The organism is Citrobacter sp. Cf088 (genome assembly GCF_030334295.1).
In the GTDB taxonomy this organism is placed as follows: Bacteria; Pseudomonadota; Gammaproteobacteria; order Enterobacterales; family Enterobacteriaceae; genus Citrobacter; species Citrobacter freundii.
This window is the reverse complement of record NZ_JAOWEE010000032.1, coordinates 1-54751: the sequence shown is the minus strand read 5'-3', so window position 1 is coordinate 54751 and position 54751 is coordinate 1. Positions and strand designations below refer to the sequence as shown.

70 protein-coding genes are annotated in these 54751 nt (G+C 48.0%); 61 read left to right on the top strand and 9 right to left on the bottom strand.

The window, feature by feature from the left end:
* The first annotated feature begins 117 nt into the window (after window positions 1-117).
* The 13 genes from OGV71_RS03160 (at window position 118) to OGV71_RS03100 (ending at window position 6724) form a co-directional block, all read left to right on the top strand.
* Window positions 118-258, top strand: coding sequence for a hypothetical protein (locus OGV71_RS03160; protein ID WP_007372281.1), 141 nt, complete (start codon window positions 118-120; stop codon window positions 256-258).
* Between the two features lie 15 nt (window positions 259-273).
* Window positions 274-906 carry a hypothetical protein gene (locus tag OGV71_RS03155; RefSeq protein ID WP_007372282.1) on the top strand — a complete coding sequence of 211 codons (633 nt, stop codon included), beginning with the start codon at window positions 274-276 and terminating at the stop codon, window positions 904-906.
* 457 nt (window positions 907-1363) lie between these two features.
* Window positions 1364-2038, top strand: coding sequence for a hypothetical protein (locus tag OGV71_RS03150; protein ID WP_008786597.1), 675 nt, complete (start codon window positions 1364-1366; stop codon window positions 2036-2038).
* Complete coding sequence (locus tag OGV71_RS03145) at window positions 2035-2499, top strand: hypothetical protein (protein WP_008786596.1); 465 nt, start codon at window positions 2035-2037, stop codon at window positions 2497-2499. The genes OGV71_RS03150 and OGV71_RS03145 overlap by 4 nt, the downstream gene beginning before the upstream one ends.
* A gap of 138 nt (window positions 2500-2637) precedes the next feature.
* Entirely contained in the window at window positions 2638-2877 is a 240-nt protein-coding gene (locus OGV71_RS03140) for a type II toxin-antitoxin system CcdA family antitoxin (RefSeq protein ID WP_007372285.1), read from the top strand.
* Window positions 2878-2879: 2 nt separating this feature from the next.
* On the top strand, window positions 2880-3188 hold the full coding sequence (locus tag OGV71_RS03135) for a CcdB family protein (RefSeq protein WP_007372286.1): 309 nt from the start codon (window positions 2880-2882) through the stop codon (window positions 3186-3188).
* Window positions 3189-3208: 20 nt separating this feature from the next.
* On the top strand, window positions 3209-3367 hold the full coding sequence (locus tag OGV71_RS03130) for a hypothetical protein (RefSeq protein WP_016241558.1): 159 nt from the start codon (window positions 3209-3211) through the stop codon (window positions 3365-3367).
* 154 nt (window positions 3368-3521) lie between these two features.
* Entirely contained in the window at window positions 3522-4076 is a 555-nt protein-coding gene (locus OGV71_RS03125; RefSeq protein ID WP_007372288.1) for a hypothetical protein, read from the top strand.
* A 69-nt stretch (window positions 4077-4145) separates the two neighbouring features.
* Window positions 4146-4763 carry a hypothetical protein gene (locus OGV71_RS03120; protein ID WP_007372289.1) on the top strand — a complete coding sequence of 206 codons (618 nt, stop codon included), beginning with the start codon at window positions 4146-4148 and terminating at the stop codon, window positions 4761-4763.
* Between the two features lie 82 nt (window positions 4764-4845).
* On the top strand, window positions 4846-5316 hold the full coding sequence (locus OGV71_RS03115; RefSeq protein ID WP_007372290.1) for an HAD domain-containing protein: 471 nt from the start codon (window positions 4846-4848) through the stop codon (window positions 5314-5316).
* A 301-nt stretch (window positions 5317-5617) separates the two neighbouring features.
* Window positions 5618-5905 (top strand): glutaredoxin family protein, encoded by a 288-nt coding sequence (locus OGV71_RS03110; protein ID WP_016241556.1) that lies wholly within the window; start codon window positions 5618-5620, stop codon window positions 5903-5905.
* 10 nt (window positions 5906-5915) lie between these two features.
* Window positions 5916-6314 carry a hypothetical protein gene (locus OGV71_RS03105; RefSeq protein ID WP_007372292.1) on the top strand — a complete coding sequence of 133 codons (399 nt, stop codon included), beginning with the start codon at window positions 5916-5918 and terminating at the stop codon, window positions 6312-6314.
* Between the two features lie 83 nt (window positions 6315-6397).
* Window positions 6398-6724, top strand: coding sequence for a hypothetical protein (locus OGV71_RS03100; protein ID WP_007372293.1), 327 nt, complete (start codon window positions 6398-6400; stop codon window positions 6722-6724).
* A 362-nt stretch (window positions 6725-7086) separates the two neighbouring features.
* Here OGV71_RS03100 and OGV71_RS03095 read toward each other — a convergent pair whose 3' ends face one another.
* Window positions 7087-7425, bottom strand: coding sequence for a hypothetical protein (locus tag OGV71_RS03095; protein WP_007372294.1), 339 nt, complete (start codon window positions 7423-7425; stop codon window positions 7087-7089).
* 237 nt (window positions 7426-7662) lie between these two features.
* On the opposite strand from OGV71_RS03095, the gene OGV71_RS03090 reads away from it, so the two are divergent.
* From OGV71_RS03090 to OGV71_RS03075, 4 genes are all read left to right on the top strand, one after another.
* Window positions 7663-8106, top strand: coding sequence for a hypothetical protein (locus OGV71_RS03090; RefSeq protein ID WP_007372295.1), 444 nt, complete (start codon window positions 7663-7665; stop codon window positions 8104-8106).
* 118 nt (window positions 8107-8224) lie between these two features.
* A complete protein-coding gene (locus OGV71_RS03085) occupies window positions 8225-8566 on the top strand; it encodes a hypothetical protein (RefSeq protein WP_007372296.1) in 342 nt (113 codons plus the stop codon).
* A 158-nt stretch (window positions 8567-8724) separates the two neighbouring features.
* Window positions 8725-9279: a hypothetical protein gene (locus OGV71_RS03080; RefSeq protein WP_007372297.1), complete on the top strand. Its 555-nt coding sequence runs from the start codon at window positions 8725-8727 to the stop codon at window positions 9277-9279.
* 49 nt (window positions 9280-9328) lie between these two features.
* Complete coding sequence (locus tag OGV71_RS03075) at window positions 9329-9595, top strand: hypothetical protein (protein ID WP_007372298.1); 267 nt, start codon at window positions 9329-9331, stop codon at window positions 9593-9595.
* Window positions 9596-9662: 67 nt separating this feature from the next.
* Here the strand turns inward: OGV71_RS03075 and OGV71_RS03070 are convergent, their stop codons facing one another.
* From OGV71_RS03070 to OGV71_RS03060, 3 genes are read right to left on the bottom strand one after another with little or no spacing between them, the layout of a single operon-like run.
* Window positions 9663-9893 (bottom strand): hypothetical protein, encoded by a 231-nt coding sequence (locus OGV71_RS03070; protein WP_007372299.1) that lies wholly within the window; start codon window positions 9891-9893, stop codon window positions 9663-9665.
* Window positions 9894-9936: 43 nt separating this feature from the next.
* Window positions 9937-10395 carry an RES family NAD+ phosphorylase gene (locus OGV71_RS03065; protein ID WP_008786589.1) on the bottom strand — a complete coding sequence of 153 codons (459 nt, stop codon included), beginning with the start codon at window positions 10393-10395 and terminating at the stop codon, window positions 9937-9939.
* Window positions 10392-10832, bottom strand: a complete 441-nt coding sequence (locus OGV71_RS03060) for an Xre family toxin-antitoxin system antitoxin (RefSeq protein WP_007372301.1) — start codon at window positions 10830-10832, stop codon at window positions 10392-10394. Before OGV71_RS03060 ends, OGV71_RS03065 begins: the two co-directional genes overlap by 4 nt.
* Before the next feature lie 154 nt (window positions 10833-10986).
* Between OGV71_RS03060 and OGV71_RS03055 the strand changes: the two genes are divergently transcribed.
* The 30 genes from OGV71_RS03055 (at window position 10987) to OGV71_RS02910 (ending at window position 38570) form a co-directional block, all read left to right on the top strand.
* On the top strand, window positions 10987-11304 hold the full coding sequence (locus OGV71_RS03055; RefSeq protein ID WP_016241555.1) for a hypothetical protein: 318 nt from the start codon (window positions 10987-10989) through the stop codon (window positions 11302-11304).
* A gap of 41 nt (window positions 11305-11345) precedes the next feature.
* Entirely contained in the window at window positions 11346-12188 is an 843-nt protein-coding gene (locus OGV71_RS03050) for a hypothetical protein (RefSeq protein ID WP_007372303.1), read from the top strand.
* Entirely contained in the window at window positions 12160-12438 is a 279-nt protein-coding gene (locus OGV71_RS03045; RefSeq protein WP_007372304.1) for a hypothetical protein, read from the top strand. The genes OGV71_RS03050 and OGV71_RS03045 overlap by 29 nt, the downstream gene beginning before the upstream one ends.
* A 59-nt stretch (window positions 12439-12497) precedes the next feature.
* Entirely contained in the window at window positions 12498-12941 is a 444-nt protein-coding gene (locus OGV71_RS03040) for a hypothetical protein (RefSeq protein ID WP_007372305.1), read from the top strand.
* Window positions 12942-13227: 286 nt separating this feature from the next.
* Window positions 13228-13392 (top strand): hypothetical protein, encoded by a 165-nt coding sequence (locus tag OGV71_RS03035; RefSeq protein WP_007372306.1) that lies wholly within the window; start codon window positions 13228-13230, stop codon window positions 13390-13392.
* A gap of 567 nt (window positions 13393-13959) precedes the next feature.
* Window positions 13960-14802, top strand: a complete 843-nt coding sequence (locus tag OGV71_RS03030) for an HNH endonuclease signature motif containing protein (RefSeq protein ID WP_007372307.1) — start codon at window positions 13960-13962, stop codon at window positions 14800-14802.
* Window positions 14803-15223: 421 nt separating this feature from the next.
* Window positions 15224-15475 carry a hypothetical protein gene (locus OGV71_RS03025; protein ID WP_024196080.1) on the top strand — a complete coding sequence of 84 codons (252 nt, stop codon included), beginning with the start codon at window positions 15224-15226 and terminating at the stop codon, window positions 15473-15475.
* A 455-nt stretch (window positions 15476-15930) separates the two neighbouring features.
* The gene (locus OGV71_RS03020; protein WP_007372310.1) at window positions 15931-16452 is read left to right on the top strand and encodes a hypothetical protein; all 522 of its coding nucleotides are present in this window, start codon (window positions 15931-15933) and stop codon (window positions 16450-16452) included.
* A 46-nt stretch (window positions 16453-16498) separates the two neighbouring features.
* A complete protein-coding gene (locus OGV71_RS03015) occupies window positions 16499-16768 on the top strand; it encodes a hypothetical protein (RefSeq protein WP_008786584.1) in 270 nt (89 codons plus the stop codon).
* A gap of 663 nt (window positions 16769-17431) precedes the next feature.
* Window positions 17432-18685 (top strand): ParA family protein, encoded by a 1254-nt coding sequence (locus tag OGV71_RS03010; RefSeq protein WP_007372312.1) that lies wholly within the window; start codon window positions 17432-17434, stop codon window positions 18683-18685.
* The gene (locus tag OGV71_RS03005; RefSeq protein ID WP_007372313.1) at window positions 18682-19686 is read left to right on the top strand and encodes a ParB family protein; all 1005 of its coding nucleotides are present in this window, start codon (window positions 18682-18684) and stop codon (window positions 19684-19686) included. The genes OGV71_RS03010 and OGV71_RS03005 overlap by 4 nt, the downstream gene beginning before the upstream one ends.
* A 39-nt stretch (window positions 19687-19725) precedes the next feature.
* A complete protein-coding gene (locus OGV71_RS03000) occupies window positions 19726-20211 on the top strand; it encodes a hypothetical protein (protein ID WP_172745723.1) in 486 nt (161 codons plus the stop codon).
* A gap of 40 nt (window positions 20212-20251) precedes the next feature.
* Window positions 20252-21883: an AAA family ATPase gene (locus tag OGV71_RS02995; RefSeq protein WP_008786582.1), complete on the top strand. Its 1632-nt coding sequence runs from the start codon at window positions 20252-20254 to the stop codon at window positions 21881-21883.
* Between the two features lie 641 nt (window positions 21884-22524).
* Window positions 22525-22842: a hypothetical protein gene (locus OGV71_RS02990; RefSeq protein ID WP_007372316.1), complete on the top strand. Its 318-nt coding sequence runs from the start codon at window positions 22525-22527 to the stop codon at window positions 22840-22842.
* A gap of 1 nt (window position 22843) precedes the next feature.
* Entirely contained in the window at window positions 22844-23593 is a 750-nt protein-coding gene (locus OGV71_RS02985; protein ID WP_007372317.1) for a hypothetical protein, read from the top strand.
* A 20-nt stretch (window positions 23594-23613) separates the two neighbouring features.
* Window positions 23614-24300, top strand: a complete 687-nt coding sequence (locus tag OGV71_RS02980; RefSeq protein WP_016241554.1) for a hypothetical protein — start codon at window positions 23614-23616, stop codon at window positions 24298-24300.
* Between the two features lie 158 nt (window positions 24301-24458).
* Entirely contained in the window at window positions 24459-25634 is a 1176-nt protein-coding gene (locus tag OGV71_RS02975; RefSeq protein WP_007372318.1) for a ParB/RepB/Spo0J family partition protein, read from the top strand.
* 185 nt (window positions 25635-25819) lie between these two features.
* Window positions 25820-26329, top strand: coding sequence for a hypothetical protein (locus OGV71_RS02970; protein ID WP_223307977.1), 510 nt, complete (start codon window positions 25820-25822; stop codon window positions 26327-26329).
* Window positions 26326-26694: a hypothetical protein gene (locus tag OGV71_RS02965; protein WP_007372320.1), complete on the top strand. Its 369-nt coding sequence runs from the start codon at window positions 26326-26328 to the stop codon at window positions 26692-26694. The genes OGV71_RS02970 and OGV71_RS02965 overlap by 4 nt, the downstream gene beginning before the upstream one ends.
* Before the next feature lie 14 nt (window positions 26695-26708).
* Window positions 26709-28121 carry a replicative DNA helicase gene (gene dnaB / locus OGV71_RS02960; protein WP_007372321.1) on the top strand — a complete coding sequence of 471 codons (1413 nt, stop codon included), beginning with the start codon at window positions 26709-26711 and terminating at the stop codon, window positions 28119-28121.
* A gap of 122 nt (window positions 28122-28243) precedes the next feature.
* Window positions 28244-28444 carry a hypothetical protein gene (locus tag OGV71_RS02955; protein ID WP_007372322.1) on the top strand — a complete coding sequence of 67 codons (201 nt, stop codon included), beginning with the start codon at window positions 28244-28246 and terminating at the stop codon, window positions 28442-28444.
* A gap of 126 nt (window positions 28445-28570) precedes the next feature.
* Complete coding sequence (locus OGV71_RS02950; RefSeq protein WP_008786579.1) at window positions 28571-28936, top strand: hypothetical protein; 366 nt, start codon at window positions 28571-28573, stop codon at window positions 28934-28936.
* Between the two features lie 89 nt (window positions 28937-29025).
* Window positions 29026-31461 carry a phosphoadenosine phosphosulfate reductase domain-containing protein gene (locus OGV71_RS02945; RefSeq protein ID WP_007372324.1) on the top strand — a complete coding sequence of 812 codons (2436 nt, stop codon included), beginning with the start codon at window positions 29026-29028 and terminating at the stop codon, window positions 31459-31461.
* Window positions 31462-31484: 23 nt separating this feature from the next.
* Window positions 31485-31859: a hypothetical protein gene (locus tag OGV71_RS02940; protein ID WP_008786576.1), complete on the top strand. Its 375-nt coding sequence runs from the start codon at window positions 31485-31487 to the stop codon at window positions 31857-31859.
* Between the two features lie 10 nt (window positions 31860-31869).
* Complete coding sequence (locus tag OGV71_RS02935) at window positions 31870-32217, top strand: hypothetical protein (RefSeq protein WP_008786575.1); 348 nt, start codon at window positions 31870-31872, stop codon at window positions 32215-32217.
* Window positions 32218-32467: 250 nt separating this feature from the next.
* Complete coding sequence (locus OGV71_RS02930) at window positions 32468-32818, top strand: hypothetical protein (protein ID WP_007372327.1); 351 nt, start codon at window positions 32468-32470, stop codon at window positions 32816-32818.
* A 331-nt stretch (window positions 32819-33149) separates the two neighbouring features.
* The gene (locus OGV71_RS02925; RefSeq protein WP_007372328.1) at window positions 33150-33974 is read left to right on the top strand and encodes a hypothetical protein; all 825 of its coding nucleotides are present in this window, start codon (window positions 33150-33152) and stop codon (window positions 33972-33974) included.
* 61 nt (window positions 33975-34035) lie between these two features.
* Entirely contained in the window at window positions 34036-34695 is a 660-nt protein-coding gene (locus OGV71_RS02920; RefSeq protein ID WP_008786574.1) for a DUF8336 domain-containing protein, read from the top strand.
* Window positions 34696-34743: 48 nt separating this feature from the next.
* Complete coding sequence (locus OGV71_RS02915; protein WP_007372330.1) at window positions 34744-34989, top strand: hypothetical protein; 246 nt, start codon at window positions 34744-34746, stop codon at window positions 34987-34989.
* A 203-nt stretch (window positions 34990-35192) separates the two neighbouring features.
* Window positions 35193-38570, top strand: a complete 3378-nt coding sequence (locus tag OGV71_RS02910) for a hypothetical protein (RefSeq protein ID WP_007372331.1) — start codon at window positions 35193-35195, stop codon at window positions 38568-38570.
* Between the two features lie 221 nt (window positions 38571-38791).
* On the opposite strand, the gene OGV71_RS02905 is transcribed toward OGV71_RS02910, so the two are convergent.
* Window positions 38792-39115, bottom strand: coding sequence for a hypothetical protein (locus OGV71_RS02905; protein WP_007372332.1), 324 nt, complete (start codon window positions 39113-39115; stop codon window positions 38792-38794).
* A 91-nt stretch (window positions 39116-39206) separates the two neighbouring features.
* Window positions 39207-39398 carry a hypothetical protein gene (locus OGV71_RS02900; RefSeq protein ID WP_007372333.1) on the bottom strand — a complete coding sequence of 64 codons (192 nt, stop codon included), beginning with the start codon at window positions 39396-39398 and terminating at the stop codon, window positions 39207-39209.
* A gap of 143 nt (window positions 39399-39541) precedes the next feature.
* Here OGV71_RS02900 and OGV71_RS02895 point away from each other — a divergent pair, with 143 nt between their 5' ends.
* The 5 genes from OGV71_RS02895 to OGV71_RS02875 all read left to right on the top strand — a co-directional run bounded on the left by OGV71_RS02895 (window position 39542) and on the right by OGV71_RS02875 (window position 42532).
* Entirely contained in the window at window positions 39542-40066 is a 525-nt protein-coding gene (locus tag OGV71_RS02895; RefSeq protein ID WP_016241551.1) for a hypothetical protein, read from the top strand.
* 71 nt (window positions 40067-40137) lie between these two features.
* On the top strand, window positions 40138-40683 hold the full coding sequence (locus OGV71_RS02890; RefSeq protein WP_007372335.1) for a hypothetical protein: 546 nt from the start codon (window positions 40138-40140) through the stop codon (window positions 40681-40683).
* Window positions 40684-40819: 136 nt separating this feature from the next.
* Entirely contained in the window at window positions 40820-41122 is a 303-nt protein-coding gene (locus OGV71_RS02885; RefSeq protein WP_007372336.1) for a hypothetical protein, read from the top strand.
* A gap of 111 nt (window positions 41123-41233) precedes the next feature.
* Entirely contained in the window at window positions 41234-41659 is a 426-nt protein-coding gene (locus OGV71_RS02880) for a hypothetical protein (RefSeq protein ID WP_016241550.1), read from the top strand.
* A gap of 153 nt (window positions 41660-41812) precedes the next feature.
* Window positions 41813-42532: an HNH endonuclease signature motif containing protein gene (locus tag OGV71_RS02875; RefSeq protein ID WP_007372337.1), complete on the top strand. Its 720-nt coding sequence runs from the start codon at window positions 41813-41815 to the stop codon at window positions 42530-42532.
* Between the two features lie 1528 nt (window positions 42533-44060).
* On the opposite strand, the gene OGV71_RS02870 is transcribed toward OGV71_RS02875, so the two are convergent.
* Window positions 44061-45179, bottom strand: coding sequence for a replication initiation protein (locus OGV71_RS02870; RefSeq protein WP_016241547.1), 1119 nt, complete (start codon window positions 45177-45179; stop codon window positions 44061-44063).
* Between the two features lie 925 nt (window positions 45180-46104).
* Here OGV71_RS02870 and OGV71_RS02865 point away from each other — a divergent pair.
* From OGV71_RS02865 to OGV71_RS02835, 7 genes are all read left to right on the top strand, one after another.
* Entirely contained in the window at window positions 46105-46353 is a 249-nt protein-coding gene (locus OGV71_RS02865) for a hypothetical protein (protein WP_016241546.1), read from the top strand.
* Between the two features lie 572 nt (window positions 46354-46925).
* Window positions 46926-47792 carry a RepB family plasmid replication initiator protein gene (locus OGV71_RS02860; protein WP_008786567.1) on the top strand — a complete coding sequence of 289 codons (867 nt, stop codon included), beginning with the start codon at window positions 46926-46928 and terminating at the stop codon, window positions 47790-47792.
* 410 nt (window positions 47793-48202) lie between these two features.
* On the top strand, window positions 48203-48688 hold the full coding sequence (locus OGV71_RS02855; protein ID WP_007372340.1) for a hypothetical protein: 486 nt from the start codon (window positions 48203-48205) through the stop codon (window positions 48686-48688).
* A gap of 87 nt (window positions 48689-48775) precedes the next feature.
* Complete coding sequence (locus OGV71_RS02850) at window positions 48776-49093, top strand: hypothetical protein (RefSeq protein ID WP_009651680.1); 318 nt, start codon at window positions 48776-48778, stop codon at window positions 49091-49093.
* A 21-nt stretch (window positions 49094-49114) separates the two neighbouring features.
* Complete coding sequence (locus OGV71_RS02845; protein WP_016241545.1) at window positions 49115-49513, top strand: hypothetical protein; 399 nt, start codon at window positions 49115-49117, stop codon at window positions 49511-49513.
* Between the two features lie 171 nt (window positions 49514-49684).
* On the top strand, window positions 49685-50059 hold the full coding sequence (locus tag OGV71_RS02840; protein WP_223226822.1) for a hypothetical protein: 375 nt from the start codon (window positions 49685-49687) through the stop codon (window positions 50057-50059).
* Window positions 50060-50299: 240 nt separating this feature from the next.
* Window positions 50300-51163, top strand: coding sequence for a hypothetical protein (locus OGV71_RS02835; protein WP_016241543.1), 864 nt, complete (start codon window positions 50300-50302; stop codon window positions 51161-51163).
* Between the two features lie 35 nt (window positions 51164-51198).
* Here the strand turns inward: OGV71_RS02835 and OGV71_RS02830 are convergent, their stop codons facing one another.
* A complete protein-coding gene (locus OGV71_RS02830; protein WP_007372343.1) occupies window positions 51199-51522 on the bottom strand; it encodes a hypothetical protein in 324 nt (107 codons plus the stop codon).
* 282 nt (window positions 51523-51804) lie between these two features.
* Here OGV71_RS02830 and OGV71_RS02825 point away from each other — a divergent pair, with 282 nt between their 5' ends.
* Together OGV71_RS02825 and OGV71_RS02820 are read left to right on the top strand one after the other, a co-directional pair.
* Window positions 51805-52023 (top strand): hypothetical protein, encoded by a 219-nt coding sequence (locus tag OGV71_RS02825; RefSeq protein ID WP_007372345.1) that lies wholly within the window; start codon window positions 51805-51807, stop codon window positions 52021-52023.
* 1052 nt (window positions 52024-53075) lie between these two features.
* Entirely contained in the window at window positions 53076-54038 is a 963-nt protein-coding gene (locus tag OGV71_RS02820; RefSeq protein WP_286532565.1) for a hypothetical protein, read from the top strand.
* Here OGV71_RS02820 and OGV71_RS02815 read toward each other — a convergent pair.
* The gene (locus OGV71_RS02815) at window positions 53984-54688 is read right to left on the bottom strand and encodes an IS6-like element IS26 family transposase (RefSeq protein ID WP_001067855.1); all 705 of its coding nucleotides are present in this window, start codon (window positions 54686-54688) and stop codon (window positions 53984-53986) included. The two genes, OGV71_RS02820 and OGV71_RS02815, sit on opposite strands and share 55 nt — an antisense overlap.
* Window positions 54689-54751: the final 63 nt, after the last annotated feature.

Below are 54751 nucleotides of genomic sequence, written 5' to 3'. Positions count from 1 at the left end.
AATGCCAGCAGCACAGGGGGCAGTATGGGTAGACCTACAGGCAATATCGTCAGACTCACAAAATCAACAGGCCGCAGCAGCGACTTTTTCGGGCCATGTGAGTTGTGTGGAAAACATATGTCAGAAGCATTCCGTACCCGAAAAGCGCGTGAGTGGCAGCGTGAAAATGGCGAACTCTATTACGGCCATGATTCCGCCGTCATGTATGCACATGAAAAATGCATTCTGAATCTGGAAAGCAAATTTACCTCAAATTAACGACTGGTGAGATTTATGAAAATACCTCTGGGTAAGACGTTCCCAATTTTTTTTATCTTATTGGTGGTGGTGCTGGGGGGCGCTATCGCCGAGAAACTGCTATGGGAGGGACACCTCTATCCCGATTTTCTTATCAGTGATGCCTATGTGGCGAAAGATACTCAATTGCAGGCCAGTAACGACACAACACTGTTGAAGCAGTGCTACGCTCAGCACTTAACTGGATGTGAAAAGTATTATAGAAGCTTCAGCCAACTGGAGGTCAGGGGTAACGATCTCAAGTCGCTGTGTAAAGTCCTGACAAATAACACTGATCTGGACGTCTTTCAGAGTGATGCTCAATTGCTGGTTCGTTGCTCACGATGGAATGTTTTCCGTGTAATTCCATTTAAACCTACAGATAACGCAACTGATAAATTTAAGCCAATGGTCGATATGGTTGGGAGCTGGATGGCCTACAACCGGCTCTCAAAAGAGCTACTTCATGAAGATCCGGTCGATATCTTTTTTGTTGGACTGGATGAGGGAAAAAAGCAACTATCCCTGAAATATTGCTTTACCGGGGTTGATCAAATTCCTCCTCAAGTAGCTTTCCAGCGATGTGACACCGAGTCGGATACGACTAAAACCCAGAGTGACAAATCATGATGACATTTCTCGCTAATTTGCATCGCCATACTACGGCCTGCCGCAGCTTCGCATTCTTCACTCTGGTCTCCGGCCCGGCGATTGCTTTATTTATCACGTTCATCTGCATGAACTATTCAGGTTCACCTTCAGCGCATCTGGTTAGTGCAGCCAGGGCTGTCATTGATGGTGCTCCGGTCGGCAAACTAATGGTATGTACCGAAGAGCCACAATCCACGACTCCCCCGACACTTATCGAATCTCCCTGCGTTCGCGAGGCGGTCGATGAATCAATAGTAACCGCGAAGTGGGATTCAAACTTCCGAATGGTTTACGCAATGCTTGCTCTGCTTTCTTCTGTTATCTGGTGTCTAGTGAGCGCCACACGAGCGAACATATTCAAGGACGCTAAACCCCCTACTCGATAAGCCTGTCAATTCTCAAATAAAATGATGAAAAGTTGTGAAATTAAGGAGTGATGATGAACATAAATTACAGTATTAATAACAGTGTGCTCATGATGATGAGTGAGTTTATGATTACAGCTTTTGTAATCGTAATACTTTTTGTGATTGTATTAGTATATAACAAAGCGTTTAAGTCTGAATTAAGCATAAAAATATTTTGTTTTAGTCAGTTAACAGCCATTTTCATTTCCGTATTAGAAATAACAACAAAAAGAACAAATGCTGGAAGTATCAGTATTACATGGAGTGACGGCATCCATCAGTTTTATACTCACGTTTTTCTGGGGTTTGCTTTTTCTTTCTTACTTTTTTTGCTTGGTCTTTATGACTACAAAATGAAAGGCAACAAAGATGGTTTAAAGGATTGCAAAAAACATGTTTTACCGTGTTTCATAGGGAGTTGGTTCGTATTAATAATATTCTTTTTCTCCGCTTCGCCTTTGCGCTATGAGGAGAATTTGATTACGGATGCTCGCGTCGTAGCTTCGGATCCCAATCGAACCACAATTATCTATGCTGATGGGTTCTACTGGCTATTTGATATGGATAGAAATGAATTTGATAAGTCTATATCCAGAGAGATAGTCAGAGGCAACTACAAGATGTTATGTACTTCAGATACACCAGCTACCTGCTGGGCGGGCAGAAAATTCCCCAAAAACACATCACTGGATAAAGTTTTATGAAAGATTGTAACGCTGAGAAATATAGCTATTCATGTCTTTTCGCAGCGGTATTTAGACCAGGTGAAATGCCTGTCATTTCCGCGTTCCGGGCGCGGTATTGGGCTCTAATCATTCGATGGGCATTGCGTTTCGGTTACACCGTTTGCCTGATTGGCAGCACTGGAACCGGAAAAAGTTACCTCATCGAAAGAACGCTACCAGGACGGATCATTGATGCCCGACTGTTACTGGTAAAGAATGATTGGCATGGCCCTGTGCCATTCAGTTTGCGCGGTGCAAAGCCCGGCCCAGTTGGCATTGATGAGTCGTCCAGCTTTTCAGAGGAAACGCTGCGTCAGAACGCGGAGAACCTGAAAGAAAGAGGGGTAGTGTATACAGCACAAAGCATTGATAAAGCAGCTAAAGTTGCAGCCAACCTGCCAAACAGGCGTGTGTTGCTTATCATGATTGGAAAAACGTAGCCTCTGCGGTCTAGGCCATCTGACCTGCTGAACTGACGCAGTAGACTCTCTCGGAGGCAAACAAATTTGCTGGTGGGATAAAATGGGCGCATACTTAAAGCACGTGTAATCGACACGTGCTTTTTTATTGGAGGACACATGCAGGCTACAGCTGCTCGCCAGAAAAAAACCGTCAGTGTCACCCTTGAGCCAATGCTCGTACAGCAGGCAAAAGACGCTGGGATTAACTTGTCCGCCACGCTGGCAGAAGCGCTTCAGAGCAAACTGAAGGCCAGTGCAGCGGAAGAATGGAAACGACAGAATCGTGCTGGTATTCAGGAGTTGAACCGCATCACTGAAGAGCATGGGTTACTGTCTGACGAATACAGGACGTTCTGATAATGCAATATACCGTTTACCGCAATCCCGGCAACAGCCAGGCATACCCTTACCTGCTGGATATACAGAGCGACATCATTGGCGAGTTAAATACCCGCCTGGTGATCCCCCTTCATCGGCTTAAAAAAGGAGCCTCGGCCCCGGTTGCGCGATTAACTCCGGTCATACAGGTGGAAGGGAATGACGTTATCCTGATGACGCATGAAATGGCTTCAGTCCGCGTGAAGCAGCTCGGTCAGGCGGTCATGGACGCATCTCCGTTCCGGCACACTATCAAAAGTGCGGTGGACTTCCTGCTGGATGGTTTCTGACAGAGATAATGAGCGAGAAAATGATGAAGCAAAATGAACTGCTGGAAGTGGCAAAAGCCATGCGCGATTATATTGATGCCCTCCCTACCGATGTCGTTGCAGCATTACCGGTGATGCCGGGATTTGATCGAGACTGGGCCGACGAAGTCATTTACGAAGCCGAATCCGCCAGCAAATAACCCCCCGTCTGCGCCCGTTTCATCTGAATTCGGGCCGTCACAATCTTTCTGATTTTATTGAGAAAACAGCCTCTTTTTGTCCCCTTTTTTCCTTCGTCAGCAGACTCAGTCGTTCGATAATAAAAACAGACCAACACAACCACTGAGGTGTTTCATGTTAGCGATTATCCCGGCAGCAGGCACTGACAAGGTTTTTAAAACCTCCCTCAAACACGTGCTCGATGAGGACTTCCTGTTTGCAATGGCTTCAAAAGCAAGCGCGACGTACATTTCATCCCATATCAGCGATGACGGTGAGGGCACAGTGTTTTTCAGTCTGAGCGACTGGGATAACCTCAAGCCTTCCTTATCGGCTGATGGCTGGGATGGCGATACGATGCCCGGCTTCATTGATTTGCTGGATGCAATCGCAGCGCAGGGCTATAACACCGTCGAATTCCACATTTCTCACCCACTGGTGGTTGGCGCGGTCTGGTTCACCGATGAGTATTACTTCACGGTTACCCCGCTGGCGTATGACCTTGCCACGCTGGATGGTCAGTTTGTTCTGCCGGATGGCTCTTCCTACCGGCTGGATGACCTTGATGAAGTCAGCTATGACGAAATGACCGACTACTTTGACGGCATTATCGAAGTCGATGGCGATACCATGCTGGGTGTAAAGCGTAACGACGATGACACCGTAAACGTCAGCAAAATCGAAAGCTAACCCCTCCTCCCCGGTGTCGGTATCCGCCGCGCCGGGCTATTTTCCTGCCATCATCCTCTGGAGTGTTTCATGAAAGACCGTTTTTATCTGGTCAGCTTGCGTGACACCGTTGGTAGCAATACCGCTTTTCATAGCCATCACGGCAGAGGTTACAGCACCGATCAGCGTAATGCCCGGGTTTACACCCGCGAGGAAGCACAACGCGCATGGAATACGGGACGGGAGTTTGACCTGCCGGTTGATGCCGATGCAGTCGACCGCCATCTCGTGTTTCATGTTGATCATCAGTTTGTACCGGGAAAAACCATTCTCTCCGAAAGCGCCACCAAATATGTCGGCTTCGTTAATGGCCAATGGGACGGAAACGATCTGTTCTGGCTGGCTGATGCGGGTACTACCACGGATTTTTCCCTTGCCAGAGTTTTTGACTCACCACAGGCAGATAGACCTGATGTCGTCTGGTTACCCCATCACATCCCTGACGCTGCAAAGCGCCCTACCTTCAGTGTTGAGCGGATAGACCGCCGTAAAATGACGCAGGGGGCCGGTCTGCTGATGCCTGCCTGGCTGAAACGCCAAAATCGCCGACAGTCAAAGGGGCTGACTCGCTGGAATTGCCCCGGGTGTGGCCGTATTTCATGGCAACAGAATCCGTATGATTTTGATGGTTGCCGGTTCTGCATATAGTCAACTACCGCGAGAGGCCTCTATGTTCCGATTATTACAGAAGTGGTTAGTCAGGTTTACCTGTCAGGACGATATAGATTGTATGTCGACCCGGCGCTCTGCGGGCGAGTTCTGGCTGGAAATAGATGCCCGTCGTCACTGGATTTTCCTGGACATCGACGGTGTACTCCACCGGGCGGAAAACGGGTCACTGGAGTTTATGCCTGTGCTGGATCACGTGCTGACGCAATGCCCGCAGACGGGAATTATCCTTTCCACAAACTGGCGTACCGGCGTACCCCGGGAGATGGTGCTGAGTCATTTCCCTGCGGGTATACGCGATCGGATTGCTGGACTCAATCCCGATCTGGATGGGCTGGTGAATAACCACGTGCGTTATCACGAATGCATGGCGGTCGTTAAACGGTTCGGCCTACAGCATTACACCTTCGTGGACGATACCGCTCGACTCTTTCCAACTGACTGCCCTGCCCTGTTCCTGACTCACCGGCACGAGGGGCTGAATGCAACGCAGGGTAGCGCTTTGATAGACCGGATTCGGTTAATGAAATGACCGGTTTAAGGCTGAATACAAATTATTAATGAGGATGCGTTATGAATGAAATCCCACAATACGTCTATGACCTGATCGGTATTTGCCTCTTTGTTGGAATGTGGGTCGGAGGCGTTCTGCTTATTTGGTTTATTTTCTCTAATGGAGAGAGCGACGAATAGCCAGGCAACTGGCGCAACTGATGTTGCAGGATGGCCCCAACAATATCTTACCTGCTTACGCTCTGATTACCCGCGCAACGCTTCGTCAGAAGCGGAAAGCTGGGATAATGAATATATCCCGTATACACCAGGCTATCCCAATGAAAATTACTGTGTTTACTGCCCCTGATTGTCCGAAATGTCGCATGACGCTTACCCGCTTTTCTCTGGCTGGGGTGGACGTGAATGAGATCCCGCTGGTGGACAACGCAGATCTCGTTCGCCTGACACAAAATACCGGTGCGCCGCTGGTGGTGGTGGTCAACGATTCGGGCCGTGTGACGGGTTGGGGTGGGTTCCGGCCAGATCTTATTGCGACAACTGCCAATGGCTGGAGTGTCGGGTCACTCGATATCCCCCCGTCGCTGGTTAATCACGTCCTTCACTGAGGTAAACGCCATGCACAATATCTCTGTCGAAATCCCTGCGGCCCTCGGCGTACATCCTCCTTCAGGAGCGGATGTCGTGCTTATAGACGATCTGAATAACGCCCTCGCCGGTGCTGGCTTACCGCAACTGAAGATAGAGCCGATAACGTGGACACCGCCATCAGGCCGACCGGTGATCTACCGGTCTGAGGTTCCCGATATCCTGCGCATTGCAGGTATAAACCCTGACACCTCTGACATGGTGAAAACCTTCTGTTCCGGGCCACTGCCGATTGACGATAACGAGCTGGATGCCCTTCTGGAGATGCGCGAACGGGACGGTCATAGCGAAAGCTTCAGGATCGCGCTCTGTGGGGCGCTGGACGCGATTCTCATTCGACTCTACTCAGCAGAGCGTCAGCTTCGTTGAAACGCCAGTAAAGACGCTGGTGGCCTCATATGAGGTATCAATCGGCTCGGTTCCGTCTCAATAATTTAAAGAGAGCACGGTATATGAGTCCTGAAGAAGAAAAAGTGCTGCATCAGCGGCTGATACAGCTTGGCGATATGATGGGGGATGGCCTGCACTATGAGCGCGACGGTCAATGGATCACCCGGGAGTACAAAGCCACGTTGCGGGCGCTGGGGCTTTTGAAGGCTCCCAAGCGTAAGCATAACCCGACCAAAACACTCGCTGTGGATGAGCGAATGGCACAACGTGTGAAGGACGTAGCCTGTACCCAGTGCGCCGGGAAACTGAAACAGGTGCGCTCCGGGTCTCTGAAAGCGCAATGCACCCGGTGCAAAACCAAGTTCACCCTCCTGAAAACCATTAAGTAACTATACCCGCAGCTGGTGGTCACCCCACCAGCATAAAATATACCCGAAACTGTGACACCTGCGCTTGCCTGCCTCAATGTCGTGATAGCTGACAACCCCCACGAAGAAAACAAACCTCACACCTGCGATCGTCGTGATGCAACGATTTTGTCGAGCCAATTATATGAAGAGACTGTTATGAAAGACTTCCATTTCCTGTATGTCGAACTCCTGGTCGAATTGCTTCGACTGGTCAATTTTCTTCTGCCGTTGTGGTTTGGTAGTTGAAAATAGCAGGTAATACCCGGGCAAGACCTTCCCGTTTTTTTAAAATAAAAGGGCGCACATAGCGCCCTGTCAGAAAGGTATTTTGAAGCAGCAGACTACTTACGAAACTCCCATTGTTTAATCAGCTTTTTGACAAACGTCTCGCCATAGATCTCATGTGACTCCATGTATGCACAAAGCTGTATCAGGGTCATCATGCCATCGCGAAGGGTATCGCATGACTCGTTACGGCAATAGGCCGTGAGTTTGTACATATTCGCCCCGCAAACGTCCGGGTTGTAGAGATTAACAATCAGGCTTGCCGCGAATTTCTTTCTCTCTGCGATAGCGCCCAGATAAGCCAGCTCCCTTTTCAGGTCTTCCGGGATAGGTGTGACAGCACACGCTCGCGGGTTCAGGTTTATCTGGATATGGTCAAAGTCGAGTTCCTGCATTGTCCTGGTTCCTTCTGCTGATATTCGGTATCCGTCTGCCGGGCCACACGATTCTGCATGTAATGCCCTTCATATCACCATTGTACCGGATACCTGCAATTTGCCCCGTAACTACCGGTGCTGATGATAAAAAATATCTTTATTTTGCGAACGATATACACCAGTCCGTCCTGATTTCGTCAGCTGAATTGTGCCGGGTAAGCTGGTTGCCATGTGAGTGACCTAATGGAGAACACCATGCAGCACACTGCAACCACACACCCGCAACCGGCTAACACCGTGAGTATCGTCAGTACGACCTACGGTCAGACGCTGGTGGTACTGAACGGGAAATGTCTCTACTGCGCACCACCAGAGCGAGGAGACGAAGCCCGGCAGCTGGCATCAACCACTGCCGGGGCACTCAACGTGCCGGTCGATGTCGTCCACCTCGATACATTTGCTACCGATACAACCGAAAGCCAGCTGATGGCCCGCTTTGAAAACCAGAATGCCGGGCCGTGGTATAGCCATGCGTTTACCATCGCGTTCAGTGTTGAATACCCGGCGAAGAGTAGCGATGACATTCCACCAGCGGAATTACACCGTGCATTGATGAAGCGGGCCAGAGAGTTTACCGGTGATCTGGATGCGCTGGTGGAAGCCTGCGGGGCATCTTATGACAGTTATCAGATGGGGTAACTCCTGCTGGAAATGACCGCATTCTGCTGGCGTTTTCAATGAGATATCGCCAGCCGCTTTGGTAGAGTTTTCCAGATAGCAAGCGAACATCATAGCCAGTGGCAAGAGGTAAACCTATATGAATTCTGTCTGTCTTGATTACGAGAAAGTGGATTTTCTGGCGAATCTCCTGATCCCCACCCTCGCCAGACACCCCATCAGTAACAGTTTCCCGGAGCGCGGCCTCGCACTTAAGGAAAAGCACCCTGAGCTGGTGGGCTGGCCCGAGCGCAAACTGGGTGAAGTGGAAAATTACCAGAATGCACTGTCCAGACAGCTACCGAGCCTGAACAGCATGTCCTTGCCGGAGTTTATCGACTTCATTCTCACCCCGCATGTCGCGGAGTATGTTCTTGAGCAGGTTGGCACTCCGCTTGCTGAAGAAACCATGCAGCTGTTTATGGCGAAAGTGAAGGCATAACGCGGTTTTCAGCCCCATATACTCCAGATCATAACCGGCCTTAATGGTCGGTTTTTTTTGTGAATTTTCTGCCCCGAAAGCCTTCGTCACCTGCGGGGAGCGTGGTTAACTGGTTATGTAAACAAAACGAACAACACACATAACTACAGGGGTCTACCATGTTAAATCCAGCTATCTGCGCCATGTTCATGTTTCAGGGCTTCCAGCATGAAGTCTCCCGTCTGACCGCATTATCAGTGGCTAATCCTATCCCCCTCACCTTCAACTGTGACAGCGTACAGACAATGATCTGTGAAACGCTGGCTGGTGGCGAAATTGAATGTGCTCACTGGATGTTGGATGCCGCAGAGCAGATCTGTAAAGCCTGCGAACCTGCGTATCAGGCATCTGAAGAACCGGGAGTCTGGTACTACGACATTGCTGAACGTCTGGGCGCTGAAGTGGCCTGCCGTTGCGTAAAAGGTGATATCAGCACTGACCAATTGGTCGCTGTTGCAGTTAACCTCACTGAGTCATGGAACACGCTGAGCGAAGACAGCAATCAGGAGCCTGATTGCGGATCATATGAAAATACCGTCAGGACGTTGGTAGAACGTGCTGATACAGCAGAAGCGGCTTGCGTAGAAGCAGTCAGAATCCTTGATGGTGGTGAGCGGCAGGCGTTATCAAAGGCGATAGCAATTCTTCGCCCTGTGGCCGCAACGTTGCAGTAGATAGTGGCAGAACACCAATACACACAACACTCACTACAGGAAAATGACCATGAAACTCACCGTATCGACTCGCCCGGTAAGAATTGAAGGGAATTATGTCTCTGTCGTCTTTAATCGTTCCCATAACTCCATGCCGGAAACAGCAGAGGTTAAAAATGCCGATCAGGCGCGGGCATTCATCAACGATTACATCGCCCGTAATATCAACGAAACGCCGATGCATCTGGTGCTGACAAAAGAGGGCCGGGCATTTGGCGGGTTCGACGCGCTGAATAGTAGCCTTCCGCCCGCGATTGAATCATCAACCCGTTTGTAATGACTGACTGGTGGCGCTCAGTGAGGAGCGTCACCCGGCATCACGGAGGGAGTTGCAAGAGTTCTGATTAGCCTTTCCTGACCCACGCCCAAAGCATCGCACCCGCCAACACCGTCAGCATCAGAGCAAACACGGAACCAACCAGACTCGCATCGCCATTCTTGCCGGAGTAACCGCAGGTTTGAGATGCGTCACCAACTGCCTGACAAATTGAATCGGGATCAAGTCCCCAGTAGACAAAGGCGAACAAGGCAATTACAGAGATAAACGCTTTAGCGACTTTCGCTTTCTGAATCATCAGAGACACCTCAGTTCGTCAATGCCGGGGAGTTGCCTGTGTGTTATTTCAGGCGGGAATCAAACCGGAACGGAATTTTCTTAACCGTAGCCATCAGGTCAAAGAGTTCAGGGTGTGCCGGATTCAGCAAGTAGTTAAATTCAACCGGAGACAACGCACTTGGAATACGCAGCGCGATAGAAGAACCGCTTTCAGCCCAGTTATCACCGTAGAGCGCCAGCTCAGCAGGAGCATCCTCACTCGCCCAGTTATCAGGGAGACGGCTCATGTCGAAGGTCTGGATCTGATCATCCGGTACATCAAGACTCAGCAGTGTAAAGTCGTCCAGTAACTGCGGCGCGTGAATGTGTACCAGCGTTTCAAGCATGGTAAGGCTGGCCGTTTCAGACAGGTAGACCATTGCAGTGCCTACGCTGTTCCAGCGGCCCCCCGTTTCTTTCGCACCCAGACCAGACCACGCAGTCATCAGATAACGGGTCTTGGTCAGTCGGTAAAGGATCACGAGTATACCCCGTGCTCAATACGCGTAATCAGGCGCATCACTTCAAGCGCACCTGTCTCAGAAGAAACAAGCTCTGCCGGTGATTTCCAGCTCAGACCACGGTTCGCTTCGTTCAGCCATTTGTGCGCCGCTTCTTTGTCACCTTCAAACAGCTCTACAGCGCGTTCAATTACGCGGATAATGCGCACCAGACGTTCGCTCTGATCGGCAGTGAAACGGTCTTTGATGCTACGATTAAACGTCGTATTAGGTATACCCGACATTTTGCGCAGCTCAGACGGCGTGATGTTAGCCCATTCAGAAATGTGCTTAGCTACTGTGCCATCGAGACCGTGATTGATTTTATCCATCAGCGCGATACCGTCATTATCCAGCCCAGCAACCTGCCATAAGCAGTGCTGATTCGTTTTGGTAACGTCTGGAGAAAAAACTTTCATCGTCATAACTAGCCCTCCCATTTGGTAATTCAATTATACCATATGGAACACTAACGGCAATCTTTTAACCATCAGACAACCTCAGCGCCCTTCGTCACCAGCCCCACCTGCCAGATAATAGGTCAATAACGACAAAACTATGACAGGGGGCATCATGCCGAATCTCTTACGTTATGACCAACTGGACTCCTCACGTCAGCCAGCAGCGCGGGCATCAGCCGCTAGTGGCGAATTATGGTGTGCCCGCAACAACGTAAAAAAGCAGGCGGCAGCGTCAAAGGCCGCAATTCACCAGGCAATCAATGATCAGCACCGCATTACCCGGCTGCGAAACACCTTTTCGCTCGCGAAGGATATGCGTGAAAAGCCGGTCGTCTGGATTGAAAAGCGCATCCTCGAAAATCTGTGCATGTTCAATGAGCAGGACGATATGTACCTGTTCACGCAGCAGAACTTTGTCAGCAAACTCTGAACCTCCGGCCCGGCTCGTCGGGCCATTAAAAGGAAACCGATATGACAGACTTCATTGATAAACTGGCAGCGAATGGTGTGGCCTTTACCCTTCAGGACGGACGAATCATCGTTGAAGGCGATCTTCGTGTCGGGTTTACGCTTGAGCCAGAAGATCCGGCAATTCCCTGCGACTATATTCCCGCGAATCTGACCGTGACGAACACCCTGACCATTCTGTCGGGCATTCATAGCATCCCTGCCGGGCTGGTGGCCCGCAATCTGTTTATCAGCTACTCTGAGCTGGAATCTCTCCCTGACAACCTGACCATTACCGGTACGCTCATGGCGAATTCTTCACGTCTTAAGTATCTGCCGGAAAATCTGACGGTGGGCCGCGTTCTGGACATCATGTGTACTGATATCGCCTATCTGCCGGATACGCTGAAAGTAGCTGGCAGTATGATGCTGTCAAACACCCGTATTACCACTTTGCCGGATAACCTGCATCTTGAAGAAAATCTGGCCCTCGAAGCCATGCCGTTGCAAGCGTTGCCAAAAAACCTGAAAGTGGGCCACAGCCTGTATCTGGATGCTGTGGCTCTGAAGCGGATCCCTGAGTGTATATCGTGCCCCGTGATTAACCTGGTTAACCCTGGTAATTTTGAAAATGTCGCGTCAGTCACCGGTATCGGCGGAAAGCCTAACCGCCATGTCTATGCGCTACGTACAGCGCTTGGCGTTCGCGTATGCATGTACGATTTGTCTGTAGACCCGGAAATATTTGGTCTGCTGGTACGTGGCATCTATGATGAACCCACGGCTGAACTACTTGATAAGGCCGCACAACAATGTATTCAGCGTCTGGAGGATATGTATGCTTCTGAAAACGCAGTTCGGCACTGACTCGGGTATGATTTATACCCGGAAGGTGTATCTGCATTACACCGACACTGACGGGCATTCACGCAGCAAGCTGATAAAAGGTTACTACTACCCGGGCGAAGTCCCGGTTGAGTCGTTTTCAGAGCGGGCACTTGCTCCTGGTATGCGCCAGCTGTTGAGTTGCCGCTGCGGCGCAATAAACTGGGTCGCAACTGGTGGTATCAACGAATACCAATGCGACTGCTGCGCAAAGGAAATAACCGTTTACTGACGGTCTGCACGGGGATACCGTTCGACCGGCATACCCATGACAATAAGAGCAGGTGCTAAATGACAAAAGAAGAATCACAATTTTATGCTGGTGCAATCTGGGCCGCATCGACCATTTACCGGATGCATTCTGACTCGGTGGTAGCGAAAGATTTTCTCCGTGAAATTAACGATCTGGATGTGGCAGCAAAATGTGGTGCTGAGTACGACGTTCTCCCATTACGCCTGTTTGTTTTGCGCGATTTACCATTGGGCCACGATGCGGATTATGAAGCCATCAGCTTCGGGCCGGTAGACCGTCACGGCAATATCATCTGCGATCACTCTCAGACTTCGGTCACCGATATCTCCGGCCAGCGAGCGTATGGGGTTTATGCCCGCCGTGCGGGTGAGTCGAATCTGACGCTCATCGACAATCTTGATGATGAAGAAGAAGCCGAACCACTGGCGAAGGTGCTGGCTGAACAGCTCCAGCAAATCAAAGAAGGTCGCTACGATATTTAAGCGTTAGACCACGTACTGCTGGTGGCAATACACTGGCGATTAAGGGGGTTAAGTGACTTAAATGATCCACTGACCTGTCTGTGTAAAGCCTGTTTATCCCAAAGCCGTCTGGTTCACCAGGCGGTTTTTTTATGCCCGGAATAGCAAGCACAACACAAAACGAAACCGATATTATCTTTCTGAAAATACAGGGCTTTTTATGCCCTGGTTTTCTTCGTCACCTGAGTCACTCACCAGATACTGGATACAGAAGCCACAACATGTAACCCGTTATCAGGAGCGACCCATGAAAGCACAAGCTGTTCGTAATCACTCTTTTGGCTCACTGAAGCTCAGCGCAAGCAATGCGGCAGCAGCCGCGCTGGCGCACCCGGTAACCCATTTCTTCATGCTGTTCGCCATCGTGATGTACCTGGTCTATGGCGGTGTAGTACTCGGCATTAAGCCGTAGCATTCCCTGTGGCCGGTCGCCCAACCGGCTTTGCCTCCAACCCTTCTGGAGGTAGTTGTTAACTTCCCCGGTAAACCGGGGATTTTTTTACCCGTAGTTCCAGCGTTCGCCACTGGAGCTAAAACCCACCAGAGCGAATTCCGTAACATAAGCGCTTCTTCTACGTCCGATCAGTACCTTACCCTATGAGCAACCCGTCACACTCTGCTAGCCTTCCTCCCGGAATGAACGACACTCTGATGTCCCTATATATCGAACCGGATATGCCTGGTATCGATGATCTCGTTATAACAATTATTCGGCTTCGGCGTGAGGGCTGGACAGCATCTGAACTGACTTTCCGTATACTTTCGTCAGTTGCATATCAGGTGATTCCTCCAGAGGCGTTTACCGACCCTAAGCATCACCTCCTGAAAGAGTATGTCAGTTTGTCCCGTGAGTTCGGCCTAGTAAGCGGGGCAAGACATAATGCTCACCTCCGTGGTGTCATTCGCAGAGGGATAATGTCGGGAATAGATAGAGCAGAGGTAATACGCCGCGTTCTTTTCTCCCCGCACTATTCAGAACATGAGGAAGATAACCAATCTGATTCGTTCCCTCGTTCGTCGTAACAACCGGGTGGCATTAACGCTTTTTCCCCGAATGTTCCGGTACAAAGCCTTTGGCGTGGTTGAAACAGGATCTGGTTATCCGCGACGGCCTGAACATCAGGAATCCAAAGTTTGTCTACTGGCAGGATATCTCAGAGTCCAGGAAGAAATTCGTGCTTCTCAGGCCCGTCTGGCTTTACTAAATACTGAAATCGAAAAGGAGAATGCTCAGGAGTACGCACGTAACAAAATTCCGGCATCACGGTTGGCTCACTTCAGGCTCTGGTTCACTCGCCGATTTGGTAATGACACATCCCGTTTGATTGAGTCCGTGGACACCTACTGCGAGGAGCAGAATCCAGTAATGGATGAGCAACCGGCTGTATTGCCATTACCACGCGGTCACCTCCCCCATGCAGATATCCGTATGCGCTCCCCGAGCTTCCGCCGAGAGGTTAGCGTTCGCGATGTGCATGTCCAGTCTCAGTTCCGTGAGTTGGTGGATAAGAATTTCGGAAGCCTGTGCGCGGTATCGGGCAAACACCTCAACGGTGTGCTGGAGGCAGCACATATTGAACCAACATCCGTAGCAGGCTGCTATAACGCCAGTAACGGCATTTTGCTATCACCAACATTCCACAGGCTGTTTGACACAAACATGATGGGTATTGATCCTGATACACTACAGATTCACTTCGCCAGCGGTATAGAGTTCCCTGAGTATGAAGGGGTCTGTATAAAACCGTTGTTCTACAATCTGGATAAAAACAGGCTCGGGGCAAGATGGCTTGAATTTAAAGTGAAATCACCTGCGGAGTAAGCCCTCTCCCCTCTTCCATCTCCCTGCCCTATCCAATCTATTTATTGGAAAGGCATAGCAGCATGGAGATAAGTAGCACACAAGTAACTCACCGATAATTCACATAAAAACCATATCAAAACAAATCAATCAGTTTATCGCATTTCCTAGCGCACTTTTAATTCATATTTTATGGACTTTTAATCCAATCCTCTCCTGTTCACTTTGAATTTAAGTGATATCAGTGAATGATAAGGTACGAATAATTCACTAAATAACAACTATGTAAATTCAACAGCATAAAAACCAGAGCGCTATCTTCGGACTGGTTCCAGTAATTGATGGTTTGAGTCCGGCCCGCATGTCATACTGATTTATATCTTTCGTGTAGCCCTGCGGTAGGCACGATTTCATCCCAATACATCCAGTGGCATGTGACTATATGATCGACCAAGCAGAGTTAATGAAGAGTGTTTTAGCGGTTCTGCAAGCCAGAAACGTGTCATTATCAGAGAGCCCTACGCGAATTCTGATGATGCTTCCAACACGGTTACGCGTGAATGTCACTGTAATCGATGCTCAAAATGAACCGTTAACCGCGACACTGATGCTGGATCAGGAAGGTCAAGTGACCTGTAAGCTGGCAACAGACCCCGCTGATACCGTCGTTGATATCAGTCGATATAGAGTATGATTTAAATCTTCGCGTTCCAGCCAGCCGTTCCCAGCTTCGTTGTAGAATATTGCAATAAGCCAATCCCCAGCCAGCCCTGTAATGTAACCGAAGAAAATCGTGCGCAATGCGCACGTAAAAATGTCTGCCCGCCACGCGGGCAATCGCCGTCCAAAAGCTTCGCTCTCAAGCGAAGCAGGCACGACATGTAAATTCGAATAGAGCCCTCACGGGGCGATTAGGCGAATTCGCGGCCCGCTAGGGCAAAGTCTCAAAGCGTATGGGGGTTAACACCCCCAAAACGCTGTGGAGACTGTTGTGGCTTTTCGGAACTACGATCCCGAAGTACTGACTAAGGGTTGCGGCTGCCACCAGCCCGGCTATCAGGCGACCCAACAATTATTTCTCCGTATCACTTCGTCACCTGCTCAAGGTGATTGAAAATAGAATCACAATTAGAAAGCGGGGAACACACAATGAACACTCAGACAAGAATCAAATTGAAAGGCCTCAAAATCTATACTGGCATGAGCCAGGAAACAGTCTGCTTTAACGCTACTGTCCTCTTCGACGGGCTGAGCATAGGTACAGCTGATAATGATGGGCATGGTGGCGAAACTCGCGTACTGTTCGAACCAGGAAAAAAAGAGCTGTTCCGCCAGGCCGAATCATATGCGAAGGGTCTTCTGCCAATCTGCCTTGGCGAACACAATGGCAAGCCATTTCTCATAGACTCAAACCTGATTGAAGTAATCGACCAGCTTGTCAGTGACGAGGAGCGTAACCGGAAAACTAAATCAAGTTTCAAGAAGGTTTACCGCAAGAAAATCTGCGTCTTACGCGAAGGTAGACTTTGGACAGTGGGCTACAAAAGCCAGGCTCAATACGCTTCATACATCGCACAAATCAAAAAAGAACATGGCCCTGATATCGTTATCCTGGACGATTTGGAACATGATGAAGCTTTCGAGCTGTACAGTAAGCACTTATACGCCTGACCATCAAGCGTGGTAGAATTGGATAATTCTAGCGCAGAGGATCACTATGAAAGTTAAAGAGCTTATCGCCCAGCTTCAGCTACACGACCCTGATGCTGTTGTCGTAATTGCCGGATTTGAAACCCAGAGTACTGGACTGGTTGCCGAGGCCGATACTATTAAAGAATGCGTGACAGTTCCTGTCCAAGCGGACAGCATGACGGGTGACCGTTCGTTGGCAAAGGAGGGTTCACCTTCTGTCTGGTTGGGATGGGGGAATGATTACCGCACGGAGTTCTTCGTTAGTGCCATCAACGACCCGGACGAATTAGCCTAACTATATCGAATACCCAAGAGCCTCTACTTCAGAGGCTTTTTTATTTGATGGGTCTTACGGGAAACCTTGTCATTCATTTACCAATAGTTGCAGGGCGTATCCTCCAGCGCTAAGTCACTTAACCCCCTTAATCGCCAGCCAGCATCTCCGGGTTCTGCCCGACCCGTGGATTACTTAACACCCTTAATCGCCAGTCAGCCTCTCCGGGTTCTGCCCGTACCGTGGGTCACTTAACCCCCTTAATCGCCAGCCAGCCTCTCCGGTTTCTGCCCGTACAGTGGGTCACTTAACCCCCTTAATCGCCAGCCAGCCTCTCCGGTTTCTGCCCGTACAGTGGGTCACTTAACCCCCTTAATCGCCAGCCAGCATCTCCGGGTTCTGCCCGACCCGTGGGTTACTTAACCCCCTTAATCGCCAGTCAGTCTCTCCGGGTTCTGCCCGCCCCGTGGATTACTTAACCCCCTTAATCGCCAGAAGAGAAAGATGATGTGTCATTGAACTGCATTTCGAGATCGCAAAATGAAGAAAAAACAAAATAGAATGTTAGCGTCTCAATCTGATTGCCGTTACAATTATACGCATAGAGCGTCATTTTACGCATTATACGTAAAGTATACGCATATGCGTTTAAATTCATAATTCAGGTTTGAGGGTATGACGAGAATGAATCTAATAGATAAAATTGCCCTTGTCGGGCAACGCATGAAGTCCGAACAAATTTCATTGAAAGAATCGTTACTGGCTTCTTCCCGGGTATCTGTATCAGATGACAGTGTGGAGGGGGTAGATCGCCTTATCTATAACCACTGCCTGAATAAAAAAAATCTCTCCGACTTCTTTGGAAAATCTCGAGTTACCTTCAATAAAATTCTCGCTGATCTCGAAGAAAAAAGGCTGGTGGGTCAACCTATTTATCAGAACAAAAACCACCTTTATACCCGCTGGGATGTCCAGAATATTATGGATGCCCTGGGTTATCCGCGCTATAGAGATTACTACCAGAGCCGAACAATCATTGTTCAGAATCATAAAGGTGGGACAGGAAAAAGCACGACCTCAGTGGCTCTGGCTGTAGCAGCAGCACTTGATCTCCAGTTGAATGCCAGAGTTTTAGTAATTGAATGGGATCCGCAAGGCTCTATTGGTAGCGGTATGATTCAAAGCGTATCTGAAGACGACGTATTCCTGACTGCAATCGACGCAATCCTGGGCGTGTATGAAGAAGGTTCTGAATATAAAAAATACCTCGACATGGGTTACTCTGAGGCTGAAATCATTGAGAATATGCCGTTCTCAACCCATCTGCCAAATCTTGATGTAATTACTGCGTTCCCAACCGATGCGAGATTCAAAGATAAATACTGGCAGTGCAGTAAAGAAGAGCGCACTCAGTTGTTGCTACGATTCAAAGAAGTGATAATGCCAGTCCTGAAAGCTAAGTATGACCTTATTATCTTCGATACCCCTCCAGAAGACTCGCCAATTATCTGGGCCGCTGATGAGGCCGCTGACGGTATTCTTGTCGCAGTTTCTCCGCGAGAATACGACTATGCATCCACAACTGATTTTATGCTGACGATCAGTGAGCGATTCCGTCAGTCTCCCAATAAAGGTGAAAATATTAAATGGTTTAAAGTACTGGCCGTTAACGTCGATGATAAAAGCCCATACGAAAAAATAGTCCTCGATAAGTTAATTCGAACCGTTCAAGACCTGTTTATGGCAACCAATATCAAAAACTCTGAAGCATTCAAAGCAGCTGCGTCACGGGGTAGGTCGGTTCTCGATATTAAGAAATCTGAAGAGTTATGTTCACCAAAGCAGCTGGATATTGCCGAAGAATCCGTAATGTCCGTATATCAACAGTTTATTAATGAGATAAAGAGTTTTTCAGCGAAGGAAGGAGTTAACGCATGAGTGATGAACAGCATATCGGAAACGATAAATCGCGTTATCTAAATACGCCAAAGCGAACCGATGTAGGCCACCGTTCCGGGTTAGCTAACCTTAAGAGTCCCCCTCGCATTAAGAAACTCTTTACCCTTCATAACGGGCGAAAACTTGAAGCTGAGCACGTCACTGTAGCAGCTGAAAATGTCGCTACTGAGACCGCCGTTCACCCAATGAACCCGCGAAATCAGGAAGCGCTTACCACAAACGCAGTACGAGATATCCTGCAACAAATTGAGTCAAGGGGTGTTGATACTGAAGGTGTTGCCGTTAAACGTGATGGCGTGTACCTGCTTATTGAAGGTAGCCGCAGACGTTTTTGCTGTATTGCGGCTCAAAAAGATCTGCCTTTATGGGTGCTACCAGATGATCTATCAGCTGAGGACATCAAGGCGATTATTACCGCTGCACAAACATCACGCCGATTCTCATACCGAGAGGTTGGGCTTCAGTATCTGGAACTAATGCAGGAAAAAGGATTCACCAAAAATGAAGAGCTTGCCCTCTTTCTTGGCATAAGCCATGTGTCAGTCTTTAAACGTATTCAGGCGGCGCGTATTGACGGTTCGTTGATAGCTCTGTTCCCGGATTATGAAGGTATACCAAACTCCTTCTACAGCCGGTTGTCCAAACTTCAGAAATACGTAGAGAGCAACCTTTTCATTCTTGCAGATGTAGTTGATAGGGTGAAAGAAGAAATTGCTAATCTGGACATCAGTGACATCCCGGAAGCGCAGAAAATTGTCATGGCGCAGATCACAAAGGCGGTTGAATTACTCGATCAAAAGCCACCTGCAAAAAGTTGGGAAACCCGTGATCTGGCTAATTTTGCTAATAAGGACAAATACGCCCGTATCAGCAAAAATGCATCAGGCCGTAAAGTTCGCTTTGAATTTAACCGAATGAGTACCGAGCTCATGGCAGAAATTGAAGCATTTATTACGGATAAACTGAGTAGCGAAAAATAACAATTCGCCATTGCTTGATTATCGAAACTGCACCTCCTGGTGCAGTTTTTTTTTGGCCGCAAACCTATTCGTCAGGAGGAGACACCGGTTGATAATAGGAAAAAAACAGCTCATGAGGTGGCTATGCTTTCGGAAAAAATTGTAACCCTGTTTTCAAATGACGCATTAAAGCGTTTCACGATTCTTGAGGCTTACGCCGAGCTAAAACGTCAGGGTACTTTTAGCGTTTTCCTTTCGTTCATCGATCCTCGTACTGATTGTCTCGTAGAGGGTAACTTTCAATTCTACCCGAACCCCGTTAAGACCTACTCAAACATGGGAGTATGCTATCTCACTGAACATCTTGGGCTAACGTTAAAAATCCCAAGCTCTATGGAATGGTGGGCTACACATGAAAAGTCAACATTTCATAACCAAGACATCACCTATCTGAAGGAGGGTGAATACGTAAAGGCAACCATTAAACTGGAAATAGGCTCGCGGATCAGAGTTCCTAATGCGTTCGAAGTTGCCCCTTCCATGTGAACTTAAGGCATATCAAAGTAAATTACTGACGAGGACGGCTATGGCACTCACGATAAAAACAGAAACACTAAAAGCTACCACAAGCCCAACATTTGAGGCTTTACGTAATCGTTATAGCCACCGTAGTTCTGACGATGAGATTGCCGTCGATCCGCTATGTTTATCTCGGGATGATCTGAATGAACTTTTACAGGCATGTCGTGGTGATGGAGAGTCAAAAAATCGACGAGCTCTTGAATCGATCATCACTGCACTGGAAGGTGATTTCGATAAGCCTGTGAGCAGTTTTCCGGCATTCGGTCGTGTGTTACTACAGTATCTGAAGTCAAATCGAATTGATGGCTGGATATACCGACGCGGTCATGACGGCAACCTGTACCCCGGTCTTGTTACAGCAATAAAAGAAGTAAAATCAGAAAAAAACTCTGACCGTCCCCCATCACTATTGTTACAAATCAGCTGGTATGGGTTCGGCGAATATTCGCACTCCAAAAAGGTTTACGGAACCCAGCTTACCGCCCTGAATTTCGAGCCTAATGAGGTGGCGCGGCGCAGTGTCGCTAAGACACTGGCCGACCGTGATATCTACCATGAAACGCATGAGCTGAAACAAGAGTACCTGGAACAACTAACGCGGTTTAAGGAAGTGGTCGACGGGCAATTTGGCAATCAGTTTAAAGCAACCGGCAGGGCTGTCAGAATGGAATCGTATAGCTACAGCGACCGGAATCTGGAAATAGCAGGGCATAAACTGATACACGATTTGCCTGATAGTGAGTGCGATGCCTACGGTGCAGAAGTGGAGTCGCCTCTTTTTGAAGATGACCAGTTTGGCCTTTTACCCGAAATTCCTGTGCAGCGTTATTTTGATCTCTCGCTGCAAGACTTTATCTGGATACATGCCAATAACGTAGAACCATACAAGTATGATAAAGAACTGCCAAAAAAGATGGTTTTGCCGGAAGACCACCGTGATTTACTCGATATACTGACCACGGATATCAGCGCTTTCACCAGCGATATTGTTGAAGGGAAAAGCGCGGGTAACATCATCATGTGCGTGGGCTCACCCGGACTTGGGAAGACATTAACTGCTGAAGTGTATGCAGAGGTCATTGAACGGCCCCTGTACTCAATTCATGCTGGCGCACTGGGAACCAACGCCGATGACATTGAGAAAAATCTGCGGACGATTCTGACCCGGGCTAAACGCTGGAACTGTGTCCTGCTTCTGGACGAAGCCGATGTGTTTGTCATGCAGCGTGGAGCATCACTGACTCAAAATGCCATCGTTGCGGAGTTCCTCCGTACACTGGAGTATTTCGATGGGTTGATGTTCATGACAAGCAACCGGGGTAGTGACATCGATGAGGCTATCATACCAAGATGCGCTGCAATCATTCACTATGATGTGCCGGAGAAATCAGATGCCCAAAAGATCTGGAAGATTATGGGTGAGAACTTTGGCGTGAACATTCCTGATGAACTGGTCAGATCACTTGTAAACACTTACCCAGAACTTCCACCACGTGACATCAAGATGTTGCTACGGCTCACGTTGCGAATGAGCGTGAAAGAGCAGGGGAGTGGTAGCATCCCGACACTGGATATTGTGCGGAAATGCGCGATGTTTCGTGGGATAGAACGAAAGGGAAAAGAAAAAGCCCTGTGATAACGATGCCGGGTTCGCCCGGCATACAACCTGCTGGCCCAGCCCAAAGCAATCCGAGTTCTTCAGCAAAAGCAGCAGCGTGTCGGAAATAACTGTGTTATAACAATTCAGGTGATCATGATGAGAAGTTGATAACAATGTTTAAGCTAAGTCCCATAAGAAAAAAAACAAACAAGCTGCATAAACTCCTTAATAACGGCTATCGTTTCGTAATCATGCATGAAGATGAAATTATTGAACCCTTCCGCTACGAAATAGAAGCCAGACGAAAACTATTCTTTGGCAGAAAACTCCTTTCTATTTCCGACCTCATCGACTCAATAAACGATAGTGTAAAAACCCAAGCAAAACGCGCCCCTTAACTATTCGTCACCTGAATAACTCCAGCTATGATAAACATTATTATCAAGCTTAAAGGTGATACTTATGAAACCGTTTGGGATTTTCTATTCAGTAGAAGGCTGCACTTGTTCACTGTGCCGCTCGCGTGGCTATCGTAAAAACAATGCATACGATAGATCTCTTCGTGTAAGCAAACACCGCGCCCGTCAGCAGGCCAAGCGTGAAATCCGCTCCGCCGTATTCAGCATCGACAATTAAGAAAGGTTGATGATAAATAAGAAGAATAACGAGGATAACAAATGACTGATGAAAACCAAATAAAGGTGCTGTTTTGCATTCTGCGTCGTCGATTCGTGGATTATGTCCCTGAGTTTGAAAACTGTGTAGAAGAACGGGAAGTCATCAATGAAACGCCGAAGGGTTACCGTATGTCCGTCTCCTACGGCACATCAGTTTACCTGCACGCGGATTATGAGTTTTTCGAATCACGTCAGGCAGCGTATCAATGGTGCGCCCGCCGTGTGACCGCTAGCATTGAGAAGATGAAACAAAAAATGCAGGCGGCAGAAGCAACAAAAATAAAACTGATAGAAGCATCCGGGAACTGTGGCGAATAAGATGACACCACGTCAAATTATCCTCTCACATATTACAGCTGAGAAAGCACTCCCACGAGGAACGCTGATCTGGTTATTCTACGAGAATGCCGATGATTTAATCAGCCTGAATGAAGTGGGCGATAATCTTGAAAGGTGGCATCAACGAGTTGGGTCGCCTGAAGAAATTCAGGTGATACTGGATATGCCTGATGACGATTCAGAAGTCTGGCTATTCAGCCCAACAAAATTATTCTCCCCACGGGTAAAAACCCCCGTTCTGACAGCCAGAGATAGGGCAGTTGCTCGCTATGGCGTTTCTCGCGTTATGACGGCGGAGAAAGTTGTTTTTCTGTATTCAGGGTATCTTCTGCACCTCTATAGACAGGCATATGGTTTCACCGGCCCTGCGCCTGAAGTTCGGGTCAACTGGAGTGCCAAACATTCATGGGGCGGCAGGAGCTCAATCACTATTTCACCATCGTCCATTTATCCTGACAGTGATACACCGCGCTATCGCTACCATGAGTACGCACATATAGAGCAGCGTAAGGACATCGGAGCATTTTATTCAATCAATCAACTGGATCATATCAAAGGCGTAGTGGCACATGAGCTTGCGCACTTTTGCCAGCGCCACACTGGAAAAGATAATTTTAAATTTGGTTTTCCGGTACTCCCTGAAAAAGATTTCAGAACGGCTCATGGTGATGGGTGGCAGTTCTTGTATGCATTTTTCAGAACAGAATTAAATAAAAGAATTCAGCGATAACCCAAAAAAAGGCATAACCAATGTACCTTCTTTCCATTTTATTATTTACATTTGTTTATCTGTTATCCTTTAATTCTGTTATAGAGGAAAATAGAGACCGCTATTCCATACAGACTTTTGCAATAGTGATGATCACGATATTCCTGATATCAATGCCAGTAACAACAACTTTTGTGTCGTTGATGCTTGAAGAAAACCAGAGAGAGCATCGTGATTTGATTTCCTTCCTGCAAATCAATTCCGTTTGGTTCGCAGGAGCCGGGGGGCTGGTGGCTATCTTCTTGTCAGCCCTGACAATGGTTCGCCTGAAGCAAAAACGTATCCGTCACAAAACATCGAACCTTAACCTCATCGTTGTGGGCCTTTTCGCGGGCGTAGTCTCTTTTGCCAGCGCGTATAAGCATCTAGCTTTCTTCAGTGGGGATGATGCGGGAGTGTTTTTATATGAGGCTATACCAGCCATCGATGACATCGACTGTAACGCGCCAATACTCCTGGTGAAATGGGAACCTGACTCAAAGAAGCCAACTGCATGGCGATGCCCTACGGGCGTTGCATTCAATATCAATAGTCCTACTCCATTCCTACCTTGGGGTTCATATGAGGAAGGGGAGAGTTCAAAACTAAATGAAGTGATGACAATTTTGATGAAAAATGCGGTCAAAATCGAAAAACGTCGCCATCTTGATGTCATCATTACGAGCTAAGGCCTTGTAATCACTGGATTACAGGGCTTTTTTATGTACCCGAAAAAAAAGAGACATTTTGTCCCCAAATACGCTTCGTCACCTGTTTGGTGTGTGTTTAACTGGATTTACAGCAAGCAACGAACCTCGCGACACAATAACTAAAGCGGAGAAACACCATGAACACCGACGTTAAAGCTATCTTCGAACAAAGCCGTACCCTGGAAAATCTGGAAGGCGCTGCGGTACTGATGCGCAGCTTAGACAAAGCGCCATCATCACTCCGAGCACTGAGCGATTTCGTAACCAAAGCGCGTAAAAGCGGCAATACGGAACAGTTCGAAGAAGCCGATATCGGGCGTAACAACGTCTTTGCGGTGAGCCCGTACTGGTTGTTTGTGGAAGAGGGACTGAACCTCCGCGACGTAAATTATGACCGTGCGGTAATGTTCAAACACGCTTATCTGGAACGTCCTCAGTCAGTGCCTGTCATCCGCGTTAAACCAGTAGTAGTGGAAGGCGTAACCCGCCTGAAAATCATTGATGGCCACCACCGTTTTGCTGGCCTGATGATGGCGATTGCTGAGGGCGCGAGCTTCCAGAAAATCACCGTCGAGGAATTTGAAGGCGGCAAGGACGAAGAAGTCTACAACATGATCGAGAGCGCCAACTCCCTTCAGTTGAAGATGGTGGAACGCGCTGAAGGCTTCAAGCGCCTGATTGGCTGGGGTCACACCATTGAGTCGATTGCTCAGCGTCTGGGTGTCTCTCTGGTCACCGTTCGCCGCAGTATCGTGCTGGCAAACGCTGACTTCAGCATCAAGATGCTGGTGAAAGAAGATAAGGTATCTGGTGACGTTGCCGTTGACGTTATTAACGAATGTCAGGGTACTGACCGCGACCCGTATGAAGTCCTGATGGAATCCCTGAAAAAGGCAGAAGGAGCTGGGAAAACCCGCGTCACTGCCAAATTCGTGAGTTCCAAGAAAAAGACTGGCCTGAAACCGAAAGTTATCCGTAAAACCTTCGACAGCCTGTTGCCAACCCTGAGCCAGCTGCGCGACCAGATCCCGCCGCAGCCGGAAGGTGAGCATGAAAATCAGATCGAAATTACGGAAACCGTGCCGGAAGAAGTCGTCTTACGCCTGACTCCTGAAATGGCCCGTACTCTGATGGCTACCCTGGCTGAACTGGAATCAGCAAAACAGGCAGAAGATGCTGAAGCTAATGGTGACAACGACGGTGATAGTGCTGAAAACAACGGCGGTGCTGACGATGCGACTGATGCCGATACCGATGGCGCTAACCAGCAGAATGGTGAAACTGAAGAGACTCAGCTGCACCCGGTGTACTAACCTCCCAGCAGGTCTTTAACAGACCTGCATAAAATTCCTTTTCATTCTGATGGGCCGGATAAACCGGCTCATATTTTTGCACATATAAATGGCCGCATTTTGCTGTCTTAAATTTTTCGATGATAGACAGGAGCGCATTAAAATATCAGGGTTATAGACTTTTTTGGATAGCAATGGGGGTCGCGTTGAATATTCAGACTAATTATATCGAGCTGCAAAATTGGCTCGAAAAGGCAAAAAGTATTTATTCCTCCGCAGGATGCCCGCACGAAAGAGTTGATGATGGCATTTTAAAAATTGCAATGCAGGTAGCGGCTATTAGAAAAACAAAACCAGATATGCTGCATGTATTCCTTCAGGAGTTAATTACTGAGTTCAAGGGTTATAAACTCATTCAGTGCCGATTCAATAAATCCAATTATGAGCATTTTGTTATGACCCCGGAAATTCAGATTCTGATCGGTGGTCTTATGGATAAAGCGTCAGAGGGAATAATGCTGGCTTCTATCTGCCACATGCTACAGGTAGATACGTTATCCGAACTTCTAAGCCTAATCCCAACGGGAATGCCAGACACCGATGTACTGGATGCGCTATGGCGTGATCAGAAGACGCCCGCAGGACTGAACCTGCTTGATGACTTCGTACTTCTGGATACCGTTGCGCTGGCTAATAAGCGGGGGATTGCTGCATGAATGTATCGGCGTTGATTAGTAGCCTCTATGTGACCGTTATCGCCGGGCAGGAGCTGGAAGCAAAAGCTCTGGAGCATCACGAACGCCGTACAGCTGGTCGATTTTGCCGAAAAACACTTTCTGTCCACGCGGTGAAGCGCAAGCCCGGGGTGGAATTTCTGGCGCGGCTGAAAGTCAATTACGCCCGCGCCAACCTGACAAACTGCGACCCCGGTACAGTAGCCGAGCTGAGGCTGGTGGGCCGCTCTGATGAAGCGAATGAGCTCTCTGAAGCAATTCTAAAGGCAATAGCATCCAGTTACCCGGAGTTGGTATCGGAATGCGCACGACAATTACAAAAACAAAAGCTATTCCAGAACCTCTGAGGCCACTTATGACTATGGCGGACATCTCGTTTACCGAAACAGGTGAGACAAAGCAAACAGCTGAATACAGCTTAAAAACCCCTCCGCAATCGATAGAAGCGGAACAGTCCGTGCTGGGCGGGTTAATGCTTGAAAACCAGAGATGGGATGATGTGGCAGAAATCGTTAGTGAGCAGGATTTTAGTTCTCGACCGCATCGCTCAATTTTCTCTGCAATGAGATCGCTCGTTGCGAATCAATTCCCGATTGATTTGATAACCCTCGCTGAGCACATCGAAAACGAGGGAGAAGGTAAGCTGGATAGTCTCGGCGGTTTCGCCTATCTGGCAGAACTGTCAAAAAATACGCCCAGTGCGGCAAATATAATTGCCTACGCGCAGATCGTCAGGGAACGTGCCGTAATCAGGGAAATGATAAAAGTTGCCAACGAAATAACCGAGGCCGGTTACAACCCGGAAGGTAGGACAAGTGACGAATTGCTTGATCTTGCAGAAAGCCGGATTTTCCAGATTGCAGAGCAAAGGGGAAATAAAAGCGGTGGGCCGGAAAATATCAGCAGCATTCTGGACAGAACCGTTACCAAGATTGAAGCCTTGTTCCAGCGTCCCCATGACGGGGTCACTGGAGTTGATACCGGCTACGTGGACGTGAACAAGAAGACAGCCGGTCTACAGCCCTCGGATTTGATTATTATCGCTGCCAGACCCTCAATGGGGAAAACTACGTTTGCAATGAACATCTGCGAGAATGTATCGCTGACAAACGATAAGCCCGTCATGATTTTCAGCCTGGAAATGCCTACGGAACAGCTCATGATGCGCTCACTGGCATCGCTATCACGCGTCAACCAGACCAGCATCCGAACCGGACAGCTCGATGACGAGGACTGGGCCCGGTTATCCGGCACAATGGGACTGCTGCTGGAAAAAAAGAACATTTACATTGATGACAGCTCTGGCCTAACACCTATGGACGTTCGCTCCCGGGCGCGTCGATTGTCCCGCGAACACGGTGGGCTTAGCCTCATTATGATCGACTACCTTCAGTTGATGCGTGTACCGTCGTTATCTGACAACAGAACTCTGGAAATTGCTGAAATCTCCCGATCTCTGAAAGCACTGGCAAAAGAGCTGAATGTACCGGTAATCGCTTTATCGCAACTAAACCGCTCGCTTGAACAACGTGCCGATAAACGTCCGGTAAACTCAGATTTGCGAGAGTCAGGCTCCATTGAGCAGGATGCTGACCTGATCATGTTTATTTACCGTGATGAGGTCTATCACGAAAATAGCGATATGAAAGGTATAGCCGAAATTATCATAGGTAAACAGCGCAACGGGCCTATAGGGACAGTACGTCTCACATTTAATGGTCAATGGTCTCGATTTGATAATTATGGTGGCCCTGAGTATCATGATGACGACTGACCATAAAAGCTACTGACCTTATCCTGATATTTAATTAAAGGTTTTCGACTGTTTAATTTCGCCAGCTGATTGGCCCGATAGATAATGGTTCTACGGACAGCAATCTTTTATATAGGTGTAAAATGAAAACGATACTCTCAGCTTTATTATTCGTTGTTTCATGGAATGCACTGGCACAGGATGAGGGAAATAGTGGTGATAAAAAGCAACAGGCAACGGCAACTATTCAAATTTCGATTACAATTTTACCCGAACCGGTAAAACCAAAGATCACCAAAGAACAGGTGAGTGATACGCTAACCGTCATTTCTTATGAATGGTAGCATCCAGACAACCAACGGTTAAGCCTGCTCCAGCAAAGAAAAGTATCTTTCTGAACATCACTTCGTCACCCGAATGCCTCGTGATTTAATAAGTAAACAAACCGGACAATATTCACGAGGTGTTTTATGACAAATGAAACTCAGAACAACGCATCCGCACCTGAAGAGTTAATCACGCGTATATCGCAGGTCATTAAACGCAAGGATGGATCTGAAGTGAAAATTACTGCTCAGGCTGCGTTCGGTGCAGGGTTAACTCGCTCTATCGATGTATATGTTCTTCGTCGGGATAATGCTGATTCAAACTGGCAAGGTTGCAGTAATCGACCAAAAGCAGGATGGCGGAATATGTCTGTAGATGAATATATCCGTGAAGGGCGCTCTGAAATGCTTAAGGCAGTTACGCCGGGAGAAATTCTAAAGCTCACAAATGCCATTGGCAAACCAATGAGTTGTCTTGATCAATTATTTCCATCCCCGATTACTAAATAAATCATTAAATAATACCGCTGGCCTTATTCGTCAGCTGGTACGCCCGTGTTTAAATAAATATACAAAACGAATAAATAAACAGGTGAACCATGCAACAGGTAATCGACTTTGGCACATCAGAACCGACCCTTGCCCCAATCCTTACCGGGGATAAATGGGATACGGTTTGGCAAACACTGGCTAATGACGAAGACCTGAATTATGTCGATGCCAGCACTGGCACGAGCATGGCCAATCTTATCACCACCGGCACAAACGCCATTTATAAAGCGCTTACTGACGGCTGGACTATGAGCCTGGCGTATTCATCAGGAAAGGACTCTGAGTGCGTTCTGCACCTCTTCCTGATGGCGCTGGTAAGGGCTACCCGCAATGGCACAAACATCAGCCAGCATCACTATGTGATCCACACCGACACGGGCATCGAGAATCCAGCCGTCCGCTGGCTGGCAGACACAAAACTCGCCGAACTTGAGGCATTCGTTGAAAAGCACCAGTTACCGCTGAGCATTGTAATTGGTAAGCCTGGACTGACATCTGGGTGGACTGGCCGCATCCTTTCAGGGCGAGGATTGCCAACATTTTCAAATAGTTCCGCCAGACAGTGCTCGATCGACTTGAAGGTCGATCCTGCACGTCGGGCCCGTGCCGAGTACATGCGAGGACTGCCTAAAGCCGTTCGTCAGCGCGTTTGTCTGCTGCTGGGTTCCCGTGATGCAGAGAGCACAACCCGTGCCATGAACATCGAAAAAAAAGGCGGGAGCGCTGAAGACGTTAAACAGACAAAAGAGGGCGGTGAGCTCTATCCGATCCGTCACTGGCATCAGGGGAACGTATGGGAATTCCTGCTATCGTCCGGGGATGAGGCTCGTTTTGCGTTACCCAGTTACCTGCCTAACAATAATGAAACTGCTGAGCTCTACAAAGAGGCTACGGGCGAATGTGTCTGGACGGGTTCTGAAAAAGCAAAAAGCGCCTGTGGTTCACGATTTGGCTGTTACCTTTGCCAGGCTGTAGGGCTCGACCGCTCTATGGAAAACCTGCTGAATGCCGACCCGGAGAAATATGGCTATATGGCTATCCTGAACCGGCTTCAGCGTTTCATTGCCAAACGCCGTTATGCCTGGGAAGACCGCCATCCAGTGGGCCGCACGGTATACGAAGGTGGGTATATTAAGATCCAGCCAGATGTATACTCGCCGAAATTCCTGGAACGTCTGTTACACATCTGCTGTAGCGCCGACTACGTAGAGCAGCAACGCGCCGATGACGTTGCCGAGAAACTCGCTTACGGCTTGCTGGAAGACAATGCGCATAACCGTCGCATGTCCCGGCCTCAGTTCCGCATCGTCAGCGAAGAAGCCGTTGTGCATGTCGATTTCATGTGGGCTTTCCATCATTTCAATGACAAGCCTTTTAGGGCACTGGAGATCTACCACCGCGTCTGGGCCCACGGCGAGCTGGATCTGTTGACTGATGAACCGACGATGCCTGTAGTCCCTCAGTCCCCAATCCCTAAAGCAGTCTGGCTGAAGGTGGGGAAATTTGGCGATGACTCACTATTTGATGGGCTGGCTGATCCTGTTGCGGAAATGACCTATTTCGACGGCGGAGATGACGAACGCGCCGCACGTGTCATCAAGACAAGAGACGGCCACCGTCGTGTTGTCAGTTTCAGCGAAGATAACGAAGTTACCGTAGATGAAGAGTCTGCAAGCTTTGTGTTATGGGTGGAATACCCACGCCTTAAATCTGCTATTGAGAGCGGGGCGTACACCGCTGGGAGCGCGGCGCAGTTCTACCTGCGTTTCGGCACGGTATCTCTGTGCAAAGGTAAGTCAGCCTTGTATCACAAAATGATGCAGCGTGGTCAAACCTACCATCGACTCGGCCTGACCGGATTCCAGTCGATGGAAGGGATCACAGCTCGAAAAGACCTTCGCATCCTCTCGACCGAGAAATACCAGCATGTTCTGAAAAGAACGCTGGAGGCCCGGATCATTCGTTTTAAATGGTGGGCTAACCTCGCTTTCACCATCCAGTACCACATGACCCGCATGACAGAATTTGGGTTCTGGCTGCATCGCGTCTTACGCCAGGAAAGCCATAACGAGCTTATGGACGAGAAAACGCTGTGCAAAAACAGCCTGGAAACTGTCCTGATCAACCAGACCAATGCCTGGTGTCTTGTGATGAGTGACGTGGGCAACAAACCTGATACATCAAATGCGCTGCGCCGCTACTGGAGACAGGAGCGGGCCCGAGCTTTCGCGCACTGTGCTTCAGTACCGGAAGTCCTTAAATCGCTGGTGGCTCGTGAGATGTTCAATATTTATCGACGTGCGCTTTATGAACTCAATAGCCATAAAGAGTTGAGCCTTGGCCTGATACACATACAGGAACTGGCAACTCAGAACGCGGACGCGTTACGGATCCATATCAAAATAATGATGCGGTTAATCAGGCTGTGGCAATTGTCAGGTTTAACAAGCATTGGTCAGAGTGAATTTTGTGAGGCGGCTTAACTGCCTGGAATAAAGGGAAAATAATGAAAATCATGCTTTCACTAGGCTCTGTTGCTATTACGACAGTAGCATCTATGTTGTTGCTGTGCAGCCAGGCTAATGGCAGCAACGGGAACAGGCCTTTACGGATCAACGAACCTGTTCAGATTACTATCGAACAAGTGATGTATCGCATTGCAAATGGTAACCAGAATATCGGCATGAAAATGCGTGAAAACCCAGTGCTGTTTTCGGGTCATGCCGGAATCAGTGTAGAGCTAAGTGATTTTCCGCCCGGGTCAAAATCCGCGCCCGTACCCGGAACTACCGTAATGCTGCGTACCGCTTTGTCTGGTCAGACAGAGGCCTGTTATCAGCAGCACTGCTACTCAGCCGAAGTGACCACGTACAACGAATAGAGGTCTTGCTATGGCAGACAGAACTGATGGAATGAAAGGAAGAGCACTGATTAGGCAGTTGTCCGGTATGCCACCCGGCGTTAACCCATTAAACGTTCCTCAGCCGCTTAAGCGAACCGTGTGCCTGGCAAAAGGCATAGTGGATACATGGGATAGTTTTCCATCCGAAAACAACCTTGCAATCGCCCTGGAAAACGCCGCTGCAATATCACGGCTGGCGATAAGCCTCCTGCAAGAACGGGAAGTACTGTACCGGCAGCTGGCATCTCTTGGAGTAGAACCAGAGAAAATGAAACAATCCGTCGAAGCCATCCCGATGGAAACGCTTTTAAAAAGCCTTCCAATGAGGAAAAAGTAACTTTCTAGCGTTTTTTGTTTCCGCTGTAAGAAGACACCTTTTTTGGTGCTCAATAGCAGTATTTTTTTAACAGATAAACTAAACGAATTCAATATTTCTTAAATTCAAGCACATTTTGTCTTCTTTTAAATTTCGTCGTAGGTTTAATGCAGTTAATAATGTTACTCACGGATTAATTTTTAAAAAATACAGAGCCTAATCAGGCTATACGGGTTTTGTAATTGCTATCATTAAAGTCACGAGGAAAACCATGAGTGCATACGTCGAGCAGGTATTTAATGATGTTGAAAAAATGCGTGGCAAAGTTCTGGCCGACCGATTCCGCATGGTATTCAAAAAAATCCAGCTTGTGAAGAACGACGACTCAGACGAGGCCTACAACCTGAAGCAACAGGAAAACCTAGCCGCTGTCACTGAACTTCAGAATGCTGGTGGTTTCATTGATTGGGACATCAAGGTCACTAAGTATAGCAACACATCCACTCAGGTTGAGTTGCGGCATAAGGTAGATGGTGTGCTGGTATGGCGCGATTTTACCTTCGTAAGCGATTTTGTATTCGAACTCGCTAAAAACGTTGTCTATTCAAAAGAGACGGTCTGAATTCAATTATTGCATTAATAACCGGTGGAAAAATGGAGCAACTGACACCTGCAAAACTCGACTCGATGATTACTGAGACTACAACTGAACTGCTATATGCGTAGAGGGCACTTATCAGCCCAAGCCGAGCTGATGCGATGGAAAAGAAAGCGTCTCAATTACTCAGCATATTATTGGAGTTAAAGGAACTAAGAAATAAAAGCCCACAAAAAATCATACTGCCACCCCCTGCATGTTGCTTTGCAGATCATAGTTATCCTGCATATTCCAGAGACCAAGTTATTGCAATACTTGATTCTCTTGGACATAAAATTATTGAAAAGGAAAATTAATGCGCCAGACAAAAATCGTAAATATATTCTATGCCAGTGCTGAAGAGCTTCAGCTAGGCATTAACGAGATAGATACTGAGATTACGACCGCTTTGCAGAACGGCAATATGGAAGCCGTCAAAAAAGCAACGTTACTTAAAAACACCATGATTAGTCTGCTGGACAACAAACAGAAGGGCGAGCTGGTTCAAGAAACGTGTACGTCAGGCGAAAAGGCTGATTCATCGGTAGAAATAACGGACGCAATGGCCTACGCGTTCCACGCGGCATCTGGTGAGGGTGCAATTGGTTCCGATGATGTTGAAGAGATAAAGCGTGGTCTGCGGGTAGTTATCAATGAGTGTGGCCTCACAAATCACCTCGTAAAGATCCCTGCTGGTTTACACGATGCAACAGCTCAGCTTGTAGTTAACTTCGCCTCTGAGATGGCGGGTAAGCTTTACCGGGCCCAGGAGAAGTATGGTCGTGGGGCTGAATGGGCAAAATCTGACTGGAAGGATGAATGCCTCAAAGAGCTCCACCGACACCTTTCAAAAGGTGATCCACGTGATGTAGCAGCCTACTGCATGTTTTCGTGGCATCACGGTTGGCTGACCCACAGCGAACAACCTGCTATAGCGGGGCTCAGCGAAAGAGTTCTGTTCGATAGCTTTATGAAAGATGATTACTCACCTGATTCAAGTGGTTCAGTATCAGAGGAAGAAGAAAGGGTCTTTCTTGAGGTGCTCTTTCACATATGGCAAGGCCGGGCCGCAGTTCAGAATGGATTAACTCAACAGGAAATGGATATCGTAATGAAGTACCGGGAACAAAATCAGAAATAACATTACTGCGTTCTGACAACCAGTAAATTAACTCGATGCGGTATTTCAGAAAGGAAAAATTATGATCGTTCTCAAATACCCTCCTTACCCATCGCCCTTCTGGTTCCGGGGGGAAAAAGATAAAACGGGTGTGGTTACCGAGGTTGGAACAGTTTATGTGGAAGCAACAAAGGATAACCTGCTGCTGGTGGAGGGCACACTCCCTCCGGTAGGTGCGACTTTGTTTCTTACACCTGACCGGTTCGATATTAAAGCTGAAACTGAGATTGATAGCCGGGCCCGACGAGAGGAACAGGCCAGACAACGTCTGACACGGCAAGAAGAAGAACGACAGCAAAAGGCCGCTCTCGATATGAAGCTGATGCAACAGGCGCAAGAGCGAAACGCTCGTTTGTATCTTCCGGTACGATGGACAAGCGGATTCAAATCGGTGATTTCCGGGCTGACGGAAAACAGTAGCGGTAACGGTATAAACCGGCGAACTGTGATTCACGTGCTTTTACTTGAGGACATACGTGATGGGCGCCTGGTCAGAAATGAAGGGGATTTTCTTTGCACCGCCGCAGGTGGAAGTAACGGCAAGCTTTGGGTTAACCCAGCCACCCATAGTGATGGTGAGTACGGGCCTTACGTATGTGAAATAACGTGTAAGCAGTGTATTAAGGCTGCTCTACGTTGGCAGGATAAAAATAAGGCCGTCCCACCGGAATGTGTTCCGTAGGTATCAGGCGAACCGATCACCACGCTATAGAGAGAGGGGACAGTGAACATGCAAGTTGCTAAAAACAAGTACGCCGTTCTGGACAGTGCGATCATGAAAATACTCGGCAAAGAGCCGGTTCCATTTTCACTGATTATGCTTCCAGACGTAGCTGGTGAGTGTTCCCGACTCGCTGATGAGGAGAGGAATAAGCCGATGCCATTCCGCATTCTTGACCGGCGGTTACAGGCGCTAAGAAAGGCTGGCAAAATTCAGTTCGTGACCGGAAAAGGCTGGGTAAACCCTCTTTCCTGACCACCCGCAATTCGTACTGCATCTTCCTTTTCGTAAAAGGCAACTCTTCGTTGCCTTTCATCCCCCAGAGCTATTCGTCACCTGCCCCCCCAACGATAAAATCAAAGTATCACAAACAATATGTCCCCCATTTAAGCCATTAGAAACACCATGTCCTAGTACAATAGCGGCAACATGGCTAAAGCCGGGGGAAGGAGATCATAATGACGGGTATCGTGCGCATTGAACAACCGGTAGAGCGAATTGAACGTTTCCATTCTCTTCAAGGCGGTCAGTACTGGCGGGCAAATGAAGCCATTGCTGAAGAGAACATTGCCGCTTCCGAAGTACTGCTGATTGAATCGCTGCGTTGGGTCGACAACAAACTGCATACGGTCATTCTGCGCACCCACCCATCAAAACATGGCCAACACATTCGGTTTGAATATACCGATGAATCTGGCCGCACTTGTGGCACTACCCGTAGCTTCACTCAGCACCGCTTTTTGTTTGATGACTTCGTTAACAAATTCACCTTTGCTGCTGACTCGAAAGAAGTCCGCGAAAGTGAAGTGCAGGCCTGCCAGCAGTTGGCTCAGAAGCTGACCGTTGAACTTTCCGAGGCGATGACAAACCCTGAACGCATGAAAGAGATCATTGCGGAACGCCTTGAAAAAGAGCAGACAGAAAAAAGCGAGAACAAACTCAATACTCTACCCGCGACGATTGACCAGTACACAAACCTCGCCACCGGCCCGTTAGAAAATGCGCTGACATCCGGTGTCAATGAGGAAAGCATTAAGGGAATGATGGAAGCGGCTCGGCATGGACATAAACTGGCCGTCATACAATCTGAATGGCTACAAGGTAAGAATAACGAAATTACCAGGGCCGTTCAGGCCGTCGTACCCTATTACCAGGAAATGGCTGCGGCGCAGCTGGCCGCATTCGAAGAGAGCAGGGAGAACGTTGAATCGCTGATGAAAGGGATTGCGTCTCTGGATCTTTTCATCGGCAAAGATGTTGTCGTCAACACGATAATCAAAGGCAATTCAGCCCCGAGCGACATTCCTCTGACATTTGTCCAGAAAAAGCTACTGATGGATGAGGAGCTCGCTGTCTATCTGGATCTGGGAGACTGGTTCGATTTCACCAAAGCAGATTTATTCGACCAGGCACTGCAAAAACACCCGGGCCTAATCGAGCAGATTTTCCCGACCCAACGTTGCGTACTGGTTATGGCCGTCACCAGACGGCACGTCAATTATCAGGATCCGTGGGAGGCTGCGGCCAAAGACTTTCAAAACAGATGTGTCTTCCTGCTGGTACGAGACGGCGAAAATATTTACCAGGTATGCAGCCCGGTTGAATCTCATCTGGGCGCTCATACGCTGTTCCCTGAACGTGACGAGCAGGACGCGCTTTTTCGCGGTTTTGACGGTTCTCGCATCACCTTCCGCGATGTAGCTTACACTGACCGGCTGCGGGCGCATGAAAAGATGGCGCTGCACTATAAACGTTTCCTGATCCTTTGCTGCGGGCTCGACCAGCGTGAGCGCCTGTTTGGCGAATTCTATGATCGCAGTAGTAACATTAATTTCATCTCGATGGACTTCCAGGAGAAATATTGCCGCTTTATTCATGACGCAGATGGAACCGGTCTGTTGAGTGACCCGGAGGCCGATACCAGACCATCGCTGGAGTCCTACATTAAGCAGGCGAACCAGCACCTGCGTTCTGGTTCACGCGTCTTTTGTGAGTGGAGACAGGTCGTTAATCCGGTTACCGCACCCGGGGCAGCTAAGGATGATTCAGGTAACGGCTACCGGGGACATTCATTCACGGTTGATTTCGTTAAAAGCCGTAGTACCAGCGTGGCATACCAGAAGAATGAAGAGATCTACGTTGATGTGCCAGTCGTTCAGCACACCTACAGCCGTAATGCGAAGTCAGACAAACGAGAATTCAATGCCAAGGTATGCCTCTCAAAATTCAGAACCTCTGATAGCCTTGGCTATCTTTGCCTGGACACGGTGAAATCCGCCGATCTCGAATATTACATTCACAACCGGCGTATCCGGGCTAACCATCTTTATTACATCCGGCTCTTCAAAGAACTTGCGGCACTGCTGAAGCTGGAAGAAACGCATGAAGAACAATACCGAAGCAAAATGCTGGCGGCTTTAAACGCCGGGAACATCGGTGACGAAAATGACCGGGTTGCGGCTGTAGATAAAACGATTCAGACGTGGCGCTGCGCAAACCGAGGTGCATCCCTCCAAAGTGGTCTGGAAGATGAGAAGCAATGGAAAGCGCTCCTTGCCATGATGGATTTAATTGCATGGCGAGGTCATGCAAGCATCCCGCAAATTGAATGCTACTGTGAGCAACTTGGAAACTCTCCTCTACGGCTTGTGGTAATGCCAAACGGCAAACTGGGCCTGTATGTAGCCCCACGAGCTGAAGAACGAAACGATGCAGCTGAGAAACACAAATGGGCTATACGTGTGGTATTGAGTCTGACGCGTACCGGTGTGAAAGAGGTATCTCGCTCATGGGCTCTGGTTAACGAACTGAGCGTATCTGAATGCACCCTCAAAGAATGGCCGCTGGTGGATGAGTGGAAAGGGTTAAAGTCTGTATTTGAAAGCTACGACCGGAAACTTAAAGCTCTGGCAGACATTGAACTGGGCCGTGAGACTCTCAAGCGTCTGAATCCCAGCAACCAGGAAGGTCTGAGCGAGCTGGCAGAATTGTGGATTAATGCTTTTGAAGAAATGAACTTCTACCGACCGACTGGCGGGATCGTTCAAAAGCCAGTAATGATGATCCCGATTGGTCTTATTGTCGACCGTGAGGAGTGGTCATACTTATATCTTGGTACACGCGGCTCTGCGGTCGAGTATATCTATCAGAATCTGAATGATAAGGCACTCAAGGCCCGGGTAGCCCACCGTCTGATTTCAAATTACGAGGTCAAAGAGGGTAAGCTCGATAATCTTGCCAATAAGAAAACAAGTCTGGGTCTCTTTTGCACAAAACAGCGCCCGGACATGGCCCCTTTTAGCGCAGACCGAAACATAGAGACATATGGGCCTGATTTCGGCGTTAACCATGCTGTGCTTACGCATATGGTATCGTTTAAATCGCAGATAGCGCTGATTCAGCAAGAGGCAGATCGCGGCTTACACCGTCGCTTCACGATAGCCAGCAACCTGGTCAGTTCAGCCGGGGAGTTGCTTATCGATCAACTGCTCGGCGATGCGGCGCGAGATGCAGATGAGCCGGTAGATATTCTTGAGGTGGTTATTAACCCAGCGCCAACCGGTGAACCAGGGGCGAAGCTGAAGAAGAATGGTGAGACATTCTGGCATAAGCACTGGTGTGATTTGTGTAAGCCAGGAACCGAAGAAAGCCTGGCACTCTCCCACATTCACGCGCCGGATCACGTCATTACGCGGACTTCGTTCAGTTCCAAGGAGGATGCCATCCTCTTCGTACTCAAGACGATGCCGCAGGCCAGAAAATACGAAAAGGATTTCTTCCGCGACAATGATTTCGATGTACCTGATGGGATTATTGAACGGTGGATAGACCGTTAATCATATGCAGTATGAATAAAAAAAAGCCCGCTTTAGTCGTTGCAAGCGGGCTTTTTATTTCTTCGCGTTACAGCTGTGGCATCAATTACAAAACGGAACGGCTTGGTGCCGGGGCGAAGAACGGAGAAAGGGATAGGCACGAGGTGGTGATAATGTTGCTATTCATATGGGGTATGAATAAGAAACAGCCCACTTGCGAGTACTAAGTGGGCCATTGAGGGTCAGGCATAAGACTCAGACAGAGCAGTAGCGGCTTCAAGCGCCGGTTCAAGCGACAGGCTGTTATCGCTGATAACATTCCATCCCTCATTGCCGTAAACAAAATGGACGTAACCTGCACGTTCAGTTTCTTCAGGGCGATAAGCATAGAAGTAGTCTTCATCAGTAGAGAACATGGCTTCAACAATACGTTCTACGTTCGTAGAGCGCTTCAGCACAATCTCTTCTGAGTCGAATACCGAGATGCTATATCCTGCTTCAATCAACCCGGTTGCTGCTGCCCGGGCAATTTCCTGCTCAATACGTTGCCGCTGATCTACGTTCATGCCTGCTGCTCCTCGATGGGAAGTGAAGTCGAACACACGAGAAAGCATGAACTATAGTTCACATTTAATCAATAAAAAAGGGAACTATACTTCACTTATTCTTGGTTTTTTTTAATACTGGTAGTCCTGCAAGCGCATCGTTCCAATGCTGCTCGCGTTCCTCATTACCTGAAATATTACTTATCCATCTTTCGGACTTGCCCCAGCGCTGTGCCAGCGCCTGCCGCGTCCAGCCTTTGCGTTTCATCTCTGCTTTAAATTCATCGCTGGTGGGTTTGTACATAGGTTAATCCACGTGAACTATAATTCACCTGATAGTACGGTAAGGCTGGTTAAGTAACAACGGGATATCGACGGTCATCTTCCGTTCCCGCACACGGGCCAGTGCTCCTGGCTATACTGAGTCAAAAATGCGGAGGACACATTATGTTTGAACGTATAAGCAGGTTTTTCGCTGGCGCAACAAAACAGGAGAGGGCGGAACCGTCAGTCTCTATACCTGAACCTGTTACTCTTGAGGGTGATAACGCGCCATCAGCTATCGAACATGACAGAAAAATAGTCCATGACAGCAGGGTATTTATACATAGGTCTTTAGGCTTTATACTTATGGTATATTCTCCCGAATTATTCAGAAAAGCCATTAATCATGACATATGTCTTGGCTATATATATGGTTATATCATAGCGGCAATAGGTGACGACGAAGAGTTATGTAAAGCATCGGAAAATCGTCGATGGGATGTTGTCGCTGCCTATTATCGAAGTTTATTGGATTATTCAGCTGAAGCTTACTATGAGAAAACTGTAAACGCGATGGATAATTACCACTTCAAACAAGCAAGAAATGTAAGCGTAATGGATTATCACAAAAACAAAATCAATCCTGATGGCGATAATCATCATTTGCGTTTTCTAATGACCGAAATAATTGAAGATAGGGTTGAATAAATACACGTTTCGTCACATGAACGACCTATGGTTTACTGAATATAACGACAACGAACCATAGGCCAGAAAAAATGACACTTCAAAAAGCCAACGAAAAACGTATTGAAAACTTCCTAGCCAAACAAATTCGTCATAACGGTAAGATTTTATCAATGCGTGAATTTATGGATTCACTCATTGCTGACGGCTATAGCCCACGTGCAAAAGCGGAACAGAAAGTAGGACACCCCAGCAGCCGTCAAACCTTTCGCTGGAACAACGAGCAGCAAAGGGAGCACCAGATTAAGCGAGCTCTGGGGGGTACTGTTCTGAAATATTCAATGGTGTCATCTGACGGCTCATTTTATGACATTGAAAAAATTGCCTATGATTACGTCATTGAAAAAATGGGCGGGGTTAACGTTAAGCCGGAAACGATGTGTTTTGCGATTTTCAACAGCCCTTCATCATTGCGGGGCGGGAAGAGAGAGCGCTGTGTAGCTGTCTATAGCCGCACTGTGGCAACAGAGGAACAACGGGTCAGGAGCATGTTATCTACTGACTTCACGCATTATGATCTGGTCTGGTTCGGTGAAGCCACTTCCCAGAAGGAAGCGCTGGAACTAGCCGAGGGATAATATCAATTAGCCACCAAGGAAATAACCGGGGTGGCTTTTTTGTTTTAAACGATTAAAAATAAGCCAAATCACTTCGTCACAAGCATGTGGGTGGTAATATAGACATATAGGCAATCACATTCAACTGGAGGCTAATATGTCAGATTTAATTGCAGCAAGATATGATGAAGTATCAGCTTCCGAGTTTGAAGATGATATGGTTGTCATTGTCATTACCGATGAACAGAGTGAAGATATTGAGGTTATTTCAGACCTTGATGATCTTTTCGTTAATACTGAGGTTGTGGTTATTGATGGTGACGCTTTAGAAGTCGACTATGATAACGCTGGATATTTTTCATCAGAGAATAGCTATGAAGTTTCAGTAGACGATATGTTATTCGACAATACCGTTGGTGAGCAACTTATGGATTGTGGTTTTTTCGGCACTCAAAGCTAATAGATACTCGTTATTTATTATCGCGTCCCAATCGTCATGCAGGTGTGGTTATTTATTTACTGAAAAGCCATGTTTTAAATAACAGGCAACGATAATCTAACAGGAGCGGCTATGAAACTCGAAAACATTAACAAAGAGCAGCAGCTCTATGTTCTTAAATGTGGCTCTATTCTATCAAGCTACGGATTTGATCTCCTGCATACAAAAGCAACCGCCGTAGCTGACTGGATGGACGTTGAAGCACCAGTAGCTGCACTGGGTACAGAAGAACATTTTGAACAATGTGCAGAACTCATGCGGCGCGGGCAGGTATATGCTAACGCTTCCCGGAAATGCTGCCCCGGTAATCTTTCCCCCCAACTAATTGGGCTTGAAGGTTGTCGTGTTAGAGTCACTACCGATGACGGTGAGGAACGCTGTTTCTGGGTTGCAAAAACGACCGGATGGATGCCGGGTCACCTCGAAGTTCCACGCTCGAATACGGCTTATGGCCACCCTGCACAAGCGCATTACAAGTCAGTTCAGACTATTCGATAAGTCACCGGTGCTCCGATTTCGACATGATGCATACCAACCAGACTCACTACTGTTGTCATCGACAAGAATGACAACAGTAGTGAGTATCTATGGCTTATCCTCGGAAAACAGCCCATTATTCATGCCTCCCTCTTCCGGTATGGCATAGCTCACATGGCTTCAGATAAAAATCAAACCGATAAACTCGCCCGCGATATTAAAGACAAGGTTCTCGCCAGGCCTGCTGGCTCATCAGGAGAACCAGTGGAGTACCGGAGTGTCCATGAATTTATGACACTAACCCGCACGGGAACCCCTGCTGATGCCCGCCAGTTCCGGCTGGCTGTTAAAGCTAAGGGAATAGCTATCTGGCCTGATGATGACCCACGCGTAGGGCAGCAATTTGCACGTGACGGCATTCGCTGGGAAGTTCGTCTGAAGACCTTCCGGCCTGAGAGTCAGGATTCATTTGACGATGACCTGGATGAGAAAGTCTCACCAAAACGCTTTGGATATCGCCGGTACGGTGCGATGTCCCGTCCTGATCAGAAGAAATTCAGCGACAGGGTATACTTCAACTGCATGGAGCGGTGTGTCGTCACCGGTGTGAAGACAAAATGCAGGGGAGAAGCAGCACATCTGATTGAGCATCATAAAGCGGGCTCTGACCACTGGAGTAATGGCCTGTGGCTTCGGGCAGACATACATCGGTTATACGACAACGGCCTGTGTGTGATTAATCCCAGCACCCTGACAATCCATTTCCACCCCACTATCCTGGCTAAGGATGACGATCTCATCGCGTATGAAGCTCGGCCAATATTACCGACAAGAAAACCTGTAAACCCTGCCTGGTTAAAATCCCGGTGGGATGAACTTACCTGGCCGAAGTAAGCATCGTGTCTGACAACGGTAGTGAGGCCTAATCATTACCGTTGTCGTAGCAAACGGGCTTCAATGCTTGGCTCATTATCGTTGTCACCAGTCTGGTCAGCTCATAACTATTGCCATCGGCACTGAGATGCCGTCCTGCGCATCGAACTCACATCCATTGTCACTCGATTTTTGAATCTGCCGGGAGTGTAACCAGTGACAATGGTAATGATCACCTTCACATAATTAACGAACCGTTACTACTGGTAAGAGGGTGCATGGTCGACAACGGTAATGACAATTAAGGAAAGTACCTTTCTGTAATGACAACGGTAGTGACTTAATGGTTAACCCTTGTCTGGTTACCGGCAATCAAGTACAGGAACTATGACAATGGTAGTGAGTCATTACCATTGTTATGGCTCATCATACTATCCCTATATACAGCAAGTAGACGGCGTTGCTCACTACCATCGTCATTGGTTGCATGGGTAGCAGAATGTTAGATGACAACAGTAGTGATTCTGGTGCTTCACCATCCGCCTGGTGACAACGGTAATGAGTGATCGAGATCACTATCGTTGTCGCAGCGTTCGGTATGGCTACAACCGGCAAGTTGTGCCTCGACAATGGTTGTGATCCCGCACTCACTTGATTCGTCATCGCCGGAACGACCCCACTGAAATGTACTTGGAAACGATGACAATGGTAGAGACTTGAAAAAATCACATCCATTGTCATTGACCAATCAGGTTAGCTACGACAGCGGTTGGACTCATTTCCATTGTCACCGACAGGCCATGTATTCATACAACGACAACGACAGGGAGTGACGCGGTCACTACCACGGTCATTCATCCCGCCCCTCAAGTACGAGCAGACAGTACGGCGAGTGAATCCTTACCATAGCTACCTGAAAGGCCTGATTAACCTGGAATGCATATGACAACGGTAATGACCAACAGAACTCATTTCCGTTGTCATTGTGCTGGTGGAGCAGTAAGAACTTGGTCTGAATCATGAATGACAACGGTAGTGAGTATTCTTAGTCAATACAGTGGTCATTCAAATGCGCCGGGAGCAAATGACAGCGGTAGTGAGTCAAATCACTCATTACCGTTGTCATTGTGTCATGGGAATCAGCGATAAATCCGTACTGACGATGCCGACAATGGTAGTGAGCGGTATGAGGTCTTCTCCGAGAAGCTGCTCTGGAGAGTTGTCGATGATGACAACAGCAGTGAGCTGCCAAGACTCATTGCCGATGTCATGGTGTCATGGGTATCAGCGATTTGTCTGTACCGGCGATTCCGACAATGGTAGTGAGCGGTGTAAGACCTTCCCTGAGAAGCTGGTCTGGAGAGATGTCGATGATGACAACAGTAGTGAGCTATCTAGTCTCATTACCATTGTCATGAGTGGTCACCCCGCAATGACAACAGTAGTGACCGCGTCACTCAATACCGTTGTCATTAAGCTAAACAGGATTCTCTGACGATGTGCAGGGAGGGAGGGTTCCAGGCCGTCATCTGACAGCCCGGAGGGAATGCTAGCTGGCGGGATTGTTCTTTTTCTGGCTTCTAAGGCTGCGAATGTAGTGAAGTTCTTCAGCTGTTAAGTCATGGATGGTTAACGTTTCATCCCCATCAATGGGCTCATCTGGTGGGCACAATTCACCTTCCAGTGGCTCACCATTATTTTTACCCGACGTGCCATTGTTCTCCTCATCAGCATCACCCTCGCCATCACCATCAGGTGGTGGTTGGATATTGTTCAGATTCAAATCAGGATCGCGTTTGTGGATCTGGAAATAAACCTTCCCATCTTTTTTTACTTCGGTGTACTGAAGGTAACCAATGGATGCCAGCTCCTCCAATGCCTTACGTACTGTGGCGTTCTGGCTGTTGGCACGGGTCTTAAGATTTAATCGGTTCTTAAGTCTCGTTAAGGAGATCGGGATTGGATTTGGTGGAAGTGACTCAATGAACGTGTAAAGCGCCTGTGCGCTCTCTTTTTTCGCCAGTTCCTTGATAGCCTTCAGCTGCATCAAAACCTTGTGGTCGTACTGATACAACTCGAATATCTTAGGGTCTATCTGTAGCTCTACCTGATCAGAGTCCGGGTCAAGCAAGGCAGACTGCACCAGGTGCGTCGTATACACCTTTGACGAGTGGGTGCTGGTGAAGGACAACATCACGGATGCCAGCCTGCGTAACGACGCGTCGATACGCTTACGGGATGCGGTAGAGGAACGATAATTTTCAGGGTTACAGAGCTTCAGAAACTCAGTAAATTTGAGGCTGATCTTATCGTTATCAATCGGATGGTTAGCTAGCGTTCGGATGATTCCCATCCACGTTTTGAAGTCAACAGACATATCGAGGCGCTGACCCACGATCGAGATATTGGTGAAACCCTCGCTCTCCATCAAAGAAAGTGTCTGTAGTTCTTTCGTGGCATCAAAGCCAACAGTTTTGTATTCACGACTCTGACGGCCAACGCTTTTTGGTGATGGCACAAACAACCCAAGGCGCATGAGCGCGATAGACTGAACCGTCCTGCTGCTATTAGGACGTAAAATAATTTCTTTACCTGTCTCTCTCTCTGTTACAGAGAAAGCCCTGGTAACCATCTGGCCTTGCTGCTCAGAATCTTTCTCATTGGTCATAGTGGTTTATCGACTGTATTAATCAACAGATTATTGAATACTATCGCCCAAAGCCCTCAGTGTCACTTAAGGGATCTCTGCGACGATCTCAGATTGTGCATAAGTCCAGGCTAAAAAAACGCCACGACTAAATATAAAACTCTGAAATTCACATAAAAACAAATACATACGTAGTTTATCAACAAAGGATCAATTCCGGTGAAAAAGATCCTTTAAAAAATCACTACCATTGTCGCCGCAATCACTACCGTTGTCAAAAAACTCACTACTACCGTTAAAAAACTCACTACCAATGTCAAAATAATCACTACCGTTGTCACCGATTGGCTTCCAGGCCTTGTGCCGTCTGGCTTCCGAGCTGCGGGGATCTCTTGTGATCTATGGGAACTCGTAAGGTACTAATTATTGGAACTACCTTGTGGAAAATGGGGATAAATTCTCTCTTCGAGTTAAATCAACATCGAATAGCTAAATTGTCGAAAATATGTACGGGCATGAAAGGAAAATGCGTATAGAAAACAGTGGATAAGATTTTAATAATTTTGTTTCATCATACAGGTGATAGATGGTATCTATATGAATTATAATAGAAATATACTCAAAACTCTTTAAGAGTTATACCTTCAGATCACACAATAAAACTCACTACCATTGTCACAAATACTCACTACTAACGTCGAAATAGTCACTACCAATGTCATTTTAATCATTACCAATGTCAAAAAAGTCATTACCATTGTCATAAAATGCCCTTGAGCCCAGTAACCATGCGGCTTGCAGCGTACAGGGATCTCTTTTGTACTCCGTTGCACCTTTGGGATCTCTTTATTGGAACTGTCCTGTGGAAAAGTATCTTTTTTGCCTTCGTCAGCTACTGACTCGGTGCTTTACTGATTGTGTAAACAAAACGATAAGAGGCACTCACATGTACGCAACTGCAAAAGAAATTATCGCAAAGCTGCAAAAAATGAACCCTGACGAAAAGGTGCTAGTCCGTGTCTGGTACAAGTCTGATGTTCAGGAGTTAGCAATAGACCGAAACATGCCGCAGGTTTCAGCTAGCGAAGCTGAGTCGACCTTAGCGTTGATAGACCGAACTCACGATGGTGATATCGGTATCAACTGGGATGTTGTTCAGAGTGGTATTGAGACAGTTCGTAGTGGCCAAATTTAAGCAACCGAGTAACAAGGACGTGACTCAACTAATCCACATATCCACCGGGTAGATCAACAGATCGATCCAGATTAAGACCAAATAGAACCAAAAAGATCCCCGCTCCCGCAAACCCGCAGCTGGTAAGCTCTGAAGACCTGCCCCGGTGGGGTTGAGAGGGAAAAAAGTGAGCTCTGAAGGGCTGTCGGTGGGGTTAGCCTGGTAGCTGGTGGTGTTCAAAGGGAATAACGGTGGGATTGGAAGGGGAAAGGAACTTAATTATCAACATCTGCTGTGCTAATGAAAACATCAAATAAAAACATAATCATACGTAACAAATCTCAAAAATAGGTGATCGGTATTCATTTTTTGTCCACACTGGCAGCAGATCAAAAATTTGATGTCAACGACATTTATCCGATTCATCTCTGAAATAACGTATTGATTTAGTACAAATAAAAACCAATACCCGATAAATGGGGACTAAATGACCCCTATTTCTCATGATCAATAAAAATCACCGTGATACATTCGCCCGGACTGGGCATTCCAAGATACCCGGAAAATAACAATAAAACTGGGGGATCCACACGATGAACTCGAATGAAGTTCTTCTTTTCAAGGACGCTATTCCCGACTTCAATCAGCCGTCGACTGGAAAGCTGACGGTGACAAAAAATTCATCAGTACAACCTGTATCACTGCTCCGCCTGGGCGTTTTTACTCCCAGTTGCCGAACAGAGGCAACGGTCACGCTAAACGTGACGGAAGCGCTATCCAGTCTGGAAATTGCAAAACAGGAAGGGTACACGGACATAAAGATCACCGGCCCGATGCTGAATTATTTCCAGGACTTCCGGTGCTGGACAGCAATCGTCCATTCCTTCAGCGTATCGCCTGATGCGCTGAAAGGTAACCGGATTAAAATGCCCTTTAGTGAATTTGCCAAACTCTGCGGCTACCCATCAAAACGCTACAGCACGAAACTGCGCAATGAGATAGCCGATTCGTTGACGAAGATTCGCTCAAAAAGCATTCGGTTTGAGAAGAACCCGGGGATCACCAAGTTCAAAGTAGCCGGGTTGCTGAAAGAGGCGGAATTTGATGGTGAAAGTGATTACATCATCCTGGAAGCCGACGAACGACTCTGGGATTTGTACCGTTCAGATCATCTTACTCTGTTGCGGAAGAAACCCCTGGAGCTACTTACCAGGAATGAAACGGCTCAGGCGCTCTATACATTTTTTGAAGCGCTACCTCAACATCCAGCCCCGATCACCTTTGACAGACTTCGACAGCGTTTACTGCTCAATGGGCGCATTGCCGAACAGAACCGGAAAATGCGAACTGCTCTCGATGTGCTTGCCAGCATCGGTTACCTGAAATTTTACTACCTGGTGGACACCAGCGTACCCACCATTCAGATCACGGATCGGAATCCCAAACTAACAGGTTCCTGATGTTTGAAACGTCTTTTTGCCCGGTTCCGGGAATGTGCTGTCTCATTCCCACCGGTCAAAAACACTAAGTTGACGTTTCCCTCTCAAACCCACCCGTGATTTTGTAGTCGCTAAAGGATAAATAGTCCCATTTACATCTGAAAAGCTGATGGGGCGCGTCAGGCCTCTATTGAATACAACTTGTATTACCATGAAAAATAAAGAAAATAACACTCCTCTTTATAATTACTGCTGTTCGCCTAATCCCAAAAAGATACTTTTTTAATCTGCACAGTTTTTATCGCCGGTGGGAACGAGAGGGAAGGGGAAAATATACCCGGTGGGATTGAGAGGGAAGGCCTGTAGAAAACAACCCGACAATCTTTTGTCGGCTGGAATGACCAGGGTAAATTAAGTTCTGGAGGATAGTTATGACTTCGACATTTGGTAAGCAGCTGAAGCTTTATGCAGACCGGCAAACGGGCGCAAAACGTACTGCTCTTGATTTTCAATATGTGGTTTCGCCTGGTAAGGATGCGTTTCCCACGGTGAACATCACTATGGCTCCGATTGCTGATGGCGCAAAAGAAGCCCAATGGGAGCTTAAGCGCGTCATCCAGCTGAATCGCTATGAATTAACTCAATGTTGCGCGGTATTGTTCGGGCTGGAAAAGGAGATGAGGGCAAACTTTCACGGAACCGATAAAAACAAAGGTTTTACGCTCATCAACAATGGTGCATCCGGCTGCGGGATAAACTTTTCTCATGGTGGGGATATGCTGACGCATATGTTGAACCATGCCCAAAGAATGGAAGTAGGGGCATTTATTCTGAAACGGCAGGCGGATGCGTGGGATATGAGTGTCAGTGACGTTCTTGCACTTTTGCGTCAGTCCGTGGCCATCAAACGGGCATAAGATCACGAAGCAGGTTCAAGAACAGGCTTACCGTACAACAATTTTCAAATCCAAACTGACCCTACTTAACTTCAACTGGAAGGCGCTATGACAGAACATCAGCAGAATAGAAATGTTTGTGAAGTCGGGTTAGCCTGTGAAGCCATGACGATTGATCCCAAAACCATTCAGTCAGCAGTAATGCGTAAAGAAGCCACGCAAGTTGTTATTCCTCACTTTAAGGGGGTTTGTCCTGCTTTTGTCGAATGGGCTGAACAATGCTTACCTGGCGATAAACTTCCTCGTGGGAAATTTTTTAGGTCACGAGAATGGATGCGTCAGTTCACCACTTGCCAGATAAACTACAAGACAGATCATCCAGATGAAGGAAAGTATGGATGGCTTTTTGAAGGAACCAAATATTGAAAAGTTAAGGAGATATGATTAATGCTAATTTATGCCGCAGATCTGATTTTACCCTTAAAAATTCTGCTGGTGGTATTTGTCGTGACTATCATAGGCGCTACCATCGGGTTGAAATTTGTACGCTCCGAAAACAAGATCGTTTGCATGTGGCTCGTGCCAATAGGCTGTCTTGGGGGAATTTTTGCATTGATGATGTTTCCATCAATTACCACAAATGATTTGTTGCTCGGCAAGAGATGGTCGGAAGATTGTCGCGTGGTCGAAAAATACGAACGCCACGCTTTTGAAGCACCGACGAACCGGCTGATTTGTTCGGGGGTTGATGAGCATGTTAATTCAGAAAGTTATGCGGTATTAACGAAAGCTTACCGGGAGCGGGGGGGAGAACTTATTTCGGGATCCCATAGTGTTGAAAACTAGCCTTCAAATCTAATGCTACGGAGTTTTCATGAATAATAATCACAATGTTTTTCCTTGCAATGAATTGGGTATGGGTGATTCCAAATCGGAATTGGAAAGACTCCTTGAATTATGTGAATCCACTCCGCAAACAGGCGAGCCTAACCCCCAGATAGCTAATATGCAAGCATTTTGGAATCGATAACTGGTGGCTCATCTCATATCACTGGCTTCAATTTTTGCTCTCATATTCTTAATGGCCGTAAATTTTCCACACTCAACGATGCAGAGATAAAACAGCTAACATCTCTTCGCAATGAGGGGCGAAAAGACGGTTTTGTGGTCAGAATTCAACCTGTTGATGTAACCCCTGAACTTCAGCTTGAAAGGTATCTTGCGTCAAGTTGGGAAAGCGAAATCGAGATTTATAAACGCGTACCGTCGATTGTCGTGATCTGTAAAATCTCAGGTCTGTCTGCATTGGCAGGCTCGGGGAACAAAATGTTTTTAAATATGGATTACTTAAGTTGCGGAACTGAAACTGATGATCAGGATTGCCAGGATTAAGTCACTGATTGGCGGTTGCAACGAGCTTTGGGTTTGTTAGACTGGCCTGACATACCTTCCCCCATCGCGGGGTGCGTTGTCGGAGTATCAAAATATTGTTTTCCCCTATGCGGGGTTTAATTAGTGAGTAGCGACTGCCCGGGTTAGCGCCTGACCCGTGTCAGACTTCTGAAGGATATTTTGATATTAACCGTCCAGCTGGACGGTTTTTTTTCGTCTGTTTTTAATTTGGATAGTGGTATGGGTAGAAAAAAACAATCAAACCGCAGTGTATCAGCGCCAGCTGTTGATGCTGAAAAAGAAATTATCGACCCGAGATGGAACATCTTTTTCTTTGCGGCAATTGACCGACCGTGGGTGCTTAACCCGCATCTTTTTTACGCTGAACAAGCGCAGGAACGTTTGCTGTCGCAGTTCAGTGATGTGGAGATCAGGAGTGAAGCGACAAAGAAAGGCGAGTCATTTATAGAGTCAGCTGGAGACTGGTTCAATCCTGATTACCACGACGAAAGTGACGTATACGAGAATATTGAACAGATTGAAGCTTGCCACTGGGTTGCGTTGCGGGAAATGAAGGTCACGGTCACGCTTTCCCTGACCGCTGGGATGTACCACCAGTTTGACAAGGCATTACGAGATCTGCTTATCCGGGAGGCCAGAAGCTGGCGGTGGCTCGACATGGTTGTGATATCAGATTTGATCTGGAACCTCAGTTTTCCGAGGCTTATGGATTTGATGGAATGGCTGGGTATTGAAGTACGAAACATGCCATGTTTCCCGTTAATCAGTGCATGTCATCAGGTTGTCAACGTTTATAAACATGGAGATGGTGATGCCCACCAGAAACTGGTTAATGCTCACCCGGAGTACTACTCAGTATGGCAATGCGAAGGTTATCCGCAAGAGAGACCAGCTCGCCACGAAGAACTTGAAGTTTCCGAGGAACAGTTTAGAGAATTTGCCGAGGCGATAACGGTGTTCTGGAAGAGTCTGCCGGAAGGACTATCTTATTCGGGGATGGGAAAAGAGCCTAAGTGGTTTGGCAAGGCTTATGAAAAAGTGAAGTGCGACAAAGAAAAACGCGAGCGTAAAGCGGAAGAATAGTGGGGCACTCTAGCCCCACCGAAACAAAAGGAGAGTCAGACAGCCGGTGACGGTTGCCAGCCTGATTGAGTCTGGATCCATTTGCCTACGGAAATCATGTCGTAACCACCGTTCCCGTAGGACGACTTCACTTCTTCTATTTCGACTGGAACCGCCAGCTCGATGGGGCGGAACCAGCCATCATCACCGACTGTATACCGGCCTTCATGTTCCTTGCTCATTTCGCAGACCCGGCTGGGTGGAAGCCAGAAACCTTCATTTGCTCTTTCGGATGCGATACGAATAGCTTCATCCACGGAAGCGACTTCCCGGATGTGTTCGTTATGCGCGTTTGACATTTTGATCAGAAATGACTTCATAGAACCATTTTCCTCAGCTTAGGCCGGTAACGTTAATCGTCGGGGCGGTCGGTAATATTCCGGCGATAGTGTCCTCATATTGTACTCTGGCATGATGCATAACAGAAATTTGAGAGCGCGGGATTGAGAGGCGAAGTAGTTTGATGATAATCGCTGCGGGTGTACTATCAGCCTGATTCCTGGACTGAAGCCGAACGTCCAGCCGTGGTAAAACTGGTGAACGATGTTAACCTGGCATCGAGATATCGAGACCGTAACCATCTGACTGAATAAGGAGCTTTTATGCCGAATGGGAGAGTGATTTTTAACAAAAGAGGCCGATGGGACTGGCTTGATAGCGGTTGTGATATAGATGAGGATGAATTAAAGCAGGAAGAGTGGTTTGTTGGCGATATGTATTATCCGCCAGACTTTGAATACGATACGTCAATGCATGATCACCAGATTACAGAGTGGTTGTCTAAACCTGAAGAGCTGGTGCGGTATGAGCGAGGGCGTTAACTCAATTTGCTTATCTGAACTGGCTACATGATCTTTCAGCGTGGCCATTTCGGTTCTTCACATTTCCCTGACTCCCTCCTGACAGAACCGACTATTTCATCCATGAACCGCAAGAGCGGTAACTAAATGCCATATCGTGTGGCAGAGTGGTTTGCTCCAGTACCCGTCAAAATAGTCCAACATACAAAAACAGGGTAGCCTGCCCCGGGCTTCACCCGGGCCAGGCTACCCGGAGTCGAACCGTTAACCCGGAGTCGTGGGTGAGTAACGTCGAGTGCCCGCCTGAATTCCGTGCGGCCACCAGCATTGGCTTCACCTTTTTCCGACCGACACTTTCGTGCTGGTTTGCGGCCGCATCTTCGCCGGGCCGGAACACCCTGCATTTTGTGCCGGTGGCCATCACCGGTATTAGGATAAAGGGAAGAATATCGGTGATGGATTCCAATCGCCGGGAAAACCCGGGCAGAATTCACGTAAATCACCCTCTATTAGTCCAACATACAAATAAACTTCCCCTTTCTGCCCCTGCGCTTCGCTTGGGGCAGAAAGGGGAGCCGTACCTGAAACCTCCGTGTCGTTTTCAGGATCGGGCCCGTGCCCGGGGTAACCATTCTGCCCGGGCCCACCATTTTAAAAAGAAACCGCCGTGCCCGGTCTGGCCATTTCCCCCGCCTGCGGCAACCGGGCCGTGCCGGTCTTTCCGTCCGGTTCCTGCAAACCCCACATAGGGACTCCGGTCGCTGGATGAGCCATGCGAGAAAATATGAGAAAAAGAGAGAAAAAAAGAGAAAAAAAAGAGGGGCCGGGGGCGCGAGGGTTTCAGTGGGTATAAAGGTCAAGGGCGCTTTGCAGGGTGGACGCGGGGGTGTTGACCCTGATCGCATTTGTATGTTGGACTAATTTTGCATATATGAAGACAAGAAAAGACGCGCTGCCGACAGAGCAGGTATACTCTCGCCATCAAATGTGCGGCCAGCGGCGGGGGATAGGTAACGACCGCAGGCCTCCGCGACCGGTATCAATGATGATGATGCCCTGCCAGGTAAAGAGTAGTGACGACGAAAGTGAAGGTGAAGAAAACCCGGGCCGAACGTAAGCAGCATAGCCGGGACATGCAGGCCAAACATGAAGCGGAAAAAAAGGCCGCTAACCTGCGTAATATTCTAAAGAGAGACATTCTGGCCACGCTGGGTATCCCTAAAAATCACGGTGGGCGGGCAGCTCTTTCTACATTCATCACCGAGCACTTACTGAAGGGTGAGAGTCAGGTTCAGATTGTTGCCATGCTAACCGGCAGCGAATTGATGAAGCGGGCACAGCTTGCCGAAATCGAGCGCCTGAAGAAGATCACGGAACTGGCCAATCAAACCCGCAGAAACGAGATCACCAACCGGGCGTTTGAGCGCCTGGGTATCACAACCCGGCATCCAATGGGCGATTTAGTGCTGAGCATGGTGCGCGAACTGGCAAACCAGAATTTAAATACCGGTGAGATAGTAGAACGCCTGAATGATAACGAAACCGTACTGGAATCGCGCCGCCTGCACAAAGAGAAGCGAGCGGATCTTGAACGTCAGATTGATGAAGGTATTGCCGAGCGCAAAAAGACCCGTGTTGATATGCGGGAAGTGCTCGCCTACATGGCCCAGAAGAACGGTACAACGTATACGCCTCCCGCAGACACCTGGCGATCTCCTGAACATCCGAATGGCGATTCACCGACCCGGCATAATGGAAAAATCAGAGAGAGCCGTCTGACCGGCGCTGAAAGCACCCAGAAAGAAAACCCACGTCAGTACGGTTTGCCCAACCTGAAAACCAGTAGCGCTTCCATCAACAAGGCCGGAATGAGTGAGGCCATTAAGCTGGTGGGCGGACGTGTGACGGAATTTCGCACCTATCTTTATGGGCACTGTTGCAAAGTTAGCGATGAGGCAGCCTTTTGTCTTATTCAAAGGCCTTACATTTCAAAAACTCTGCTTACCAGGCGCATTTCGCCCAGGGGATCACCATAATAAAATGCTGAGGCCTGGCCTTTGCGTAGTGCACGCATCACCTCAATACCTTTGATGGTGGCGTAAGCCGTCTTCATGGATTTAAATCCCAGCGTGGCGCCGATTATCCGTTTCAGTTTGCCATGATCGCATTCAATCACGTTGTTCCGGTACTTAATCTGTCGGTGTTCAACGTCAGACGGGCACCGGCCTTCGCGTTTGAGCAGAGCAAGCGCGCGACCATAGGCGGGCGCTTTATCCGTGTTGATGAATCGCGGGATCTGCCACTTCTTCACGTTGTTGAGGATTTTACCCAGAAACCGGTATGCAGCTTTGCTGTTACGACGGGAGGAGAGATAAAAATCGACAGTGCGGCCCCGGCTGTCGACGGCCCGGTACAGATACGCCCAGCGGCCATTGACCTTCACGTAGGTTTCATCCATGTGCCACGGGCAAAGATCGGAAGGGTTACGCCAGTACCAGCGCAGCCGTTTTTCCATTTCAGGCGCATAACGCTGAACCCAGCGGTAAATCGTGGAGTGATCGACATTCACTCCGCGTTCAGCCAGCATCTCCTGCAGCTCACGGTAACTGATGCCGTATTTGCAGTACCAGCGTACGGCCCACAGAATGATGTCACGCTGAAAATGCCGGCCTTTGAATGGGTTCATGTGCAGCTCCATCAGCAAAAGGGGATGATAAGTTTATCACCACCGACTATTTGCAACAGTGCC

Excerpts from the sequence above, each read along its gene's own strand:
- OGV71_RS03160 (WP_007372281.1), top strand. The coding sequence starts at position 118 with ATGTCAGAAGCATTCCGTACCCGAAAAGCGCGTGAGTGGCAGCGTGAA.
- OGV71_RS03155 (WP_007372282.1), top strand. The coding sequence starts at position 274 with ATGAAAATACCTCTGGGTAAGACGTTCCCAATTTTTTTTATCTTATTG.
- OGV71_RS03150 (WP_008786597.1), top strand. The coding sequence starts at position 1,364 with ATGATGAACATAAATTACAGTATTAATAACAGTGTGCTCATGATGATG.
- OGV71_RS03145 (WP_008786596.1), top strand. The coding sequence starts at position 2,035 with ATGAAAGATTGTAACGCTGAGAAATATAGCTATTCATGTCTTTTCGCA.
- OGV71_RS03140 (WP_007372285.1), top strand. The coding sequence starts at position 2,638 with ATGCAGGCTACAGCTGCTCGCCAGAAAAAAACCGTCAGTGTCACCCTT.
- OGV71_RS03135 (WP_007372286.1), top strand. The coding sequence starts at position 2,880 with ATGCAATATACCGTTTACCGCAATCCCGGCAACAGCCAGGCATACCCT.
- OGV71_RS03130 (WP_016241558.1), top strand. The coding sequence starts at position 3,209 with ATGATGAAGCAAAATGAACTGCTGGAAGTGGCAAAAGCCATGCGCGAT.
- OGV71_RS03125 (WP_007372288.1), top strand. The coding sequence starts at position 3,522 with ATGTTAGCGATTATCCCGGCAGCAGGCACTGACAAGGTTTTTAAAACC.
- OGV71_RS03120 (WP_007372289.1), top strand. The coding sequence starts at position 4,146 with ATGAAAGACCGTTTTTATCTGGTCAGCTTGCGTGACACCGTTGGTAGC.
- OGV71_RS03115 (WP_007372290.1), top strand. The coding sequence starts at position 4,846 with ATGTCGACCCGGCGCTCTGCGGGCGAGTTCTGGCTGGAAATAGATGCC.
- OGV71_RS03110 (WP_016241556.1), top strand. The coding sequence starts at position 5,618 with ATGAAAATTACTGTGTTTACTGCCCCTGATTGTCCGAAATGTCGCATG.
- OGV71_RS03105 (WP_007372292.1), top strand. The coding sequence starts at position 5,916 with ATGCACAATATCTCTGTCGAAATCCCTGCGGCCCTCGGCGTACATCCT.
- OGV71_RS03100 (WP_007372293.1), top strand. The coding sequence starts at position 6,398 with ATGAGTCCTGAAGAAGAAAAAGTGCTGCATCAGCGGCTGATACAGCTT.
- OGV71_RS03095 (WP_007372294.1), bottom strand. The coding sequence starts at position 7,425 with ATGCAGGAACTCGACTTTGACCATATCCAGATAAACCTGAACCCGCGA.
- OGV71_RS03090 (WP_007372295.1), top strand. The coding sequence starts at position 7,663 with ATGCAGCACACTGCAACCACACACCCGCAACCGGCTAACACCGTGAGT.
- OGV71_RS03085 (WP_007372296.1), top strand. The coding sequence starts at position 8,225 with ATGAATTCTGTCTGTCTTGATTACGAGAAAGTGGATTTTCTGGCGAAT.
- OGV71_RS03080 (WP_007372297.1), top strand. The coding sequence starts at position 8,725 with ATGTTAAATCCAGCTATCTGCGCCATGTTCATGTTTCAGGGCTTCCAG.
- OGV71_RS03075 (WP_007372298.1), top strand. The coding sequence starts at position 9,329 with ATGAAACTCACCGTATCGACTCGCCCGGTAAGAATTGAAGGGAATTAT.
- OGV71_RS03070 (WP_007372299.1), bottom strand. The coding sequence starts at position 9,893 with ATGATTCAGAAAGCGAAAGTCGCTAAAGCGTTTATCTCTGTAATTGCC.
- OGV71_RS03060 (WP_007372301.1), bottom strand. The coding sequence starts at position 10,832 with ATGAAAGTTTTTTCTCCAGACGTTACCAAAACGAATCAGCACTGCTTA.
- OGV71_RS03055 (WP_016241555.1), top strand. The coding sequence starts at position 10,987 with ATGCCGAATCTCTTACGTTATGACCAACTGGACTCCTCACGTCAGCCA.
- OGV71_RS03050 (WP_007372303.1), top strand. The coding sequence starts at position 11,346 with ATGACAGACTTCATTGATAAACTGGCAGCGAATGGTGTGGCCTTTACC.
- OGV71_RS03045 (WP_007372304.1), top strand. The coding sequence starts at position 12,160 with ATGCTTCTGAAAACGCAGTTCGGCACTGACTCGGGTATGATTTATACC.
- OGV71_RS03040 (WP_007372305.1), top strand. The coding sequence starts at position 12,498 with ATGACAAAAGAAGAATCACAATTTTATGCTGGTGCAATCTGGGCCGCA.
- OGV71_RS03035 (WP_007372306.1), top strand. The coding sequence starts at position 13,228 with ATGAAAGCACAAGCTGTTCGTAATCACTCTTTTGGCTCACTGAAGCTC.
- OGV71_RS03030 (WP_007372307.1), top strand. The coding sequence starts at position 13,960 with ATGAGGAAGATAACCAATCTGATTCGTTCCCTCGTTCGTCGTAACAAC.
- OGV71_RS03025 (WP_024196080.1), top strand. The coding sequence starts at position 15,224 with ATGATCGACCAAGCAGAGTTAATGAAGAGTGTTTTAGCGGTTCTGCAA.
- OGV71_RS03020 (WP_007372310.1), top strand. The coding sequence starts at position 15,931 with ATGAACACTCAGACAAGAATCAAATTGAAAGGCCTCAAAATCTATACT.
- OGV71_RS03015 (WP_008786584.1), top strand. The coding sequence starts at position 16,499 with ATGAAAGTTAAAGAGCTTATCGCCCAGCTTCAGCTACACGACCCTGAT.
- OGV71_RS03010 (WP_007372312.1), top strand. The coding sequence starts at position 17,432 with ATGAATCTAATAGATAAAATTGCCCTTGTCGGGCAACGCATGAAGTCC.
- OGV71_RS03005 (WP_007372313.1), top strand. The coding sequence starts at position 18,682 with ATGAGTGATGAACAGCATATCGGAAACGATAAATCGCGTTATCTAAAT.
- OGV71_RS02995 (WP_008786582.1), top strand. The coding sequence starts at position 20,252 with ATGGCACTCACGATAAAAACAGAAACACTAAAAGCTACCACAAGCCCA.
- OGV71_RS02990 (WP_007372316.1), top strand. The coding sequence starts at position 22,525 with ATGACTGATGAAAACCAAATAAAGGTGCTGTTTTGCATTCTGCGTCGT.
- OGV71_RS02985 (WP_007372317.1), top strand. The coding sequence starts at position 22,844 with ATGACACCACGTCAAATTATCCTCTCACATATTACAGCTGAGAAAGCA.
- OGV71_RS02980 (WP_016241554.1), top strand. The coding sequence starts at position 23,614 with ATGTACCTTCTTTCCATTTTATTATTTACATTTGTTTATCTGTTATCC.
- OGV71_RS02975 (WP_007372318.1), top strand. The coding sequence starts at position 24,459 with ATGAACACCGACGTTAAAGCTATCTTCGAACAAAGCCGTACCCTGGAA.
- OGV71_RS02965 (WP_007372320.1), top strand. The coding sequence starts at position 26,326 with ATGAATGTATCGGCGTTGATTAGTAGCCTCTATGTGACCGTTATCGCC.
- dnaB (WP_007372321.1), top strand. The coding sequence starts at position 26,709 with ATGGCGGACATCTCGTTTACCGAAACAGGTGAGACAAAGCAAACAGCT.
- OGV71_RS02955 (WP_007372322.1), top strand. The coding sequence starts at position 28,244 with ATGAAAACGATACTCTCAGCTTTATTATTCGTTGTTTCATGGAATGCA.
- OGV71_RS02950 (WP_008786579.1), top strand. The coding sequence starts at position 28,571 with ATGACAAATGAAACTCAGAACAACGCATCCGCACCTGAAGAGTTAATC.
- OGV71_RS02945 (WP_007372324.1), top strand. The coding sequence starts at position 29,026 with ATGCAACAGGTAATCGACTTTGGCACATCAGAACCGACCCTTGCCCCA.
- OGV71_RS02940 (WP_008786576.1), top strand. The coding sequence starts at position 31,485 with ATGAAAATCATGCTTTCACTAGGCTCTGTTGCTATTACGACAGTAGCA.
- OGV71_RS02935 (WP_008786575.1), top strand. The coding sequence starts at position 31,870 with ATGGCAGACAGAACTGATGGAATGAAAGGAAGAGCACTGATTAGGCAG.
- OGV71_RS02930 (WP_007372327.1), top strand. The coding sequence starts at position 32,468 with ATGAGTGCATACGTCGAGCAGGTATTTAATGATGTTGAAAAAATGCGT.
- OGV71_RS02925 (WP_007372328.1), top strand. The coding sequence starts at position 33,150 with ATGCGCCAGACAAAAATCGTAAATATATTCTATGCCAGTGCTGAAGAG.
- OGV71_RS02920 (WP_008786574.1), top strand. The coding sequence starts at position 34,036 with ATGATCGTTCTCAAATACCCTCCTTACCCATCGCCCTTCTGGTTCCGG.
- OGV71_RS02915 (WP_007372330.1), top strand. The coding sequence starts at position 34,744 with ATGCAAGTTGCTAAAAACAAGTACGCCGTTCTGGACAGTGCGATCATG.
- OGV71_RS02910 (WP_007372331.1), top strand. The coding sequence starts at position 35,193 with ATGACGGGTATCGTGCGCATTGAACAACCGGTAGAGCGAATTGAACGT.
- OGV71_RS02905 (WP_007372332.1), bottom strand. The coding sequence starts at position 39,115 with ATGAACGTAGATCAGCGGCAACGTATTGAGCAGGAAATTGCCCGGGCA.
- OGV71_RS02900 (WP_007372333.1), bottom strand. The coding sequence starts at position 39,398 with ATGTACAAACCCACCAGCGATGAATTTAAAGCAGAGATGAAACGCAAA.
- OGV71_RS02895 (WP_016241551.1), top strand. The coding sequence starts at position 39,542 with ATGTTTGAACGTATAAGCAGGTTTTTCGCTGGCGCAACAAAACAGGAG.
- OGV71_RS02890 (WP_007372335.1), top strand. The coding sequence starts at position 40,138 with ATGACACTTCAAAAAGCCAACGAAAAACGTATTGAAAACTTCCTAGCC.
- OGV71_RS02885 (WP_007372336.1), top strand. The coding sequence starts at position 40,820 with ATGTCAGATTTAATTGCAGCAAGATATGATGAAGTATCAGCTTCCGAG.
- OGV71_RS02880 (WP_016241550.1), top strand. The coding sequence starts at position 41,234 with ATGAAACTCGAAAACATTAACAAAGAGCAGCAGCTCTATGTTCTTAAA.
- OGV71_RS02875 (WP_007372337.1), top strand. The coding sequence starts at position 41,813 with ATGGCTTCAGATAAAAATCAAACCGATAAACTCGCCCGCGATATTAAA.
- OGV71_RS02870 (WP_016241547.1), bottom strand. The coding sequence starts at position 45,179 with ATGACCAATGAGAAAGATTCTGAGCAGCAAGGCCAGATGGTTACCAGG.
- OGV71_RS02865 (WP_016241546.1), top strand. The coding sequence starts at position 46,105 with ATGTACGCAACTGCAAAAGAAATTATCGCAAAGCTGCAAAAAATGAAC.
- OGV71_RS02860 (WP_008786567.1), top strand. The coding sequence starts at position 46,926 with ATGAACTCGAATGAAGTTCTTCTTTTCAAGGACGCTATTCCCGACTTC.
- OGV71_RS02855 (WP_007372340.1), top strand. The coding sequence starts at position 48,203 with ATGACTTCGACATTTGGTAAGCAGCTGAAGCTTTATGCAGACCGGCAA.
- OGV71_RS02850 (WP_009651680.1), top strand. The coding sequence starts at position 48,776 with ATGACAGAACATCAGCAGAATAGAAATGTTTGTGAAGTCGGGTTAGCC.
- OGV71_RS02845 (WP_016241545.1), top strand. The coding sequence starts at position 49,115 with ATGCTAATTTATGCCGCAGATCTGATTTTACCCTTAAAAATTCTGCTG.
- OGV71_RS02835 (WP_016241543.1), top strand. The coding sequence starts at position 50,300 with ATGGGTAGAAAAAAACAATCAAACCGCAGTGTATCAGCGCCAGCTGTT.
- OGV71_RS02830 (WP_007372343.1), bottom strand. The coding sequence starts at position 51,522 with ATGAAGTCATTTCTGATCAAAATGTCAAACGCGCATAACGAACACATC.
- OGV71_RS02825 (WP_007372345.1), top strand. The coding sequence starts at position 51,805 with ATGCCGAATGGGAGAGTGATTTTTAACAAAAGAGGCCGATGGGACTGG.
- OGV71_RS02815 (WP_001067855.1), bottom strand. The coding sequence starts at position 54,688 with ATGAACCCATTCAAAGGCCGGCATTTTCAGCGTGACATCATTCTGTGG.